The 57130-nt window shown below is 63.6% G+C and carries 52 protein-coding genes (1 of these 52 cut by a window edge); 29 read left to right on the top strand and 23 right to left on the bottom strand.

The window, feature by feature from the left end; translation table 11 throughout:
* Window positions 1–623, top strand: the end of a protein-coding gene (locus tag C8K44_RS23270) for an aspartate aminotransferase family protein (RefSeq protein WP_109578167.1). Its footprint begins 748 nt before the window's first position; the window shows 623 of its 1371 coding nt (coding positions 749–1371); its start codon lies off the left edge, out of view; its stop codon occupies window positions 621–623.
* Window positions 624–923: 300 nt separating this feature from the next.
* Here C8K44_RS23270 and C8K44_RS23265 read toward each other — a convergent pair whose 3' ends face one another.
* Complete coding sequence (locus tag C8K44_RS23265; RefSeq protein WP_109578154.1) at window positions 924–1676, bottom strand: SDR family oxidoreductase; 753 nt, start codon at window positions 1674–1676, stop codon at window positions 924–926.
* Between the two features lie 80 nt (window positions 1677–1756).
* The gene (gene pcaQ, locus C8K44_RS23260; protein ID WP_109578153.1) at window positions 1757–2674 is read right to left on the bottom strand and encodes a pca operon transcription factor PcaQ; all 918 of its coding nucleotides are present in this window, start codon (window positions 2672–2674) and stop codon (window positions 1757–1759) included.
* A gap of 93 nt (window positions 2675–2767) precedes the next feature.
* Between pcaQ and pcaD the strand changes: the two genes are divergently transcribed.
* The 11 genes from pcaD (at window position 2768) to C8K44_RS23205 (ending at window position 12395) form a co-directional block, all read left to right on the top strand.
* On the top strand, window positions 2768–3565 hold the full coding sequence (pcaD, locus tag C8K44_RS23255; protein ID WP_109578152.1) for a 3-oxoadipate enol-lactonase: 798 nt from the start codon (window positions 2768–2770) through the stop codon (window positions 3563–3565).
* A 7-nt stretch (window positions 3566–3572) separates the two neighbouring features.
* Window positions 3573–3983 carry a 4-carboxymuconolactone decarboxylase gene (pcaC, locus tag C8K44_RS23250; RefSeq protein ID WP_109578151.1) on the top strand — a complete coding sequence of 137 codons (411 nt, stop codon included), beginning with the start codon at window positions 3573–3575 and terminating at the stop codon, window positions 3981–3983.
* Window positions 3973–4728, top strand: a complete 756-nt coding sequence (pcaH, locus tag C8K44_RS23245; protein WP_109578150.1) for a protocatechuate 3,4-dioxygenase subunit beta — start codon at window positions 3973–3975, stop codon at window positions 4726–4728. Before pcaC ends, pcaH begins: the two co-directional genes overlap by 11 nt.
* Window positions 4728–5342 carry a protocatechuate 3,4-dioxygenase subunit alpha gene (pcaG, locus tag C8K44_RS23240; RefSeq protein WP_109578149.1) on the top strand — a complete coding sequence of 205 codons (615 nt, stop codon included), beginning with the start codon at window positions 4728–4730 and terminating at the stop codon, window positions 5340–5342. The genes pcaH and pcaG overlap by 1 nt, the downstream gene beginning before the upstream one ends.
* Window positions 5343–5345: 3 nt before the next feature.
* A complete protein-coding gene (locus C8K44_RS23235) occupies window positions 5346–6410 on the top strand; it encodes a 3-carboxy-cis,cis-muconate cycloisomerase (protein ID WP_109578148.1) in 1065 nt (354 codons plus the stop codon).
* Window positions 6411–6495: 85 nt separating this feature from the next.
* Window positions 6496–7668 (top strand): 4-hydroxybenzoate 3-monooxygenase, encoded by a 1173-nt coding sequence (gene pobA / locus C8K44_RS23230; RefSeq protein WP_109578147.1) that lies wholly within the window; start codon window positions 6496–6498, stop codon window positions 7666–7668.
* Between the two features lie 157 nt (window positions 7669–7825).
* Complete coding sequence (locus C8K44_RS23225) at window positions 7826–8998, top strand: ABC transporter substrate-binding protein (protein WP_109578146.1); 1173 nt, start codon at window positions 7826–7828, stop codon at window positions 8996–8998.
* A gap of 67 nt (window positions 8999–9065) precedes the next feature.
* Entirely contained in the window at window positions 9066–9929 is an 864-nt protein-coding gene (locus C8K44_RS23220; protein ID WP_109578145.1) for a branched-chain amino acid ABC transporter permease, read from the top strand.
* On the top strand, window positions 9930–10937 hold the full coding sequence (locus C8K44_RS23215) for a branched-chain amino acid ABC transporter permease (protein WP_109578144.1): 1008 nt from the start codon (window positions 9930–9932) through the stop codon (window positions 10935–10937).
* Window positions 10934–11698: an ABC transporter ATP-binding protein gene (locus C8K44_RS23210; protein WP_109578143.1), complete on the top strand. Its 765-nt coding sequence runs from the start codon at window positions 10934–10936 to the stop codon at window positions 11696–11698. The genes C8K44_RS23215 and C8K44_RS23210 overlap by 4 nt, the downstream gene beginning before the upstream one ends.
* Window positions 11679–12395 (top strand): ABC transporter ATP-binding protein, encoded by a 717-nt coding sequence (locus tag C8K44_RS23205; RefSeq protein ID WP_109578142.1) that lies wholly within the window; start codon window positions 11679–11681, stop codon window positions 12393–12395. Before C8K44_RS23210 ends, C8K44_RS23205 begins: the two co-directional genes overlap by 20 nt.
* 13 nt (window positions 12396–12408) lie before the next feature.
* On the opposite strand, the gene C8K44_RS23200 is transcribed toward C8K44_RS23205, so the two are convergent.
* Genes C8K44_RS23200 through C8K44_RS23190 form a run of 3 tightly spaced genes read right to left on the bottom strand, consistent with a single transcriptional unit; the run spans window position 12409 to window position 17673 of the window.
* On the bottom strand, window positions 12409–15492 hold the full coding sequence (locus tag C8K44_RS23200; protein WP_109578141.1) for an efflux RND transporter permease subunit: 3084 nt from the start codon (window positions 15490–15492) through the stop codon (window positions 12409–12411).
* 1 nt (window position 15493) lies between these two features.
* Window positions 15494–16558: an efflux RND transporter periplasmic adaptor subunit gene (locus C8K44_RS23195; RefSeq protein ID WP_109578140.1), complete on the bottom strand. Its 1065-nt coding sequence runs from the start codon at window positions 16556–16558 to the stop codon at window positions 15494–15496.
* Window positions 16555–17673: an efflux RND transporter periplasmic adaptor subunit gene (locus C8K44_RS23190; protein WP_109578139.1), complete on the bottom strand. Its 1119-nt coding sequence runs from the start codon at window positions 17671–17673 to the stop codon at window positions 16555–16557. Before C8K44_RS23190 ends, C8K44_RS23195 begins: the two co-directional genes overlap by 4 nt.
* Window positions 17674–17864: 191 nt before the next feature.
* Here C8K44_RS23190 and C8K44_RS23185 point away from each other — a divergent pair, with 191 nt between their 5' ends.
* The gene (locus tag C8K44_RS23185; RefSeq protein ID WP_158282781.1) at window positions 17865–18110 is read left to right on the top strand and encodes a DUF982 domain-containing protein; all 246 of its coding nucleotides are present in this window, start codon (window positions 17865–17867) and stop codon (window positions 18108–18110) included.
* 28 nt (window positions 18111–18138) lie between these two features.
* On the opposite strand, the gene C8K44_RS23180 is transcribed toward C8K44_RS23185, so the two are convergent.
* Window positions 18139–19017: an EamA family transporter gene (locus C8K44_RS23180; protein ID WP_109578137.1), complete on the bottom strand. Its 879-nt coding sequence runs from the start codon at window positions 19015–19017 to the stop codon at window positions 18139–18141.
* Between the two features lie 85 nt (window positions 19018–19102).
* On the opposite strand from C8K44_RS23180, the gene C8K44_RS23175 reads away from it, so the two are divergent.
* A complete protein-coding gene (locus tag C8K44_RS23175; protein ID WP_109578136.1) occupies window positions 19103–19591 on the top strand; it encodes a MarR family transcriptional regulator in 489 nt (162 codons plus the stop codon).
* 274 nt (window positions 19592–19865) lie between these two features.
* Here C8K44_RS23175 and C8K44_RS23170 read toward each other — a convergent pair whose 3' ends face one another.
* Both C8K44_RS23170 and C8K44_RS23165 read right to left on the bottom strand, forming a co-directional pair.
* On the bottom strand, window positions 19866–21032 hold the full coding sequence (locus C8K44_RS23170) for a PLP-dependent aspartate aminotransferase family protein (protein WP_109578135.1): 1167 nt from the start codon (window positions 21030–21032) through the stop codon (window positions 19866–19868).
* Window positions 21029–22417 (bottom strand): pyridoxal-phosphate dependent enzyme, encoded by a 1389-nt coding sequence (locus C8K44_RS23165; RefSeq protein WP_109578166.1) that lies wholly within the window; start codon window positions 22415–22417, stop codon window positions 21029–21031. Before C8K44_RS23165 ends, C8K44_RS23170 begins: the two co-directional genes overlap by 4 nt.
* A 270-nt stretch (window positions 22418–22687) precedes the next feature.
* Between C8K44_RS23165 and C8K44_RS23160 the strand changes: the two genes are divergently transcribed.
* Window positions 22688–23611 carry a MerR family transcriptional regulator gene (locus C8K44_RS23160; RefSeq protein ID WP_109578134.1) on the top strand — a complete coding sequence of 308 codons (924 nt, stop codon included), beginning with the start codon at window positions 22688–22690 and terminating at the stop codon, window positions 23609–23611.
* 78 nt (window positions 23612–23689) lie between these two features.
* On the opposite strand, the gene ilvD is transcribed toward C8K44_RS23160, so the two are convergent.
* Window positions 23690–25531, bottom strand: a complete 1842-nt coding sequence (ilvD, locus tag C8K44_RS23155; RefSeq protein WP_109578133.1) for a dihydroxy-acid dehydratase — start codon at window positions 25529–25531, stop codon at window positions 23690–23692.
* Window positions 25532–25672: 141 nt separating this feature from the next.
* On the bottom strand, window positions 25673–26530 hold the full coding sequence (locus C8K44_RS23150; protein WP_109578165.1) for a MurR/RpiR family transcriptional regulator: 858 nt from the start codon (window positions 26528–26530) through the stop codon (window positions 25673–25675).
* Between the two features lie 159 nt (window positions 26531–26689).
* Between C8K44_RS23150 and C8K44_RS23145 the strand changes: the two genes are divergently transcribed.
* Both C8K44_RS23145 and C8K44_RS23140 read left to right on the top strand, forming a co-directional pair.
* Window positions 26690–27799 carry a Gfo/Idh/MocA family oxidoreductase gene (locus C8K44_RS23145; protein WP_109578132.1) on the top strand — a complete coding sequence of 370 codons (1110 nt, stop codon included), beginning with the start codon at window positions 26690–26692 and terminating at the stop codon, window positions 27797–27799.
* A 93-nt stretch (window positions 27800–27892) separates the two neighbouring features.
* The gene (locus C8K44_RS23140; protein ID WP_109578131.1) at window positions 27893–28555 is read left to right on the top strand and encodes a hypothetical protein; all 663 of its coding nucleotides are present in this window, start codon (window positions 27893–27895) and stop codon (window positions 28553–28555) included.
* A 76-nt stretch (window positions 28556–28631) separates the two neighbouring features.
* Here C8K44_RS23140 and C8K44_RS23135 read toward each other — a convergent pair whose 3' ends face one another.
* Window positions 28632–29351 carry a hypothetical protein gene (locus tag C8K44_RS23135; protein ID WP_146203990.1) on the bottom strand — a complete coding sequence of 240 codons (720 nt, stop codon included), beginning with the start codon at window positions 29349–29351 and terminating at the stop codon, window positions 28632–28634.
* 208 nt (window positions 29352–29559) lie between these two features.
* On the opposite strand from C8K44_RS23135, the gene hrpB reads away from it, so the two are divergent.
* The 3 genes from hrpB (at window position 29560) to C8K44_RS23120 (ending at window position 34332) form a co-directional block, all read left to right on the top strand.
* Window positions 29560–32196 (top strand): ATP-dependent helicase HrpB, encoded by a 2637-nt coding sequence (gene hrpB, locus C8K44_RS23130; protein ID WP_109578129.1) that lies wholly within the window; start codon window positions 29560–29562, stop codon window positions 32194–32196.
* A gap of 30 nt (window positions 32197–32226) precedes the next feature.
* A complete protein-coding gene (locus C8K44_RS23125) occupies window positions 32227–33555 on the top strand; it encodes an ActS/PrrB/RegB family redox-sensitive histidine kinase (protein ID WP_109578164.1) in 1329 nt (442 codons plus the stop codon).
* Window positions 33556–33771: 216 nt separating this feature from the next.
* Window positions 33772–34332 carry an ActR/PrrA/RegA family redox response regulator transcription factor gene (locus C8K44_RS23120; RefSeq protein ID WP_109578163.1) on the top strand — a complete coding sequence of 187 codons (561 nt, stop codon included), beginning with the start codon at window positions 33772–33774 and terminating at the stop codon, window positions 34330–34332.
* Between the two features lie 82 nt (window positions 34333–34414).
* Here C8K44_RS23120 and C8K44_RS23115 read toward each other — a convergent pair whose 3' ends face one another.
* Window positions 34415–34915, bottom strand: a complete 501-nt coding sequence (locus C8K44_RS23115) for an MmcB family DNA repair protein (RefSeq protein WP_109578128.1) — start codon at window positions 34913–34915, stop codon at window positions 34415–34417.
* A 275-nt stretch (window positions 34916–35190) separates the two neighbouring features.
* On the opposite strand from C8K44_RS23115, the gene C8K44_RS23110 reads away from it, so the two are divergent.
* Window positions 35191–35811 carry a L,D-transpeptidase gene (locus tag C8K44_RS23110; RefSeq protein ID WP_109578127.1) on the top strand — a complete coding sequence of 207 codons (621 nt, stop codon included), beginning with the start codon at window positions 35191–35193 and terminating at the stop codon, window positions 35809–35811.
* 94 nt (window positions 35812–35905) lie between these two features.
* Here the strand turns inward: C8K44_RS23110 and C8K44_RS23105 are convergent, their stop codons facing one another.
* From C8K44_RS23105 to C8K44_RS23070, 8 genes are all read right to left on the bottom strand, one after another.
* On the bottom strand, window positions 35906–36478 hold the full coding sequence (locus C8K44_RS23105) for a NifU family protein (protein ID WP_109578126.1): 573 nt from the start codon (window positions 36476–36478) through the stop codon (window positions 35906–35908).
* Between the two features lie 119 nt (window positions 36479–36597).
* On the bottom strand, window positions 36598–37089 hold the full coding sequence (locus C8K44_RS23100; RefSeq protein WP_109578125.1) for a universal stress protein: 492 nt from the start codon (window positions 37087–37089) through the stop codon (window positions 36598–36600).
* An 84-nt stretch (window positions 37090–37173) separates the two neighbouring features.
* Entirely contained in the window at window positions 37174–38241 is a 1068-nt protein-coding gene (gene trpS, locus C8K44_RS23095) for a tryptophan--tRNA ligase (RefSeq protein WP_109578124.1), read from the bottom strand.
* Between the two features lie 81 nt (window positions 38242–38322).
* Complete coding sequence (locus C8K44_RS23090; protein WP_146203989.1) at window positions 38323–39153, bottom strand: glycosyltransferase family A protein; 831 nt, start codon at window positions 39151–39153, stop codon at window positions 38323–38325.
* A 26-nt stretch (window positions 39154–39179) separates the two neighbouring features.
* Window positions 39180–40103, bottom strand: a complete 924-nt coding sequence (locus C8K44_RS23085) for a Gfo/Idh/MocA family oxidoreductase (RefSeq protein WP_158282780.1) — start codon at window positions 40101–40103, stop codon at window positions 39180–39182.
* Window positions 40096–40638: a dTDP-4-dehydrorhamnose 3,5-epimerase family protein gene (locus C8K44_RS23080; protein WP_109578121.1), complete on the bottom strand. Its 543-nt coding sequence runs from the start codon at window positions 40636–40638 to the stop codon at window positions 40096–40098. Before C8K44_RS23080 ends, C8K44_RS23085 begins: the two co-directional genes overlap by 8 nt.
* A gap of 92 nt (window positions 40639–40730) precedes the next feature.
* Window positions 40731–42329 carry a murein biosynthesis integral membrane protein MurJ gene (gene murJ / locus C8K44_RS23075; RefSeq protein WP_109578120.1) on the bottom strand — a complete coding sequence of 533 codons (1599 nt, stop codon included), beginning with the start codon at window positions 42327–42329 and terminating at the stop codon, window positions 40731–40733.
* Between the two features lie 46 nt (window positions 42330–42375).
* On the bottom strand, window positions 42376–45177 hold the full coding sequence (locus C8K44_RS23070) for a [protein-PII] uridylyltransferase (protein WP_109578119.1): 2802 nt from the start codon (window positions 45175–45177) through the stop codon (window positions 42376–42378).
* Window positions 45178–45338: 161 nt separating this feature from the next.
* Between C8K44_RS23070 and C8K44_RS23065 the strand changes: the two genes are divergently transcribed.
* From C8K44_RS23065 to C8K44_RS23055, 3 genes are read left to right on the top strand one after another with little or no spacing between them, the layout of a single operon-like run.
* Window positions 45339–47819, top strand: coding sequence for a heavy metal translocating P-type ATPase (locus C8K44_RS23065; protein WP_109578118.1), 2481 nt, complete (start codon window positions 45339–45341; stop codon window positions 47817–47819).
* A 28-nt stretch (window positions 47820–47847) separates the two neighbouring features.
* Complete coding sequence (locus tag C8K44_RS23060) at window positions 47848–48234, top strand: DUF305 domain-containing protein (RefSeq protein ID WP_109578117.1); 387 nt, start codon at window positions 47848–47850, stop codon at window positions 48232–48234.
* 31 nt (window positions 48235–48265) lie between these two features.
* Window positions 48266–49123 (top strand): aldo/keto reductase, encoded by an 858-nt coding sequence (locus C8K44_RS23055; RefSeq protein WP_109578116.1) that lies wholly within the window; start codon window positions 48266–48268, stop codon window positions 49121–49123.
* 22 nt (window positions 49124–49145) lie between these two features.
* Here the strand turns inward: C8K44_RS23055 and C8K44_RS23050 are convergent, their stop codons facing one another.
* A complete protein-coding gene (locus tag C8K44_RS23050; protein ID WP_109578115.1) occupies window positions 49146–49451 on the bottom strand; it encodes a hypothetical protein in 306 nt (101 codons plus the stop codon).
* A 512-nt stretch (window positions 49452–49963) separates the two neighbouring features.
* Between C8K44_RS23050 and C8K44_RS23045 the strand changes: the two genes are divergently transcribed.
* Window positions 49964–50746 (top strand): hypothetical protein, encoded by a 783-nt coding sequence (locus C8K44_RS23045; protein ID WP_109578114.1) that lies wholly within the window; start codon window positions 49964–49966, stop codon window positions 50744–50746.
* A gap of 105 nt (window positions 50747–50851) precedes the next feature.
* Here the strand turns inward: C8K44_RS23045 and C8K44_RS23040 are convergent, their stop codons facing one another.
* Window positions 50852–51976, bottom strand: coding sequence for an epoxide hydrolase family protein (locus C8K44_RS23040; protein ID WP_109578113.1), 1125 nt, complete (start codon window positions 51974–51976; stop codon window positions 50852–50854).
* A 133-nt stretch (window positions 51977–52109) separates the two neighbouring features.
* Complete coding sequence (locus C8K44_RS23035) at window positions 52110–52775, bottom strand: helix-turn-helix transcriptional regulator (protein ID WP_109578112.1); 666 nt, start codon at window positions 52773–52775, stop codon at window positions 52110–52112.
* 373 nt (window positions 52776–53148) lie between these two features.
* Here C8K44_RS23035 and C8K44_RS23030 point away from each other — a divergent pair, with 373 nt between their 5' ends.
* From C8K44_RS23030 to C8K44_RS23015, 4 genes are read left to right on the top strand one after another with little or no spacing between them, the layout of a single operon-like run.
* Window positions 53149–54351 (top strand): MFS transporter, encoded by a 1203-nt coding sequence (locus tag C8K44_RS23030; protein WP_199227187.1) that lies wholly within the window; start codon window positions 53149–53151, stop codon window positions 54349–54351.
* 9 nt (window positions 54352–54360) lie between these two features.
* Window positions 54361–55785, top strand: a complete 1425-nt coding sequence (locus C8K44_RS23025; protein ID WP_146203988.1) for an ABC-three component system protein — start codon at window positions 54361–54363, stop codon at window positions 55783–55785.
* On the top strand, window positions 55773–56282 hold the full coding sequence (locus tag C8K44_RS23020) for an ABC-three component system middle component 2 (RefSeq protein WP_109578110.1): 510 nt from the start codon (window positions 55773–55775) through the stop codon (window positions 56280–56282). Before C8K44_RS23025 ends, C8K44_RS23020 begins: the two co-directional genes overlap by 13 nt.
* Window positions 56279–57073 carry an AAA family ATPase gene (locus C8K44_RS23015; RefSeq protein WP_109578109.1) on the top strand — a complete coding sequence of 265 codons (795 nt, stop codon included), beginning with the start codon at window positions 56279–56281 and terminating at the stop codon, window positions 57071–57073. Before C8K44_RS23020 ends, C8K44_RS23015 begins: the two co-directional genes overlap by 4 nt.
* The last annotated feature ends 57 nt before the right edge of the window (window positions 57074–57130 follow it).

Genomic DNA, 57130 nt, shown 5'->3' with positions numbered 1-57130 from the left:
AATACGACATCCTGCTCGTCGCCGACGAAGTCATCTGCGGCTTTGGCCGTACCGGCAACATGTTCGGCACCGAGACCTATGCCATGAAGCCCGATATCATGGTCATGTCGAAGCAGATCTCGTCGTCCTATCTGCCGATCTCGGCGATGCTGATCAACGACAAGGTGTTCGAGCCGATCGCCGACGAAAGCAACCGCATCGGCACTTTCGGCCATGGCTTCACCGCCGGCGGCCACCCCGTCGCCGCAGCCGTCGCGATCGAAAACATCAACATCATCGAAGAGCGCAACCTGGTCGACAATGCCCGCCACGTCGGCGCCCACATGCAGAAGCGCCTCGGTCAGCTGACCTCGCATGAACTGGTCGGCGAAGTCCGCGGCGTGGCCCTGATTGGCGCCATGGAGATGGTCACCGACAAGGCGACCAAGGCGCCATGGGGCAGCGTCGGCGCGCTCGGCGGTCTGGTCAATGGCATCCTGCAGCAGAACGGCGTCATCTCCCGCAACATGGGCGACGCTCTCGCCTTCTGCCCGCCGCTGATCATCAACGAAAAGCAGGTCGACGCCATCTTCGACGCGGTCGAGAAGTCGCTCGACGAAGCAGCCAGGCAGATCAAGGCCTGATTTCAGGCACCTCTGCCCAACAGCAAAAAGCCCGCCATCCGGCGGGCTTTTTCGTTGGGGGATGCCGTTCGCTGTCGCCGCGACATCCCAGTAGCCCTCATGGTGAGCCTGTCGAACCACGAGGGCGCTTGGGTGATATTCAAGCGGGATTGGCGCAAGAGCCAGCGTCTGCGTGTCTAGCGCCCTCGTGGTTCGACAGGCTCACCATTAGGGCTACGGAAATGCCCTCGCCGCGCAGCGTCGGAGATGGGCAAGTGCGCCATCAACTTCTCTCACGAGGGGGAGAAGGCAAAAAACACCTCAGACGTGCTGGCCGCCATTGATGTGGATTTCGGAGCCGGTGACGTAGGACGCCTGGCCCGAGCACAGGAAATAGATGATGTCGGCGACCTCGGAGGTCAGGCCGAGCCGGCGCATCGGGATGGTCTCGACGATCTTTTCGGTGCCGGGGGACAGGATCGCGGTGTCGATCTCGCCGGGCGCGATCGCATTGACGCGGATGCCGTGCGGGCCGAAGTCGGCGGCCATCTCGCGCGTCAGCGCGCCGAGCGCTGCCTTCGACGTCGCATAGGCCGTGCCGGCGAAGGGATGGACGCGGGTGCCGGCGATCGAGGTCACGTTGACCACCGAGCCCTTGGCCGCCGCCAGCTCCTTGAACAGGCCGCGCGCCAGCATGATCGGGGCCAGGAAATTGACCTGGAACACATCGCGCCAGACATGCATCGGCGTGTCGATCGAGTTCATGCGCCCGCCGCCCTGCATCTTCGGCGAGATGCCGGCATTGTTGACCAGCGCATGCAGCATGCCGCCTTCTTTTTCCAGCCGCTGGCGAATTTCCGAAACGGCACTGCCGACGTCACCCTGGTCGGCGAGGTCGACCTTGATGTGGTCTTCCGGCCCGGCGGGCCAGGGGCAGTCGTCGGAAAATGCCTGGCGCGAGCAGGTGATGACGCGCCAGCCTTCGCGCGAAAAGCGCTTCACCGTCGCATGGCCGATACCGCGGCTGGCTCCGGTCAATACGATCGTCTTTCGCCCTTCGGGTTTCTCGGCCATCTCATCCTCATTCCAAGCTTGAAGCGTATGTAGCGGATGCATCCGCCCATTGCGAGGGGGCGCGACGAATGGCGGCGTCTTCAGCCGCGTTCGGCGGCGGCTTCGCGGATCGTCTTGAGCAGGATCGAAAACGCAGCCGATGGCTGGGTATCGGTGCGCATGGTCAGCCCCACCGGCCCGCGCGTCTCCGAGGTGTCGACGGGCAGCATCTTCAGCACACCAGCCTTGATGTCATCGCTGACAACCCCGTGCGAGATGATCCACACCGCATCGCTCTGGCGCACGAAGGCGCGCCCGAAGGCGTCCGACACCGTCTCGATCTCGGTCGGGATCGAGGCGACGCCATTGGTGATGAAGAAACGTTCGACGAAGGGCCGGATGATCGAGCCGCGAGTCGGCATCAACAGCGGAAATTCGCCCAGCCGCTCGAACACGTCCTGGTCTTCTCGGAGCAGGGGATGGCCAGCGCGCACGACGAAGACCACCTGCTCGGAATAGAGGTGCTCGAAGAAGAAGCCGGTCATCTTCTCAGGTGCCGCAAGGCGGCCGACGACTAGGTCAAGCTCGCCAAGCCGAAGCTGTTCCAAAAGCACCGCGTTTTCGCCGGTGACGATCTTGATCGTGCCGCCGGTGTTTTCGCTGAGAAACAGGCTCATCGCGCGCGGCATGATATGTGCTGAAACCGTCGGCAGCGCGCCGATGCGGATCGGAGGTCCGCCTTCGGCGCGGGCATTGGCAACCGAATCGATGCCTTGGCGAAGTGCTGTGATCGCCATGCCGGCATGCTGCATGAACACTTCGCCCGAGCGCGTGATCTTGATCCCGCGGCCATCGCGCTCGAATACCGAAACGCCGAGCGCTTCCTCCAGCTCGCGGATGGTCTTGGTCACCGCAGGCTGGCTGACATTCAACAGCCCGGCCGCCTTGACCACGCTTTTCTGGCGCGCGACTTCTAGGAAGGTCTGGAGATGGCGGAACCGGACGCGACTTTCAATCATGACTTTTCATAACCCAGGAGTTAAGAGAAGGCCACAAAATATCATTTTACCAAACCAAACATCTAATCCACTGTCATCACGAGGAGAAATCGAGTGCAATTCACAGACATCGGCGGCATCACGCTGCACCACCAGCTCATCGGCGGGCCCGCGGACAAGCCGGTCATTGTCTTCGCCAATTCGCTGGGCACCGATTTCCGTATCTGGCGCGACGTCATCGTCCGCCTTGCCGGCGACTTTCCCATCGTCACCTATGACAAGCGCGGCCATGGTCTTTCCGACATGGGCACGCCTCCCTATTCGATGGACGATCATGTTTCCGATCTCGAAGGGCTGCTCGATCATCTGAAGGTCAAGAACGCCATCATCTGCGGACTGTCGGTCGGCGGGCTGATCGCGCAGGGGCTCTTTGCCAGGCGCCCCGACCTCGTGAGCGCGCTCATCCTCTGCGACACCGCCCACAAGATCGGCACGAACGAATCCTGGAACACCCGCATCGCCGCTGTCGAAAAGGACGGCATCGGCTCCATCGCCGACGGCGTTCTCAAGCTGTGGTTCACGCCGGAGTTCCATGAAAAGCGCCAGACCGACCTGATCGGCTACCGCAACATGTTGGCGCGCCAGCCGCTTGCCGGCTACACGGGCACCTGTGCCGCGCTGCGCGGCGCCGACTACACCGAAGCCGCCAAGGCGATATCTGTTCCGACGCTTTGCGTCGTCGGCGACCAGGATGGCTCGACGCCACCGGCATTGGTGCGCTCCATGGCCGACCTCATCCCCGGTTCGCGTTTCAAGATCATCGACGGCGCCGGCCATATTCCTTGCATCGAACAGCCGGAAACGCTGACGGCACTCATGCGGCGCTTCGTTGCCCGCCTTCCACTGGAGTGAACTGACAATGAACCCATCGGCGCCAGCCTCGACCAGGTATCGCGAAGGTCTCGCCGTCCGACGCTCCGTGCTCGGCGATGCCCATGTCGACCGCGCCGAAACGGCCTCGACCGATTTCGACCGGCCATTCCAGGAACTGATCACCGAGGCTGCCTGGGGCACGGTGTGGGCACGCCCGACCTGGAGCAAGCGCGAGCGTTCGATGGTGACGCTGGCACTGCTGGCGGCACTTGGCCATGACGAGGAGGTGGCGATGCATGTGCGCGCCACAGCCAACACCGGGGCTTCGCGCGAGGATATCTGCGAAGCCTTCCTGCATGTGGCGATCTATGCCGGTGTGCCGGCGGCCAACCGCGCCATCAAGATCGCCAAGCATGTCTTCGCCGAAATGGATGCGGGCAAGTCCGATGACCACTGATCCCAGCTCGAACCGCAAGCCCGAGACGGGCGCCTTCTTCCAGCGCGACCGCGACTGGCACCCGCCGGCATTCACGCCGACCTACAAGACCTCCGTGCTGCGCTCGCCGCAGAAGGCGCTCCTGTCGCTCGACAACACCATTTCCGAGATCACCGGCCCGGTCTTCGGCCACAACATGCTGGGCGAGCTCGACAACGACCTGATCCACAATTTCGCCAAGGCGGGCGAAAGCGCCATTGGCGAGCGCATCATCGTTTACGGCCGGGTGCTCGACGAACGCGGCAAGGGCGTGCCGGGCGCGCTGCTCGAGTTCTGGCAGGCCAATGCCGGCGGCCGCTACCGCCACAAGAAGGAAAGCTACCTCGCCGCACTCGACCCCAATTTTGGTGGCTGTGGCCGCACCATCACCGACGAGGACGGCTCCTACGCCTTCCGCACCATCAAGCCGGGACCCTATCCCTGGCCGAACGGCGTCAACGACTGGCGCCCGGCGCACATCCACTTCTCGGTCTTCGGCCACGGCTTTGCCCAGCGACTGATCACCCAGATGTATTTTGAGGGCGATCCGATGATCTGGCAGTGCCCGATCGTCAAGACGATCCCCGACCGCGCGGCGATCGAGACGCTGGTCGCTGCCCTCGATATGCAGGCGACAATCCCCATGGATGCGCGCGCCTACAAGTTCGACATCGTTTTGCGTGGACGCCGATCGTCGCTGTTTGAAAACCGCCTGGAGGGCAACTGATGGTTCAGGCTCTCAACCGGCTCAAGGAAAGCCCCTCGCAGACCGCCGGTCCTTACGTCCATATCGGCCTGACGCCTAACTTCTCGGGCATCACCGGGGTCTACGAGAAGGATCTCGGCGTCGAGATGGTCAACGACGAGACAAAGGGCGAGCGCATCACCATACGCGCCCGCGTGCTCGACGGCACCGGCACCCCACTCAAGGATGCGCTGATCGAGATCTGGCAGGCGGATAGTGCGGGCCTCTACAATTCGCCGTCCGAGATGCGTGGTGCAGCCGACCCCAACTTCACTGGCTGGGGCCGCAAGGCAACCGACATGGTTTCGGGCGAATGCGTCTTCGAAACGGTCAAGCCGGGCCGCGCGCCTTTCAAGGACGGTCGGCTGATGGCCCCGCACGTCACCTTTTGGGTGGTCGCGCGCGGTATCAACCTCGGGCTCCACACGCGTATGTATTTTGCCGACGAAGAACAGGCCAATTCCGAAGATCCGGTGCTCGCGCGCATCGAGCATCGCCATCGCGTTGAAACGCTCGTCGCCACGCGCGAGGGCGACGCGTACGTCTTCGATATTCACCTCCAGGGCGACAAGGAAACGGTGTTCTTCGACATCTGAGCCATGACAGTTTCGCCATTCGATCACCCCTATCTGTCAGGCCTGCTCGGCGACGAGCAGGTGGCGCGCCAGTTTTCCGTGGAAGCGGAAGTGGCCGCGATGCTGGCCTTCGAGCGTGCGCTCGCCGAAGCCGAGGCGGAGCGCGGGGTGATCGGCAGCGATGCCGCCGAGGCCATCGTTTCCGCGCTCGCGTCGTTTGCACCTGAGGTGCCGGCGCTCAAGGAAGCGGTCGCTCGTGACGGCGTCGTCGTGCCGGAACTTGTGCGCCAGTTGCGTGCGGCGGTCGGCGCGCCGCATGGCGACAAGCTCCATTTCGGTGCCACCAGCCAGGATGTCATCGACACGGCCCTGGTGCTTCGTCTCAAGGCCGTTGTCGAGCGCCTTGACGCCCAGCTCGCCGAAGTGCTCGCGAGACTTTCCGTCCTTGATGAAAGGTTCGGGGCCCGCCCGTTGCTGGGCCGCACGCGCATGCAGGCGGCAATTGAAATCACGGTCGCGGACCGCATCCGCGCATGGCGCGAACCGCTTGGGCGTCATCGTGCGCGCTTGGCCGTCATCAAGCCGGAGTTGCTCGTCGTCCAGTTCGGCGGTGCCGCCGGCACGCTGGAAAAGCTTGGCGACAAGGGTGCCGCCGTGCGCAAGTCGCTGGCCGAACGGCTCGGCCTCGGCGATGCACCGCAATGGCACAGTCAGCGCGATCGGCTCGCCGATTTCGCGAGCCTGCTGTCGCTGATCACGGGCAGCCTCGGCAAGTTCGGCCAGGATGCGGCACTGATGGCGCAGGACGGCTCGGAGATTTCGCTCAGCGGCGGCGGCGGCTCGTCGGCGATGCCGCACAAGCAAAATCCGGTTGCGGCCGAAGCGCTGGTCACGCTCGCGCGCTTCAATGCCACCCAGCTTTCTGGAATGCATCAGGCGCTGGTGCATGAACAGGAGCGTTCCGGCGCGGCCTGGACGCTGGAATGGCTTGTCCTGCCGCAGATGGCGGTGGCGACGGCGGCGTCTCTAAGGTTGGCCAATACGCTCGCCGGACAGATCGAAAGCATAGGCGCCAAAGCGGGCAACTAGCCCGAGGCGCAGGCAACCAAGCGCCCTTGTCGAGTTGGCCGAACGGCCACGCGAAGGATGGGCAGCGAGGCAAGAAGGATAACAAATGCGTACGCAAGTGGTCATCATCGGCTCCGGCCCCTCGGGCCTTCTGCTCGGACAGCTGCTCGCCAATAGCGGCGTCGACAACGTCATTCTCGAACGCGTCGACCGCGACTACGTGCTTGGCCGCGTCCGCGCCGGCGTTCTGGAGCAGGGCATGGTCGACCTGCTCGACGAGGCCGGCGCCGGCGCGCGCATGCATGCCGAGGGACTACCGCATGACGGCATATCGCTTGCCTTCGACGGCCGCCTTCACCGCATCGATCTGGCAGCGCTCACCGGCGGCAAGCACGTCATGGTCTACGGCCAGACCGAGGTGACGCATGACTTGATGGACAAGCGCGAGGCCGAAGGCCTGACCACCATCTACGATGCGAAAAACGTCACGCCGCAAGGCTTCGATACCGATACGCCATTCGTCACCTACGAAAAGGACGGCGCCACCCACCGCATCGATTGCGACTTCATCGCCGGCTGCGACGGCTTCCATGGTATCAGCCGCAAGTCGGTGCCTCAAGGCGCGATCAAGACCTATGAGCGCGCCTATCCGTTCGGCTGGCTCGGCATCCTGGCCGAAGTGCCGCCGGCCGATCACGAGCTGATCTACGCCAATCACGTCAGGGGCTTCGCGCTATGTTCGATGCGCTCGACCCACCGCAGCCGTTACTATGTCCAGTGCCCGCTCGACGACAAGGTCGAGGACTGGAGCGATGACCGTTTCTGGGACGAACTGCGCCGCCGCCTGCCGCCCGAGGTTGCAGCGCGCGTCGTTACCGGCCCATCCTTCGAAAAGTCGATCGCGCCGCTGCGCTCTTTTGTTGCCGAGCCGATGCGCTTTGGCCGCATGTTCCTGGTCGGCGACGCCGCCCACATCGTGCCGCCCACCGGCGCCAAGGGCCTCAATCTCGCCGCCAGCGACGTGCGCTACCTCTATTGGGGCCTGCGCGAATACTATCAGGACAAGTCGAACGCGGGCATCGATGTCTATTCGGCGCGGGCGTTGTCGCGCGTCTGGAAGGCGGTGCGGTTCTCCTGGTGGATGACCACCATGCTACACCGTTTTCCAGACACCGACGATTTCGGCCAGCGTATCCAGGAGGCCGAACTGGACTATCTCGTCCACTCGCAGGCGGCGTCTGCCTCGCTTGCTGAAAACTACGTCGGACTGCCCTACTGATCTACCGACGAGTCGAGCAGATCACATATCCGTCAGGTTATAGGATGCGCGATTCTTTTCATTTTACATTACCGTTTCGAGCATGACAGTTGGCACGATACGGTAATACCGAGACCGGCGCGCCCGACAGCGCCGGCTCGACCACAAGGAGGAAAAATTGAAGAAGTCTGTTTTGGCCGCGCTTGCGGTTCTGGCGCTTTCAAGCGCCGCCTTCGCCGACACGATCAAGGTTGGCGTCGTTGGTCCGTTCTCGGGCCCGTTCGCGATCCAGGGCAAGAATTTCAAGGCTGGCATCGACGCCTACATGGCGCTGAACGGCTCCAAGGTCGGCGACAACGACATCGAGATCGTCTACCGCGACCTTCCGGCCGCCGACCCGGCCCAGTCCAAGGCGCTGGCCCAGGAACTGGTCGTCAAGGAGGGTGTTCAGTACCTCGCAGGCTTCTACTTCACCCCTGACGCCATGGCGGTGACCCCGCTGCTCGAGCAGGCCAATGTGCCGCTGGTCGTCATGAACGCCGCCACTTCGGCGATCGTCACCAAGAGCCCGCTGGTCGTGCGCACCTCCTTCACCACCTGGCAGACCTCGGCGCCGATGGCCAAGGTCGCCAAGGAGCGCGGCGTCAAGAAGGTCATCACGGTTGTCTCCGACTACGGCCCGGGCATCGACTCCGAAAACGCCTTCAAGACCACCTTCACTGCCGAAGGCGGCGAGGTCGTCGATTCCGTGCGCATGCCGCTGTCGACCAACGACTTCAGCCCGATCATGCAGCGCGTCAAGGATTCCGGCGCCGATGCAGTGTTCGCCTTCCTGCCGTCGGGCCCGACCACGCTCGGCTTCGTCAAGGCTTATAACGAAAACGGCCTCGCCAAGGCTGGCGTCCAGTTCCTGGCACCGGGCGATTTGACCCAGGAATCCGACTTGCCGGCACTCGGCCAGGCAGCCGAAGGCCTGCTGACGACCTTCCACTACGCCGTCTCGCATGACTCGGCTGAAAACAAGAAGTTCGTCGAGGCAGCCCACAAGGCGATCGGCAACCCAGCCGAGCTGTCCTTCCCCTCGGTCGGTGCCTATGACGGCATGCACGTCATCTACAAGATGATCGAGGCGACCGGCGGCAAGCAGGACGCCCAGAAGGCCGTCGACGCCGTCAAGGGCCTTGCCTGGGAAAGCCCGCGCGGTCCGGTTTCGATCGATCCCGAGACCCGTCACATGACGCAGAACATCTATCTGCGCGAGGTCGCCAAGGCCGCCGACGGCACCTACTACAACAAGGAAATCGCGACCTTCGAAAAGCAGGGCGACCCCGGCCTTGCGGCTGCGAAGTAACAGCGCTACGCCAACGACAGGGCCCGGACGCCGCGAGGCGGTTTCCGGGCCGCTGCTGGATTGAACGATGCAAACCGTTTTCAGTGTTGGGATCGACGCGCTTGCCTATGGCATGGTGCTGTTCGTCATCTCGATTGGACTTTCGGTGACCATGGGCTTGATGCGCGTGGTCAACCTCGCCCATGGCGCTTTTGCCATGATCGGCGGCTATATCGCCTCCTACGCCACCCAGACGCTCGGCTTCGGCTATGGCGTGGCCATCCTTGTCGCGGTGGTGGGCACCATCATCATCGCCATCCCGGTCGAGCGGTTCCTCTATCGCCGCATCTATGGCGCGCCTGAACTTACCCAGGTGCTGATGACCATCGGCATCACCTTCTGTGTCATCGGCATTGCCAACTATGTCTTCGGCCCGACCCTGAAGACCATTCCATTGCCAGAGGCGCTGCGCGGTCCGGTCGATCTCGGTTTCCGCTCGATTGCCGCCCACAAGCTTTTTGCCATTGCCTGCGGCGTAGCCGTTGCCGGCGCGCTGTGGTTCCTGATCGAAAAGACCTCTTTCGGCGTCAAGCTGCGCGCTTCGGTCGACAATGCCGCCATGGCGGCCTCGCTCGGCGTTCGCACCAAGATCGTCTATGCGGTGAGCTTCGCGGTCGCCGTCGGCCTTGCCGCTTTCGGCGGCATCGTCGGTGCCGAGCTGTTGCCGATCGAGCCCTATTACGCGCTGCGCTACATGGTCACCTTCCTGGTCGTCGTCTCGGTTGGCGGTGCCGGCTCCATCCCCGGCGCTCTGCTCGCTTGCCTGCTGCTTGGTGCCATCGACACGTCAGGCCGCTACCTTCTGCCGGAATATGGCGAGTTCTTCTTCTACCTCGCCGTCATTGCAATCGTCTGCGTCTTCCCGCGCGGCCTGTTGGGCAGGAGCAAGTAGATGGCTGCCATCGAAAACACCTCCGCTGCCAAGCCGGCGGCAACGCGCCCGAACTGGTTGGTGCGCGACCTCGTCGGTCTCGCCGTGATCCTGGCCGTGGCCGCGATCGGCTACTTCCTGTTCCCCAACAATCTGGCGCTGCTGACCCGTATCCTCGGGGTGGCGCTGCTGGTCCTGTCCATCGATCTCGTCACCGGCTTCTGCGGCGTCGCCACGCTTGGCCATGCCGCGCTGTTCGGCGCAGGTGCCTATGCCTCGGGAATCGCCGCCGTACATTTCGGCATCACCGATCCGCTGCTGATGGTCGTCGTCGGTGCCATTGGCGGTGCGCTAGCCGGCATCGTTTCCGGTGCCGTCATCCTGCGCGGCCATGGGCTGGCGCAGCTGGTGCTGTCCATCGCCGTCGTCCACCTGTTCCACGAGGCCGCCAACAAGGCCTCCGCCTATACCGGCGGCAGCGACGGCCTGTCCGGCATCTCGCCCGATCCGATCTTCGGCATGTTCGCTTTCGATCTGTGGGGCCGCACGGCCTACGGTTTCGCCGTGGCGCTGGTAGCGATCGCGTTCGTTGTGCTGCGCCTGATCACCCGTTCGCCTTTCGGCATGCTGTGCCGCGGTATCAAGGAAGACCCGATCCGCATCCGCGCCATGGGCGCGTCGGTGCAGGGCACGCTGCTCAAGATGTATGTCATCTCGGGTGCGGTCGCTGGCGTCGGCGGCGCGCTCAACGCCATCTCGACCCAGGTCGTCGGCCTCGACTCGCTCAGCTTCACGCTTTCCGCCGAAGCGCTGGTCATGCTGGTTCTCGGCGGCACGGGGTCGCTTTACGGTGCGCTCATCGGCACAGTCAGCTTCATGTGGTTCGAGGACTTCGTTTCGGCCGCCAATCCGTTCCACTGGCTCACCATCGTCGGTGCCTTGCTGATCGCCGTCGTGCTGTTTGCGCCGCGCGGCCTCTACGGCTCCGCCCAGACGCTGCTCGATCGTTTTAGGGGTGACGGCAAATGAGCGCGGTATTCCAGGTCGAAAACCTGAAAAAATCCTTCGGTGGCCTTGCCGTCACGCAGGACGTTTCGATCACCATGAACCCCGGCGACCGGGTCGCCCTGATCGGTCCCAACGGTGCCGGCAAGACCACCTTCGTCAATCTGGTCACCGGCCATCTCGAGCCCGATTCCGGCAAGGTTATGCTGGGCGGCAACGACGTCACGTCCCTTGGGCCGACGCCGCGGGTCCGCCAGGGCCTCGTGCGTTCGTTCCAGGTGACGCGCCTGTTCCCCGACATGACGCCGGAGGAGCATCTCGCACTCGCCGTCATGCAGCGCACCGGTCGTACCGGCCGCATCTTCGGCCACTACCATTCGATGCCGGATGTCATGGCCGAGGTCGCCGAACTGCTGCGTACGCTCGGTCTCGATCACATCGCCACCCGCAAGGTCAGCGAGATCGCCTATGGCCAGCAGCGCCTGCTGGAGATCGCGCTGGCGCTCGCGCTCAAGCCAAAGGTGCTGTTGCTCGACGAGCCCGCGGCTGGCGTTCCGCAGAGCGACACGCCGCGCATCGAGGCGGCCCTTGCCGGCCTGCCGTCCGACCTGGCCGTGCTGATGATCGAGCACGACATGGACCTCGTTTTCCGCTTCGCCAAGCGTGTCATCGTTCTCGCCGCCGGCGCCATCATCTTCGACGGCTCGCCTGAAGACGTCACCAAGGATGCGCGCGTGCGCGAAGCCTATCTCGGAAGCTACGCCAATGACCGCAGCGCCGCTTGAAGTCAAAGACCTGAGCGCCGGCTACGGCCCGACGCGCGTGCTGGAGGGCATCAGCTTTTCGGTGCCCGCCGGTTCGCGGCTTGCCGTGCTCGGCCGCAACGGCATGGGCAAGACGACGCTGCTGGCCACCATCGCCGGCCAGACCAAACGCTACGGCGGTTCGATCCGCCTCGGCGGCACCGACATGAGCAGCCAGGAAAGCTCGGCACGGGCGCGCAGCGGCCTTGGCTACGTGCCGCAGGCGCGCTGCATCTTTCCCTCGCTCACCGTCGAGGAAAACCTGTTCGTCGGCCTCAAGGGCCGCGACCGCTCGGCGATCGAGGAAGCCTATGGCATGTTCCCGCGCCTCAAGGAGCGGCGGAAAAACCTCGGCTCCCAGCTTTCCGGCGGCGAGCAGCAAATGCTGTCGACAGCGCGCAGCATCCTTGGCAAGCCGACCGTACTGTTGCTCGACGAGCCGCTGGAAGGCCTGGCGCCGGTCATCTGCGAGGAGCTGATGGCGGCGTTCTCGAACCTCGCCTCGGGCGGTGAGATGACTGTCGTGCTGGTCGAGCAGCGCATCCAGAGCGCGCTCGATTTCGCCGACCACGCCATCATCCTCGAGCGTGGCCGTGTTGCCTGGTCGGGCACGCCCATCGAGCTCGCGGCGCAGCCGGACGTCGTCGAGCGCCTGCTCGGCGTCGGTGGTTTGCACTGACCCGAGGGCCGGCTTACGCGGCCGGGGCCTCTGCGGGTTCCCTGTGGGGTGCGTTTTCCGCCGGCTCCTCGAGCCTGAACCAGGCGACATAGAGCGCGGGCAGGAACAGCAGCGTGATCGCCGTTCCGGCTAGGATGCCGCCCATCATCGCATAGGCCATTGGTGCCCAGAATACCTCGCGCGCGATCGGGATAAGCGCCAGGCTGGCTGCTGCCGCGGTAAGCGCGATCGGCCGCATTCGGTGCTCCGATGCCTCGATCACCGCGTGCCAGCGATCGGTGCCGGTCGCGATCAGCTCCTCTATCTGCACGATCAGGATCACCGAATTGCGGATCAGGATGCCGACTAGCGCCAATACGCCAAGCACTGCAACGAAACCCAGGGGCTGCCCTGTCGGCAGCAGTGCCGCCACGACGCCGATCAGGCCCAGGGGTGCAACGGCAACAACCAGGAACAGCCGCTGGAAGCTTTGCAGCTGGATCATAAGCACGGTTGCCATGACAAACAGCATCAGCGGCACCACGGCGATGATGGGCCCTTGGCTCTTGGCGCTTTCTTCGACCGTGCCACCTGTCGCGACCGCATAGCCAGCCGGCAGCTTGGCGATGAATGCGTCGACCGTAGGCTTCAACTCGGCAACGACGGTGTCCGGAAGCGTGTTGCCGACAAGCCCTGCCTTGACGGTGATGGTCGGCATCCGGCTGCGCCGCCAGACGGTCGGCTGTTCGATCTCGTAGTGGACGTCGGCTACGGTGGCGAGCGGGATCGCCTCGCCGTTGCCGGTGGGGATCTGCAGGTTGCGCAGGGTCTCGATCGAGCCGCGCTCGGCTTCTTCGGCGCGCACCACCACATTGATTAGATAGGTTGCGTCGCGCACCTGGGTGATGGACACACCGCCAACCACGCTGTTCATCGCACTGGCGATGTCTTGCGACGTGATGCCGAGCTGACGCGCCTTGTCCTGCAATACGTCGACCTTGAGCACGCGCGAGGGCTCGTTCCAGTCGAAGCTCGGCGCCTGCAATTTCGGATTACCCGATATCTCAGTGGCGAATTGCTGCGACAGCGTGCGTACCATCTGGATGTCGGGGCCGCTGACGCGATACTGCACGGGGCGTCCGACGGGCGGGCCGAGTTCGAGCGTCTTGACGAAGGCATCGGTGCCGACGAACTGCTCGCGCAGGATCTTTTCGATCGCGGGTTGCACCCGGTGCCGCGCCTCGAGATCCTTGGTGACGATGACGGTCTGGCCGAAATAGGGATTGGACGGTTGCACGTCATAGGCCAGCACGAAACGTACCGCGCCCTGGCCGATGTAGGAACTCCAGTGGTCGACGTCGGCATTGCCCTTGAGCGCTATCTGTTCGAAGCGCTCCATCTGCGCGCGCGTCTCGGCGATCGAGCTGTTCTGCGGCAGGTTCCAATCGACGATCAGCTCGGGACGGTCCGACGGCGGAAAGAACTGCTGCTGCACGAAGGTCAGCCCGAACACCGACGCGGCAAACAGCGCGATGGTGGCAAAGATGGTGATCCAGTGGCGGCGCACCGCCAGATGCAGCAGGTGCGAGAAGCCGGCGGCGACACGCCCTGGCCGCTCGCTATGCTTCTTCATGGTCGCCGGCAGGAGCGTGACGCCGAGCAGCGGCGCAAACAGCACCGCAACGATCCACGACAGCAGCAGCGACACCGCGATCACCACAAACAATGTGTAGGTGTATTCGCCGGCCTGGCTGGTGTTGAGCCCGATGGGGATGAAGCCCGCCACCGTCACCAGCGTACCGGTCAGCATCGGGAAGGCGGTCGAGGTGTAGACGTAGGTGGCGGCTTTTCTCAGTGAATCGCCGACCTCCAGCCGCGCCACCATCATTTCGACGGCAATCATCGCGTCGTCGACCAAAAGCCCGAGCGCGATGATCAGCGCGCCGAGCGAAATGCGCTGCAGCGAAATGCCCAAATAGGCCATGACCAGGAAGGTGATCGCCAGCACCAGCGGGATCGACAGCGCGACGACGAAACCGGCGCGCATGCCGAGGCTGACGAAGGAGACGGCGAGCACGATCGCCACCGCCTCGAAGAGTGCGCGGGTGAAGCCCGAGACGGCTTCCTCGACGATCACCGGCTGATCGGCGACGAGGTGGACGCCGACCCCGATCGGCAGGTCGCCGGTCACCTCGTCCATCACCTTCGCCAGCTCCGCGCCGAAATCGAGAAGGTTGGCATTGGGCTTCATGCCGATGGCAAGGGCGATCGCCGGCTCGCCGTTGACGCGAAACAGCGACGTCGGCGGATCGACGTAGCCGCGGCTGATGGTGGCCACGTCACTCAGGCGGAAAAAGCGGTCGTTGACCCTCAGATTGATCGCCCGCAGGCTTTCCTCCGAGGTGAACTGGCCGCTGACACGAACCGCGATGCGTTCCGGCCCGGCCTGGATCACGCCGGACGGCGACACCGCGTTCTGCGCCTGCAGGCTTTCGATGACGGCCTGCTGGTCGAGGCCGAGGGCGGCAATCTGGCGGGTGGAGAACTCGAGATAGATCACCTCGTCCTGGGCACCCACGAGTTCGACCTTGCCGGCATTGGGAATGCTCAGGATGCGCGTGCGTACCGTCTCGACATAGTCGCGCAGTTGGCGCATCGACAGCCCGTCCGCGGTGAAGGCATAGATGTTGCCGAACACGTCACCGAAGCGGTCGTTGTAGAACGGCCCCTGCACCCCTTGCGGGAATTCGGGCCGGAGGTCGTTGATCATGTTGCGCACTTCCACCCAGGTGGGCGTCACGTCGCGCGCCTTGGTGGTCGGCTTGAGATTGACGAAGATGAGCGTCTGGCCCGCGGTCGTCACGCTGCGGGTGTAGTCGAGGCTTTCAAGCTCTTCGAGCTTCTTTTCGATGCGCTCGGTGACTTGCTTGGTGGTTTCTTCGACCGATGCGCCGGGCCAGTTGGCCTGGATCAGCATGGTCTTGATGGTGAAGCTGGGGTCTTCCTCGCGGCCCAGATGCAGATAGGAGAAAACGCCTGCGATCGTGAAGATCAGCATGAAATACCAGACCAGCGAACGGTGGTTCAGCGCCCAGTCGGAAAGATTGAAACTCTTCACGCTATGCCCCTTCCGGAATTCTGACCTTCTGGCCTTCTGAAAGGCTGTTCACGCCTGCCGTAACGACGCGAGTCCCTGGCTCGATGCCGTTCAGCGTGAAGCTGACCCCATCCTTTGCCCTCACGTCCACGCCGTGCAGACTGACGGTCGACGCACTGGGGTCGACCACCCAGACAAAGTGCTTGCCGTCTCTTTCATGCAGTGCCGACAGTGGCAGATCGATCGTCTCGTCGGCCCGAGATACCCTTGATGCCGTCACGGTCGATCCGAGCCGGAAGGCCGTCGGTGGTTCGTCAAGCGCCAGTCGCACCCGTCGTGTACGCGTGGCGGCATCGGCCTGAGGCGCGATCTCGCGGATGTGGGCTGTGGTGCGCAGCGAAGGAAGCGTTTGCAAGGAGACCTCGAACTCGTCGCCCTTGTTGAGCCTGCCGACCAACTGGTCGGGTATGTCGACGACTGCTTCGCGCGCGTCCGAGCGCGCCACTGTCACCACCATCTGGCCCGGCGACACCGTCTGGCCGACCTCGGCACCTGTCGCCGTCACGATGCCGTCGAAATCCGAAAACAGCCTGGCATATCCGAGCTGTTCGTCTGTCTTGGCAAGGGCGGCACGCGCGCGCTCGACATTCGCCGAAGCGGAATCAAGCGCCTGCTTGGCGGAATCGTAGACGGCTTGCGAAGTGTTGGCCTCGGCGAGCAGCGCGCGCTGGCGCTCTTCGCTGGCGGCAGCATTGGCAAACTGCGCCTCCGCTGTCGACAGGTCTGCGCGTGCGGCCTGCGATGCCAGCTCGAGCGAAAGCGGATCGATCGCGGCAAGCGTCGTTCCCTTGGTCACCTGGTCGCCAACGCTCACATCGCGTGCCACCAGCCGTCCGAGCAGGCGGAAGGCGAGGTCTGCCGAAAACTCGGGCTGGATCGTGCCGGCAAAACCCAGCGCGGTGTGTGCTTGCGGCTGGACCACCTGCGACAGCACTGGCCGGATGACCTCCTTGGGTGCCGGCTGCTCCTGGCTGCAGCTGGCCAGCGCCAGCGCCACCACCATGCCGAAAGGCGTGAAGGATTTCATGGCGCGATCTCCACGATCTGGCCGGGGCTCAGCATCTGGCCCCCTTGCGCGACCACTGTTTGTCCGATTTCCAGTCCCTTGGCGACCACGACGATGCCGGAAGCGAAAGACTTCACCTCGATGGGCACCATGGTCACGGCCTTGGTCGCGGGGTCGACTGTCCAGACCGCGGGCCTGCCGCTGTCGGACATCAGCGACTGCCACGGCAGCACGATTGACGGCTCGGGCTCGGACACGATGGTGCCTGTAATTGCTGCCCCCAACGGCATTTCGGCAGGGGTGTCGGGTACCGCTACCTTGACGCGGATGGAGCCGGAGGCGGGGTCGACTGCCGGCGAGACCTCGCGTACCTGGCCAGCCGCCTCGATCTTGGGGTCGGAAATGAGCGCGATCTTCACCGTTGGCGCCACCGGATTGCGAGCAACCAGCGCTTCGTCGACGTTGAACACAGCGTCGCGGTCGCCATCTTCGGCAACGGTGAAAACCGTTTGCGCTGCCTGCACCACCTGGCCGACTTCGACCGTTCGGGCCGTCACCACGCCGTTCGCACCGGCCTTCAGCTCGGTGTAGGTCAGTCGATCCTGGGCGTTCGCCAACTGGCTTTGTGCCGCCTGCACGCCGCTTTGGGCGACGCGCTGCGCCTGGTCGGCGAGGTCGTAGTCGCGCCGCGTCGTAAAACCTTGGGCGAGAAGTGTCTTTTGGCGGTCGAAGGCCGCTGACGCCTGCCTGAGCTGCGCCTCTGCCGCATAAAGGCTCGCTTGCGCTGCCCTCACGTCCGACTGCTGCTCCTGCGGGTCGAGCCGGGCCAGCACCTCGCCCTTTGTCACGCGCTGGCCGGTGTCCACGTTGCGTTCGGCGACCCGGCCGCCGACCTGAAACGACAGATTGTTGAGGGTGCGTGCGGCGATGACACCGGTCAGCGAGGTGGCTGGCGCGAAATCGGACAGCTTCACCTCGACCGAGCGCACCATGATCGGCTGGCGCTCCCCTGCTTCCTGCTTCTGGCAGGCGGCGAGGGGCAGTGTCAGGCAAAGCGCAAACACTGTGAGTGGCGAAAGGGCGTGTGACCGTCTTGTGCTGGGGACGCCAGACGTGATCGGGTTCGTGGATCGCATGGACACCCCCAAATCGCTTCGGCCCACGCTACGATGCCTAATGCGATCCGGCAACGCCTAGTCGATTTTCTTGACGGTGCTGCGACATTGGATTGCAGACAAGGTTTAGGCAAGGTTGCCCGGGCGCTGCAAGTCGGGGAACTTGAACAATGCCTGCGCGTTGTTTGTCGCAATCAATTTCGGAGGACGCCATGGATCGCCTGCTGTTCGACAGTCCCGTCACGATCCGCATCGGAGCGGAAAGCACGCAGCGCGAGGTGACCACCGTCAAGGGGGCCTACGAGGCGCTTGTCGACTGGCCCCATGCCAAGCGCAGCGGCCCGCTCTACCGGGAAGCAGTGGAAACCGTTTCCGCCGCGCTTGCTGGCACCCGCACGCGAGAGGCGGCGAAGCGGGCCTTTGTCGCCGCCGCCGACGAGATTGGCATACGCGTCTGAACGCTGCTCGCCGTGACGTGATTGCGGTTCAGGTGGTGGCGAGCCTTTCGGTCACCGGCTTGGCCTGCTGGGCACGCTGGCTGAGCCACACGCTGCCGAGAACAACGGCCATGCCGGCAATCTGTGCCGGACTGAGCGACTGGCCAAGCACCGACCAGCCAAGGATGACGGCGGTCATCGGGCTCAGGAAACCGAGCGGGGCAACCACAGAGGGTTCAAGCCGGGCAATGCCGCGGAACCACAAGATGTAGGTCAGTGCAGCGCCGATCAGGCCGAGATAGGCGAAGCCGAGTACATTGGCAGCGGTGAGTGCGGGCAGCGACGGTTCCAGCCACAGCACGGCGGGAAGCAGGAGCACCCCACCAGCGGTCAGCTGCCAGGCCGTGAAGGTCAGCGGCGTCACAGGCGGCTGCCAGCGGCGGCTGAGCACGGTTCCGGCGGCCATCGACACGGCGCCGGCCAGACCGGCGACGATGCCGATCGGGTCCAGTGCGGCGCTCGGCGTCAGAATCAGCAGTGCCACGCCGCCCATGCCGGCAATAGCCGCGACGATGGCCATCGGGCGAATGGGCGATGCGAGCAGGGCGCGGGCCAAAAGGATGACGATCAGCGGCTGGATCGCGCCGACGGTTGCGGCCACCCCGCCCGGCAGTCTGTAGGCGGCGACGAACAGCAACCACCAGAAAATCGAGAAGTTGAGTGCGCCGAGCACCAGCACTCGGGCCCACCAGATGCCTTGCGGCAATTGCCTGACCAAAAGCAGCAACAACAGGCCGGCGGGCAGGGCGCGCAGCATCGCCACCGTCAGCGGGTAGCCTGAAGGCAGGAACTGTGTCGTGACGATATAGGTGCTGCCCCAGATCGCCGGGGCGATCGCCGTCAGGAGAAGGTCGGTGTTGCGGGACACGAAATTATCTCCACGTCAATAATCTCGACCTCAAGATAATGCAGGATCTCTTGACGTCAAGAGAATATTTCGGGAAAGGTCGGCCATGGATCAGGTTGACGACATTCTCGCCCAGTGGAACCGCGAACGGCCCGACCTCGACGTCGCGCCGATGGGGCTGATCGGCCGGCTCAACCGCGTGTCGCAGCATCTTGGCCGTGAGATGGAAAAGACTTTCGCCGCGCACGGGCTGAACTTCGCCAGCTTCGACGTGCTGGCGACCCTGCGCCGCTCCGGCGCGCCCTACGCGTTGTCGCCGGGCGACCTGTCCGCCACGATGATGATCACCTCGGGCACGATGACCAACCGCGTCGACCAGTTGGAAAAGGCGGGCCTTGTCGCGCGCAAGCTCAACCCCGACGACCGCCGCAGCTTCATCGTCTCGCTCACCGACAAGGGTTTTGCCACCATCGATGCCGCCGTCACCGATCACGTGGCGACGCAAACGCGTATCGTCGAGATGCTGGCGCCCGACGAGAGGACCGTGCTGAACGCGCTGCTCAGCAAGTTTTTGGTGGGTTTCGAGAGCGCGTGACGCTGCCGGTTTCTTAGACGTCAGCGCTGCCCCTCATCCCCCTGCCGGTACCTTCTCCCCGTATAGTGACGGGGAGAAGGGGGCTGGCCGCGATGTCAGCACCGTTGCGGTGACCGAGGGACGGCTGACCGCGACGGTGCTCCGTTCTAAGAGGCGATGTCCTTCTTGAGGAACGTAGACGGACGCTCAACGCTGACGTCCCCCTCTCCCCGTTTACGGGGAGAGGGTAAGGGTGAGGGGCAGCTCCATCTCACAAGACCAGCTAGGTGAAAAATCACCCCGCCAGCGCCTGTTCCAGGTCGGCGATAAGATCGTCGCCATCCTCGATGCCGGCCGACAGTCGCACCAGCGAATCCGAGATGCCGATCTCGGCACGTTTGTCAGCGGGGATCGAGCCGTGCGTCATCAGCGCCGGATGCTCGATCAGGCTTTCGACCCCGCCCAGGCTTTCAGCCAACGTGAAGAGCTGCGTGCGCTCGAGGAAGCGTTTGGTGCCTGCGAGATCGCGGTCCAGCACCGCAGTGATCATGCCGCCGAAGGCAAACATCTGCGCCTTGGCGATGGCATGCTGCGGATGGCTCTCCAGGCCCGGATAGATCACCCGCACGACGTCTGTGCGTCCCTGCAGCCAGCGCGCGATCTTCAGCCCGTTGGCCGAGTGCCGCTCGACGCGCAGCGCCAGGGTCTTGACGCCGCGCAGCGCCAGAAAACTGTCGAACGGCCCGGAAATCGCACCAATCGCGTTCTGCAGGAATTTCAGCTGGGCCGCGAGGTCCTTGTTGTCGCCGACGACAACGCAGCCGCCCACCATGTCGGAATGGCCGTTGAGATATTTCGTCGTCGAATGCACCACGATGTCGATGCCAAGCTCCAGCGGCCGCTGCAGATAGGGGCTGCAAAAAGTGTTGTCGGCGACCGTCAGCACGCCCTTGCGCTTCGCCAGCGCCGCCACCTCTTCGAGATCGACGACGCGCAGCAGCGGATTGGTCGGTGTTTCGACCCACAGCATCTTCGTTTCCGGTCGGATCGCCGCCTCCACCGCCGCCAGGTCGGTGAAGTCGACGAAGCTGACCTGGAGGCCGGCCGAGCGCTTGCGCACGCGTTCGAGCAGCCGGAACGTGCCGCCATAGATGTCGTCGGTGGCAACGATGTGCGCGCCTGCGTCGAGCAGCTCGAAGACAGTGGCGATGGCCGCCAGCCCCGAAGCGAAGGCGAAGCCGGCAGAGCCGCTTTCGAGATCGGCGATAGCGCGCTCGAAGGCAAAGCGCGTCGGGTTCTGGCTGCGGGCGTATTCAAACCCCTTATGCACGCCGGGGCTCTGCTGGCCATAGGTCGAGGTTGCATAGATCGGCACCATCACGGCGCCCGTCGTCGGGTCATGGCTCTGGCCGCCATGGATCGTGCGCGTCGAAAAGGCCAGTCGGTTCTTCGCAGTGGTCATTTTGCCCGCCTGAGATGGTTGATGAGGTCGACGCGGGTGATCAGCCCGATGAATTCTTCGCCGTCGAAGATGATCGCCACTTCGTTGCGGTCGAAGATCGGCAGCAGCGCATCGAGCGTCTGGTTGGCCTGCAGCGTGTGCAGGTCCTTGCTCATCGCGGTTGCGACCGGTGCGTTGAAGCGGTTCCAGCGGCTGTCATAGGGTCCCTCGACGACGGCGAGGATATCGCTCTCGTCGACGATGCCGACCAGCTTGCCCTCTTCGAGCACCGGCAGCTGCGACACGTCTCCGCGCCGCATCCTGCCATAGGCGGTCAGCAGGCTGTCGCCGGGACCGACGAACACCGTGCCGCCCTCGCGATGCGAACGCGCCACGAGGTCGCTCAGGTCGCCGTGCTGCGCGCGCTCGGCCAGTCCCTGTTCGGCCAGCCAGAAATCGTCGAACACCTTGGAGAGATATTTGTTGCCGCTGTCGCAGACGAAGGTCACCACCCGCTTCGGCGTCTTCTGCTCGCGGCAATAACGCAGCGCCGCCGACAAAAGCGTGCCCGAGGACGATCCGGCGAGGATACCCTCCTTGGCAAGCAGGTCGCGCACCGCCAGCATGCTCGCCTTGTCGGTGACCGAATATGCCTTTTTGACCAGCGAAAGATCGCAGTTGGGCGGCACGAAATCCTCGCCGATGCCCTCCACCGTCCAGCTGCCGGCTTCTTCCATCTTGCCGGTCTTCACCAGGGGCGCCAGCACCGAGCCCAAAGGATCGGCCAGCATCATCTCGGTCTTCGGCGACACCTTGGCGAAGAACCGCCCGAGCCCGGTCAGAGTGCCGCCCGAGCCGACGCCGACCACCACGGCATCGACGTCGCCAGCGAGCTGCTGCCATATTTCCGGGCCGGTCGACGCCTCGTGTGCCTCGGGGTTGGCCGGATTGGCGAACTGGTTGACGTAGAACGATCCTGGGATCTCGGCGGCGATCTTCTCCGCCATGTCCTGGTAGTATTCGGGGTGGCCCTTGCCGACGTCGGAGCGCGTCAGCCGGACTACCGCGCCAAGCGCCCGCAGATGCTGGATTTTCTCGCGGGACATCTTGTCGGGCACGACGAGGATGATGCGATAGCCCTTGGGAATGCCGACCTGGGCGAGGCCGAGCCCGGTATTGCCGGCGGTCGCCTCGACGATCGTGCCGCCGCGCTTGAGCTTGCCCTCGCGCTCAGCCGCCGCGATCATCGACAGCGCGATGCGGTCCTTGATCGAGCCGCCGGGGTTCTGGCTTTCGAGCTTGATGAACAGCCGGCACGGCCCGGTGTCGAACTGCGTAAGCTCTACAACCGGCGTTTCGCCGATCAAATCGAGCACGGACCTGAAAGGCGGGTTCAAACGGCTCATGGCAGCGTCTCCCACGTCAAGCAAGCTCATCGAGCATATCCCATGTCAGGCGGGCGGGCACCCGCCGTCCGGTTGATCCTTGGCCGCATCAGCCGGTATCGACGCATTTACCGGAGGCGTATGCCATGAACAAAGGCAGCGAATTTCGTTTCGGATCGAACCTTGAGAAGGAAATTCCCAGACCGGTTCGATAGTTCCGTCCTGAGGCAATATCTTTCCTGCTTGGGCGTTGTTGACTCTCCACTTGGTGGAGCACCTAGAAGGGCTGCCATGGACGACAGGATCTACACCATCGGCGAACTCTCGAAGCTGAGCGGCATCACCGTTCGCAAGCTCCGCTTCTATTCCGACAGGGGGCTGCTGCCCCCGGCAATCAGGGCGGAGAGCGGCTACCGCATGTATTCGGGCGCCGACCTCGAACGGCTCGGGCTCATCCTTGCGTTGCGCGATGCCGGCGTGAGCCTCGCCGAAATCGCCAAGATCCTGTCGAACCGCCTCGCCATCTCGGCCGTGCTGGAGCTCAGGCTCAAGGCGCTCGAGGCGGAGATCAAGTCCAAGCGCCGTGTCGCCGCCGCCCTCAGGGCTGCCATCCGGGTCCCCGACCCGACAACAGACGACCTCAGGAGAATATGGACCGTGACGAAGCTTTCCCAGAACGAGTTCCGTGCCGCCATCGAACGCTTCTTCGACGATGCTGCCGCCGACGCCAACGTGTCGCCGGAATGGAAGAAACAGATGATCGACGCCTCGACACCCGAATTGCCCGACGACCCCAGCCCCGAACAGGTCGACGCCTGGACCGAGATCATGGCCATCATCTCGGACAAGGAATATGTCGCCGAGCTGCGCAAGAGCATGGCGGCGATGTGGGACGGCGAGTTCGATCCAACAGCCTACGCCGAAGCCTCGAGCGTTATCTTCGCCCGCGTTCGCGAGGCCATCGACGATGGCGAGAAGGCCGAGTCCGAGATAGGCAAGGCAATTGCCCGCGACTGGCTTGAAAGGTCGGCCAGGGCGATGAACAGGACACCCGACAAGGCGTTCGTGGAGTGGCACGACAACCAGTACCGCAAGTACCACTCTCGTTCGGCGCGCTATTACGAATTGCTCCGCATCCTCAGGGGCGACCGCCAGCCCGACAACATCTCCGAGGAATGGAGCTGGATCAACGCCGCCATGGCCGGGGCGCTCTGATCGCGCGCAGGCTCCGCACCCGGCCGCCAACGAAAAAGGGCCCGCGCTGCGGGCCCTTTGTATTCCTATCGACTGGACTTACTCGAAGTCGCCGAGGTCGCGCACAGCGCCTCGGTCGGCCGAGGTGGCAAACGCCGCATAGGCCTTCAGCGCCTTTGTTACCTTGCGCTTGCGAATTTCGACCGGCTTCCAGCCCTTGGCGTCCTGCTCGGCGCGGCGGCTGGCGAGCTCTGCCTCGTCGACGCGCAGGCTGATGGTGCGGTTGGGGATGTCGATGTCGATGATGTCGCCTTCGCGCACCAGCCCGATCGTGCCGCCATTCGCCGCTTCAGGCGAAACGTGGCCGATAGACAGGCCGGAGGTCCCGCCCGAGAAACGCCCGTCGGTCAAGAGAGCGCAGGCTTTGCCCAGGCCCTTCGACTTGAGATAGCTGGTCGGGTAGAGCATCTCCTGCATGCCGGGGCCGCCCTTCGGACCCTCGTAGCGGATCACCACCACGTCGCCGGCAACGATCTCGTTGCTGAGGATCGCCTTGACCGAGGCGTCCTGGCTCTCGAAAACGCGGGCCGGGCCGGAGAACTTCAGGATCGACTCGTCGACGCCGGCGGTCTTCACCACGCAGCCATTGAGTGCGATGTTGCCCTTGAGCACGGCAAGGCCGCCATCCGTGGAAAACGCATGTTCGGCCGAGCGGATGACGCCTTTTTCGCGGTCGAGGTCGAGCTCGTCCCAGCGCCGGTCCTGGCTGAAGGCCGTCTGCGTCGGCACGCCGCCTGGTGCGGCGAGGAAGAAGTCGCGCACCGCCTGGCTCTTGGTCCGCGAGATGTCCCAATGGTCGAGCGCTTCGCCGAACGTCGCCGTGTGCACGGTCGGCAGGTCGCGGTTGAGCAGGCCTGCCTTGTCGAGCTGGCCAAGGATCGAAAAGATGCCGCCGGCGCGGTGCACGTCTTCCATGTGCACGTCGGACTTGGCGGGCGCCACCTTGCACAGCACCGGTACCTTGCGCGACAGGACGTCGATGTCGTCCTGGTCGAAGTCGATCTCGCCTTCGTGGGCTGCCGCCAGGATGTGCAGCACGGTGTTGGTCGAGCCACCCATGGCGATGTCGAGCGCCATGGCGTTCTCGAACGCGCCCTTGGAGGCGATCGAACGCGGCAGCACGCTCTCGTCATTCTGCTCGTAGTAGCGCTGGGCGAGGTCGACGATCAGGTGACCAGCCTCGACGAACAGACGCTTGCGGTCGGCGTGCGTTGCCAGCGTCGAGCCGTTGCCGGGCAAGGACAGGCCGAGCGCCTCGGTCAGGCAGTTCATCGAATTGGCGGTGAACATGCCCGAGCACGAGCCGCAGGTCGGGCAGGCCGAGCGCTCGATGATCTTGACGTCCTCGTCCGAAACCTTGTCGTCGGCGGCCGCCACCATGGCGTCGACCAGGTCGAGCGCGACGTTCTTGCCGCCGAGCACCACCTTGCCGGCTTCCATCGGGCCGCCGGAGACGAACACGGCGGGGATGTTGAGGCGCATTGCTGCCATCAGCATGCCGGGCGTGATCTTGTCGCAATTGGAGATGCAGACCATGGCGTCGGCGCAATGGGCGTTGACCATGTATTCGACGCTGTCGGCGATGATCTCGCGGCTCGGCAGCGAATAAAGCATGCCGTCATGGCCCATGGCGATGCCGTCGTCGACCGCGATAGTATTGAACTCCTTGGCCACGCCGCCGGCCGCCTCGATCTCGCGGGCGACGAGCTGGCCGAGGTCCTTGAGGTGGACGTGTCCCGGCACGAACTGGGTGAAGGAGTTTACCACCGCAATGATCGGCTTGCCGAAATCGGTGTCTTTCATGCCGGTGGCGCGCCAAAGGCCACGGGCACCCGCCATGTTGCGGCCGTGGGTGGTGGTGCGCGAACGATAAGCAGGCATGGGGGCTCTCTCATACAATAGATGGCTAACAGTGGGATTGAGCCACTATCGCCCTTGCGTCAACACTTTTTCGCCCAAGGTGCCGTCTGGCATGACAAGAGCGGGCAGCTGCCATGCAGCGAACGCAGTTCAACTGCTGGCTCAGCCCTTGGAGTTGGCCGATTTCCGGCCCTTTCGGCCGCGCCTCAGTTCGGCGACGCCGACGGTCAGGCCCATCGCCAGCGCCATCGTCGCCGCAAGCGAGCGGAAGCCGCCGAAATCGGCCTCGGCCACCTCGAACCACACCTTGGCGAACTGCGCCAGCGGCGAAAACGCGCTGTCGGTGATGGCGATGACAGGCACGTTGTTGGCCGAAAGCACCCGCGCCTCCTCGACGGTCGCCGAGGCATAGGGCGAAAAGCTGATCGCGATCACCGCGTCCTTCGACGACGCAAACGAGATGATCTCGGGGCTCAGCCCGGAAGCGGATTCGATCAGCTGGCTGCGCACTCCGAGCTTGCCCAGCGCATAGGCGATGTAGCTGGCGACAGGATAGGAGCGGCGGCGCGCCAGGATGTAGATCGTCTCGGCGCCGTTGAGGATGTCGATGGCGCGGTCGAGGGTGTCGTCGTCCAGATTGCGCGACATCACGTCGAGCGACTTGCTGGCTGCGGCCAGGAATCCGTCGACGATGCGCCTGTTGGAAGTGCCTTCGTCGGCATCGCCGCGCACAACGGTCAGCCGTTCTTCGTAGGAGGTCGTGCGCTCCCTCAGGCGCTCGCGAAAAACCTGCTGCAGGGACGTGAAGCCGTCATAGCCGAGATGCTGGGCAAAGCGGATCAGCGTCGAGGGCTGCACCCCCGCCGACGTTGCGATGCTGGCGGCGGTGCCGAAGGCGATCTCGTCGGGATTGTCGAGCGCATAGGCCGCCACCTGCGCGATGCGCTTGGGCAGCGACAGGCGGCGATCGAGGATCAGTGCCCGCAAGGCCTCGAAATCGCGTGGCAGCGCTTCCGACATCATCTCGTTCATCTGGTCCATTCCGTCTCCGCCCATTGCAACATATCGCTGCTGCGACCGCCTGTCCAAATAAAATGAACTGTATGTTCCATTTTCGACAAAATTCGACTATTCAATCCGTCATCTCAGTATCGCTTCTATAAACCGGGAGAGCGTGAAGTGACAGGTGTAGGACTTATCGGAACCGGCTTCATGGGCAAGTGCCACGCGCTCGCCTGGAATTCCGTCGGCACCGTATTCGGCGACGTCGACAGGCCGAGACTCGTCCATCTCGCCGAGGCCAACGCGAACCTCGCCGCCCAGCGCGCTTCCGAACTCGGTTTCGAGAAGTCTTCGGGCGACTGGCGCGCCGTGCTCGCCGACCCCGAGGTCGACATCGTCTCGCTGACCACGCCCAACCAGTTCCACCCCGAGATGGCCATCGCCATCCTCGAAGCAGGCAAGCATCTGTGGTGCGAGAAGCCGATGGCGCCGACGCTCGCCGAGGCCGAGGCGATGGCGGCCGCCGCGCGCAAGTCGGGCAAGGTCGCCGTGCTCGGCTACAACTATATCCAGAGCCCGGCCATCCGCCACATCCGCAAGCTGCTCGACGAAAAGATCATCGGCGAGGTCAACCATCTGCGCGTCGAGATGGACGAGGACTTCATGGCCGACCCCGAGGCCCCCTTCTTCTGGAAGCACGAGGCGAAATCCGGCTACGGCGCGCTCGACGATTTCGCCGTCCATCCGTTGTCGCTGATCTCGGCGCTGTTCGGCCGCGTCGGCTCGGTCATGTGCGACATGGCAAAACCCTATCCGGACCGTCAGGTGACGGGCGGCGGCCGCCGTGCCGTCGAGACCTACGACATCGCCTCCAGCCTCATCCATCTCGAAAACGGCGTCTCAGGCACGCTTCTGGTCAACCGCTCGGCATGGGGCCGCAAGGGCCGCATCCAGGTCCAGATCTTCGGCTCCAAGGGCTCGATCGTCTTCGACCAGGAGCGTTTCAACGAGATCCAGCTTTACGTCACCTCGGACCGCGCCACCGAGCAAGGCTACCGCACCATCCTCGCCGCACCCCACCATGAGCCCTACGGCAAGTTCATCCCGGCCCCCGGCCACGGCCTTGGCTTCAACGATTTGAAGACCATCGAATGCCGCGAGCTGCTCGCCCGCATCGCAGGTGCGCCCGCCCGCATCATCGATTTCGATGATGGGCTCGAGATCGAGCGCACGGTCCACGCCATGGCGCAGTCGTTTGCCGAGCAGAAATGGGTGAAGGTGAGGTAGGGATGGCGGCGGATACTCCAAACGCATGACGCTCCGCATCCCTCGACAATTTACGCAGGCAATGATCTGTTGCGCTGTCGCTGGGGAAATTTCGTGCGCGCGATTTTGGTTGTTCTTGCTCTGCTCTGCGCTCAGTCTGTATCCGCAAAGGATGACGTTCCATTCCCGGAACTAAGTACCGAGGTTTACTGCCTAGACCTTGTGTCAAAGATGCTCGACAAGGGTGAGCAGCAGGTCGAGAAGGAAAAATGCCTTGGCGACGAGGCCGCGCTCAAGCGCAAGCTCAAGTCGTTATGGCATTTGGCTTTGCTAGAGTCGCAGCAATATCTCGTTGCCCAGTACTACAAAGAGGAACGCAATCAGACCTACATCACCGCCGCGCACTACACTGCGCAAGGAGTTGGTCTGGCTTGCATGGATGGCCGGCTAGACTGTCGCTTCCCACCCGCGTCTGCTGACGACTTGAAGACTTTCCCCTACCTGAACAGCCCGGCCTACTGTTCGGCAACCATCGTTGGCGGGATGGGCGAAAAGGCGCGTCAGGCGAAAACCAAGGAGTGCCTCGATAACGAAGAGATGCTGAAGCGCCAGCTCCAACCAATCTGGAGTGTTGTAGATAAGAAGTTGGTCGACTTCTGCATGCCGCTGCTCTTTCACATCAAGCAGCACAGCTACAAGATGCTACAGATGTGCGTCGCAAGCAGGCTGGGCAATGCCTGCATACTCGGAAGTGTTGACTGCAAATTTAAGAGCTAACGCACTTGTCCTCGGCGAGGGGCATAGCGCCTCTTCATCGTGAGCCTGTCGACCATGAGGGACAAGGCGCAGCGGCTCACCATGAGGGTTTCGCGCGAACACCACTCCACCCCATCTGCACCACATAAAACGCCAGCAGTATCGCCGCGTTCATTTCCAGCACTTCCTCGACAGCGGAGAGCGCCCGCGACGAGGTGGCGATGTCGATCACCTGTGCCAGACCGATGAAGCCGACATGCAGCAAGAGTAGCGCGTGCCCGGTGAGCCAGGTCGCCGCCCCGCCCATGTTCGTTGCGATCTGGCGCGCGGCAAACAGCACTAGCCCGACCGACACAACTAGCATCAGCCCCACCAGCAGCCAGGCCAGGTTCTGGCTGATCTCCTGCAACAGGCGGTAGGCGAGGATCAGCAGGTCGTGGAAGCCGTCCAGCTGCCCGCCGCCATAGAGCGCCGGCGGCTGGAAGCCGAACAGCCGCACGCCGAAGCTGGTCTCGTCCAGCAGCTCGGCAAGGCCGATAAGGCCAGCCAGCACGACCATCGCGCGGGGTCTCCGAAGCACAGTCGCAGCACCCGCCCCAATCACGGCTGCAGCTAGAAAGAGGACCGTTCCCATTTCGACGATGCCGTCCTCCCGAAGCAGCAAGGAGCGGAGGCCGGGTGCAAAAATTGCCGCCAGAGCGGCGGCCGCAGTGACTGCGCCGACAAGGCCCAGCGCGATCACGAGGAAGGGGGATTGGCCGCTCCGGCGCAGGCCCGGTGCTGCTCCTGCAAATGTCGTATGCGCAAATTCTGCCACGGACACCTCCTGTCGCAAGACCGTCACGTAAGCGTCACGGTAAGCTTCATTCCGGCGAAGCAAGGGCAGGGCCGATCACTCTTGGCGACCATCTGTGACGCGATGGGCGAACGCGCGGGCGCGTCCGCCGCGCCGATGTTGCCTCGCCCTGCTTGTGCCTGATATTGCCGGCTTACCGCCCATGCAGCGAAAAGCCGGAACGTAACCGATGACCAAGCTTCCCGACCTGCCGGTGACGGCGGTCCTGCCGCAACTTGCCGAGGCCCTGTCCTCGGGCAACAGCGCCGTGCTGGTCGCCCCGCCCGGTGCCGGCAAGACGACGCTCGTGCCGCTGGCGCTGCTCGACGCGCCGTGGCGCGGCGACGGAAAGATCATCCTGCTCGAGCCGCGCCGGCTCGCCGCCCGGGCCGCTGCACGGCGCATGGCTTCGCTGCTCGGCGAAGAGCCGGGCGGCATTGTCGGCTATGCCATGCGCATGGAAAACAAGGTCAGCGCGAAGACGCGCATTCTGGTCGTCACCGAAGGCGTGCTGGCCCGCATGATCCTCGACGATCCAGAATTGCCCGGCATCGCTGCGGTCCTGTTCGATGAGTTTCACGAACGCTCCCTCGATGGCGATTTCGGCCTCGCGTTGGCGCTTGATGTGCAAGGCGCGCTGCGACCCGACCTCAGGCTCATCGTCATGTCGGCGACGCTCGACGGCGCGCGCGTGTCCAGGCTGCTCGACGATGCCGAGGTCATCGAAAGCCAGGGCCGCAGCTTCCCCGTCGACATCCGCTACGACGAGCGTCCGGCCGGTGTTTCGATCGAGGACGCCATGGCCAAGGCGATCCGCGATGCACTTGCCGACGAGCCCGGCAGCGTGCTCGCCTTCCTGCCTGGCCAGCGCGAGATCGAGCGCACCACCGAGCGCCTCGCCGGCCGTGTCGGTGCCGACACCGACATCGTGCCGCTCTACGGCATGCTCGATGGTAAGGCGCAGGACGCCGCGATCAAGCCCGCGCCCGCCGGCCGCCGCAAGGTGGTGCTCGCCACGTCCATCGCCGAAACCTCGATCACCATCGACGGTGTCCGTGTCGTCATAGATTCCGGCCTGTCGCGTCAGCCGAAATACGAACCCGCCAGCGGCCTGACCCGGCTCGAAACCGTACGCGCCTCGCGTGCCGCCGCCGACCAGCGTGCCGGCCGCGCCGGCCGCACCAGCCCAGGTGTCGCCATCCGCCTTTGGCGTGCCGAGCAGACCGCAGCACTGCCTGCCTTCTCGCCGCCCGAGATTCTTGAGGCCGACCTCTCCGGCTTCCTGCTCGACTGTGCTGCCTTCGGCGTCGCCGACCCGACCACGCTTGCCTTCCTCGATCCGCCGCCTGCACCCGCATTGGCCGAGGCGAAAGCACTTCTTGTCGAACTCGACGCCATCGATGCCGACGGTCGTCTGACGGCCTCTGGCCAGGCGATGAGAAAACTCGCTTTGCCTGTTCGCCTTGCCCACATGGTCGCCGAAGCCGCTCGTCAGGGCGCGGCACGCGAAGCGGCACAGCTCTCCGTGCTGATGACAGAGCGCGGCCTTGGCGGCGACAGCGCCGATCTCGAACGACGCCTCCAGCGTTTCCGCAACGAGCGTTCGCCCCGCGCCAATGCGGCGCGCCAGCTCGCGGAGCGGCTGGCAAGGGCGGCAGCAAAAAATGCCCCTCACCCTTACCCTCTCCCCGTGAAGGACGGGGAGAGGGGGGCGTCAACGTCGCGGCCAGCCTCTTTCTCCCCGTCCTCACGGGGAGAAAGGCCGGCAGGGAATGAGGGGCAGCGCGAATCTCCGCGAGCGGCCTCGACTGGCAATGACGGGCCGCTCGAACCTGCGCGAGGATCCATAAGCGCCGACCCGCCCAGCGTAGGCACCCTTCTTCTCCTCGCCTGGCCCGACCGCGTCGCCAAGGCACGCGGTGAGCGTGGCCGCTTCGTCCTGGCCAATGGCAGTGGTGCGTCGGTCGACGCCGCCGACCCGCTCGCCGGTGAACAGTACCTCGTCGTCGCCGATCTCCAGGGCAAGGCCCAGCATGCTCGCATCACCTCGGCAGCGGCGGTCTCGGAAGTCGATATCCGCACCGTCCTGGTGTCACATTTGCAGCAAAAGACAGAGGCCAGTTTCGACAAGGAAAGGCGCTCCGTCCGTGTCCGCGAAACCGTCCGCATCGGCGCGGTCACCCTGTCGGAACGCATGCTGCCCGCACCCAAGGGCGAAGAAGCCGACCGCGCCATCCTGAGCGCCTTGCGCGCCCACGGTCTCGACCTTCTCGACTGGAGCAAGGAGGCGGAGACCTTGCGCCAGCGCCTCACCTGGCTGCATCGCGGCCTGGGCGATCCCTGGCCCGATATGTCCGACCAGGCCTTGCTCGACCGCCTTGAAGAGTGGCTGTTGCCATTCCTGCCGGGCGAGGCCTCGTTCGCTCGCATCGGTGCGGGCATACTCCACGACGCGCTATTGTCGCTGGTACCGCACGAGCTGCAGCGCAGGATCGCCTCGCTCGCCCCGACCCATTTCGACGCACCGTCGGGCAGTCACGTGCCGATCCGCTACGATGGCGAATGGCCGGTTCTGGCCGTGCGCGTCCAGGAGCTGTTTGGCATGGACAAGCATCCGTCCATCGCCGGTGGCGCGGTGCCGCTGACGCTCGAGCTCCTGTCGCCGGCCCACCGCCCGATCCAGACCACGCGCGACCTGCCCGGTTTCTGGCGCGGTTCATGGGCCGACGTGCGTTCCGACATGCGCGGCCGCTACCCCAGGCATGTCTGGCCCGACAACCCGCTGGAGGCGCAGGCAACCGCCCGCGCCAAACCGCGCGGCATGTAACCCCTTGGCGGCGTCCCGTTGCCGGCGCATATAGCGCTCATGAACAAGCGAACTCCCGATCTCCAGCAAAGCCACAGACTTCGCCTCAATACGCTGATCCGATTGCGCTGGCTGGCGATCGTCGGCCAGAGCATCGCGGTCATCTTCGTTGCCTACTGGCTCACGTTTCCGCTGCCGGTCAGCCTTTGCTTTGCGCTGATCGCAAGCTCGGCCTGGCTCAACCTGTTCCTCGCCTTCCGCTATCCGGCGACCCACCGGCTCAATCCGTTCGCCGCCTTCGGCATCCTTGCCTTTGACAGCTTCCAGCTCGCCGGCCTGCTCTACATGACCGGCGGCCTGACCAATCCGTTCTCGCTTTTGATGACGGTGCCGGTCGTCATCTCGGCGACATCATTGCCGCTGCGCCTCACCACCATCCTCGCCTGCCTCGTCATCGTCATTGTTTCCCTGCTGGCCTTCTTCCATCTGCCTTTGCCATGGTATGACGGGATCGAGCTTGCCATGCCGTTCATCTACACCGCGGGCATCTGGATCGCGGTGTGCTGCTCCATCGCTTTTACCGCCATGTATGCCTTTCGCGTCGCCGATGAGGCGCGCCTGCTTGCCAATGCGCTGGCCGCCACCGAACTGGTGCTGCAGCGCGAGCAGCATCTGTCGGCGCTCGACGGCCTCGCCGCCGCCGCCGCCCACGAACTCGGCACCCCCCTAGCCACCATCACGCTGGTCGCCAAGGAGATGGAACGCGCGCTCGGCAACGATCCGAAATATGGCGAGGACGTCACCTTGCTGCGCAGCCAGAGCGAGCGTTGCCGCGAGATACTGAAGCGTCTCACCTCCCTGTCGTCGGAGGGCGAACAGCATCTCGCCCGCCTGCCGCTGACCTCGCTGGTCGAGGAGGTCATCGCGCCGCACCGCGACTTCGGCATCACCATCAAGCTCGACCCCGGCGAGCGCATCGGCCCCGAGCCGGTCGGCCATCGCAACCCGGGCGTCATCTACGGGCTCGGCAATCTTGTCGAAAACGCCGTCGACTTCGCCCGCAGCCGCGTCACGATCCGCTGGACCTGGGACGAGGACGACGTCAGCTTTGCCATCATGGACGATGGCCCCGGCTTCCCGCCCGAGATCATCGACCGCATCGGCGAGCCCTATATGTCGACCCGCCAGGGTGCCGAACCCGGCGGTGGCCTGGGCCTGGGGCTGTTCATCGCCAAGACATTGCTCGAGCGTTCGGGTGCCGAGATCAGCTTCACCAACTCGAGCGGGCCGGGCGAGGGCGCGGTCGTTGAAATCTCCTGGCCGCGCGCCGCGTTCCTCAGTCCGTTGCCGGCCGGGTCGACGATGTTCGATACCGCCTGACGCCTTGCACGACCCGTTCGTCGCTACAGCGCCGCGCGTCCCCTAGGACGCGCAAAGGACGCTGTAGCACTTACAATCTGCGCATGATCCTGTCTGAAAATCGATTTCCGATTTTCAGGGTCATGCAGCTGGCATTGGACATCGTGGCTTTGCACCTATATCTGCTTGGAAAACCATAAGAACGACTGGGATCAACGACAAAAAGGATCGAAGGCGATGACCACCCAGGACATTGCGGCCGGGTTGCCGGGCGAAGACCATTCACTGTTGCTTGTCGATGACGACAAGCCATTCCTGACGCGCCTGGCGCGCGCGATGGAAAGTCGCGGCTTTGTCGTCGACACCGCCGAGAGCGTCGAGGAAGCCGTCACCAAGGTACGCGCAAATCCGCCCGCCTATGCCGTGGTCGACATGCGCCTGGGCGATGGCAACGGCCTCGATGTCGTGTTGGCCATCCGCGAGCGCCGCGAAGATACCCGCACCGTCATCCTCACCGGCTACGGCAACATCGCCACCGCCGTCACCGCTGTGAAGCTTGGTGCGATCGACTATTTGTCCAAGCCCGCCGATGCCGACGACGTCTATGCGGCGCTCACCAACTCTTCTGGCGAGCGTGCCGCCCCGCCGGAAAACCCGATGTCCGCCGATCGCGTCCGCTGGGAGCATATCCAGCGCGTCTACGAGATGTGCGAACGCAACGTGTCGGAAACCGCACGCCGGCTCAACATGCACCGCCGCACCTTGCAGCGCATTCTCGCCAAGCGGGCGCCGCGGTAGAGCGAATAGTGAATAGTGAGTAGCGAATAGAGCACGGCGCTTGATCTTCAGGCGCCGTTTCTCGTTCTGCTATTCCCTATTCCTACTCACTTTCTCCTTCCAGCGCCGGCACCGATACGCCGGCGAGCTCGGCTGCAAGCAGGCGCGCGGCTCCCGCGCGTGCGATGCGCAGCATCAGCGCCTTGCGCGTCGCCGCCACCATGCGGTGCTCGGGCGCGTCGCGCATGATCTCCGCGCCATAGCCGTCTGAAAGGATGAAGCCGCATTCTTCCGGAAAGATCTCGGCGGGCACGTCGGGATGGGTGGCGAAGAAGAAGCGGTCGGAGTGCAGCCGGTAATCGGGCCATTTGCGGTCGACGCGGAAGTCCTCGATCGACGACTTGATCTCGATGATCCAGATGTCGCCCTGGCGGGTAAGCGCCACGAGGTCCGCGCGCCGGCCTGTCGCCAGCGACAGTTCGGGCAGCACATGCGCCCCCATCTGCATGAGCAGGCGCTGCACGCCGCGCCGCACCAGCATGGCGCGTTCGGACTGGCGACCGTCGATAAGTGGATTTGAAGCAAGCGGTGAAATGATCGGCATGGACCAATCATTGCATCATTTGTTCACGTTTTGAACCCGCCCGCTGGATTATTCCAGACGCCTCGGTGCTCACGGATCCGTTACCGCTCCTCGTTGAAATTCCTGCGCTTTCCCGTCATGCGTGTTGCCGAAATGCCATATCGCGACATTAACGTTTGTGCACGAATGGCTTTGCAGCCGGCTTCCGCTTGGCAAGCAAATCGCAGTGGCCTTAAGGATGGTGGCAAAAATGAGGCCGAATCGGCCCAGACGCCGCTCTAGCTTGGGAACAGCATATGCGATTGAAGTCGTTTGCCATCGTCGCCGCCTTGGCGCTCACTACGGCGCTTGCGGGCTGTTCGACGGACGGCGTTTCGCGCATGTTCTCCAACGACTACGGTGGGCGCGTCGACGCCGGCTACCAGATTCCGACAGTCCCGATCAGCAAGGTTCCGCGCAAGTACCACCGCCAGCTGGTGACCTACGAGACTGCCGAGAAGCCGGGCACCATCATTGTCGATACCTCCGAGAAGTTCCTCTATCTCGTCGAGCCCAACGGCAAGGCGATGCGCTACGGCATTGGCGTCGGTCGCGAAGGTTTCGAGTGGCAGGGCACCGCCCGTATCGCGCTCAAGCGCGAATGGCCGACCTGGACGCCGCCGCGCGAGATGATCCAGCGCCAGCCTGAACTCACGAAATATGCGGGCGGCATGGAGCCCGGCATCAAGAACCCGCTCGGCGCGCGTGCGCTCTATCTGTTCAACAAGGGCGGCGATTCCGGCTACCGGCTGCACGGCACGCCCGAGTGGAACTCCATCGGCAAGGCCATGTCGTCGGGCTGCATCCGCCTGATGAACCAGGACATCATCGACCTCTACAACCGCGTCGAAGTGGGCGCCAAGGTCATTGTGAAATAAAGCGCGAACCGTCCAGGCAACACGGACGTCGCAAACGAAAAACCGGGCGCTTTGGCCCGGTTTTTTGTTTTTCTGGATGTGAAATGAAGGGGTCTTAGACCTGCTCGACCTGCTGAACTTCCGGTACGAAATGGCGCAGGAGGTTCTGGATGCCGTGCTTGAGCGTTGCCGTCGACGACGGGCAGCCGGCGCAAGCGCCCTTCATGTGCAGGAACACGGTGCCGTTCTCGTAGCCGCGGAAAGTGATGTCGCCGCCGTCCTGGGCAACCGCCGGGCGCACGCGCGTGTCGAGCAATTCCTTGATCGTCACGACGATCTCGGCGTCGGCCTGGTCGAAGAATTCGTTCTGGTCGTCATGATGGCCGCCGCCACCGGCGGCCTGGCCGGCCATGACAGGTGCGCCCGACATGAAATGTTCCATGATCGAGCCGAGGATCGCCGGCTTCAGGTGCTGCCAGTCCGGGCCGTCCTTGGACACGGTGATGAAGTCGTAGCCAAAGAACACGCCAGTCACGCCCGGGATGTCGAACAGCCTCCCGGCAAGCGGCGAGGCCGCACGCGCGCTGTCGGCATCGCGGAAATCAGCCGTGCCTTCGAGCAGGACTTCCTTGCCCGGCAGGAACTTCAGCGTCGCCGGATTGGGTGTCGCTTCGGTCTGGATGAACATGGCCGTGTCTCCGTGCCCGCGCGCGCGGGTTCTCAGTTTGGAATAGTTCTAATTAGGCTTTGCACGGCCGACATTCAAGCCGCTGGCGCGCCTCCGCGCCAATATGTTGCGCCTGCCTGTTAGGCCAGGCTGTCGATCTCTTCGTCCGAGAGGTTCTGCGGCACCACCGTCACCGGGATCGGGAAAGCCGCGCCCTTGCCTGCGATCGAGGCGACCAGCGGTCCTGGGCCTTCCTTGCCGGCACCGGCCGCCAGCACCAGGATAGCGATATCCTGGTCCTCTTCAATCAGCTTGTGGATCTCGTCGGCGGGGCGGCCTTCCCGCACCACCAGTTCCGGCTCGATCCCGAGCGACTCGCGTACTTTTGCCGCATGCGTGTCGAGTGCCGCGTTGGCGGCGGCGTTTGCCTCCTCGCGCATGATCTTTTCGACGCCGAGCCAGTGCTGGAAGTCGTCAGGCTCGATGACGTAGAGCAAAACCAGGACGCCGCTTGTGCTCTTGGCACGCTTGGAAGCGTAAGCGACGGCGCGCTCACATTCCGGCGTGTCGTCGATGATCGCCAGGAATTTGCGCCGGTGGCCGGCTTCCTTGCTGAGGCGTTTGGAGACCATTTCCCACCCTGCTGCGCGAAGTTCTGACCAGCAATCTGCCACCGGCGCCGGCTGCCCGCAAGCAGCCCGGAGCCGATGAATTTTTCAATCTCCGAGCAGACCGATGATGTTGCGCACGTCCTTCATGGTGCCTTCGGCAATGACGCGCGCACGCTCGCCACCGTCGCGGAGCACCGCGTCGATATGGCCGGGATCGGCCATCAGGCGGCGCATCTCCCCGGCGATCGGCGCGAGCTTGTCGACTGCGAGGTCGGCGAGCGCGGGCTTGAATACCGAAAACTGCTGGCCGGCAAACTGGCGCAGCACTTCTTCCTTGGAGATGTCGGCGAGGCCGGCATAGATGCCGACGAGGTTTTCCGCTTCAGGGCGTTCCTTGAGGCCTTCGAGTTCGCTCGGCAGCGGCGCCGGGTCGGTCTTGGCCTTGCGGATCTTCTTGGAAATCGTGTCGGCATCGTCGGTCAGGTTGATTCGCGACAGGTCGGAGGGATCCGATTTCGACATCTTCTTTGAGCCGTCGCGCAACGACATGATGCGCGCCGCCGGCCCGCCGATGATCGGCTCGGTGATCGGGAAGTAGCCGTTGACCGTCTCTTCGCCCACTTGCATCTCAACGCCGATGCCGAGATCGGCGATACGGCCGGAGAAGTCGTTGTTGAACTTCTGGGCGATGTCGCGGGTCAGTTCCAGGTGCTGCTTCTGGTCTTCGCCGACCGGCACGTGGGTGGCACGGTAAAGCAGGATGTCGGCGGCCATCAGGCTGGGATAGGCGAGCAGGCCCAGCGAAGCGTTTTCGCGGTCCTTGCCGGCCTTGTCCTTGAACTGCGTCATCCGATGCATCCAGCCGATGCGCGCCACGCAATTGAATATCCAGGCCAGCTCGGCATGCTGCAGCACGCGGGCCTGGTTGAAGACGATGTGTTTGGTGGGATCGATGCCGGCGGCCAGGAAGGCTGCGGTGATCGAGCGCGTCTGTCCCTGAAGATCGTCATGAACGAGCTGGGCGGTCAGCGAGTGCAGGTCGACGACGCAATAGATGCACTCGTTGGTTTCCTGCAGGGCGACGAACTTGCGGATGGCGCCGAGATAGTTGCCGAGGTGGAGATTTCCGGTCGGCTGGACGCCGGAGAAGATGAGCGGTTTGAAGGCGGTCATGATTGATCCCGTGGCTTGTGGAGGGCCGTTTCGCGCGCGGCGAAATGCGAGAGGCGCTTATGAACGATGGCGTTGGCCCGATCAAGAGGGCCGCCAGTACCGCACCCCTCCCGCGATCTTGAGACTCCGCTGTATCACCTTGCCGGCGAGGCGTCGCAGCGCAGGTTCGGCGGCGGGCGCCGTCCATCCTTCGTGTGCCTTGCCGATGGCTTCTTCGAGTTCTTTGCGCAACTCTGGGGTGTCGCGACGTTCGAACAGGTCGCGCAGTTCGGCGGTCCGCTGCTCGGCCGTCCAGCCCGGCCGCAACGGTGACGCAATGTGGATCGACGTTGCCTCCAGGCCCGTGCCGAAACGCAGACCGGGCTGGCGCAGGAACTTCCGCCACATGAACTGGTCGGTATAGATATCCGGCGGCGCCGGACTCCAGCCCACTGGCAAGGCTCGGTACGCGCTCATCCGGTGGCCACCGACCGTCAGTCCGAAAAAACCGGTCTCGCCGTCCCGCATTTTGCGCCAGCAATCAGGTTCCGCGAAGCTACCGCCGTAAACGACGAACTCGTTTCGGTCGTGAACGTTGATCTGCACCATGTGCCCGAAATCACATCCCTTGAGCAGCTTGGCCAGCCTCGCGAGGTGATTGCGCAACCACAGATCGTCGTCGCCACAATAAGCGACGATCTCGCCGCGCGCTTGCTGCAAGGCGATATGCCTGTGCGCCTCGCCGTGGCGTTGTCCCTTCGGGAAATCGAAGTAGCGGATGCGCCGATCCTTTCGCGCAACGGACTCGACGATCTCCCGCGTTTCCGCCGATGCACCGTCGCCGATCACGAACAGTTCGAAATTGGGGTATGTCTGTTCCTGGATACAGCGCAGCGAATAGCCGATCAGATGCGCATGGTCATGCGTCGGCATCAGGATCGTCGCGGAAGGCTTCCACCTCACGCCGGCAATCCTGCCTTGCGCCGGATGTCGCAGACGCGCTCAACGATCAAGGCTCCTTCGGCAACTGAACTCATCGGCGCTGGCCCGCCGTCGAGATGGCGCAGGAACACGGCAAGTTCGGCCTTCAGTGGCATGTCGTTTTTGAACGGCACGTTGACCTCGGGAGCGTCGAGATTGTCCGGACTGCCTTGCCTGAGGGTCAGGTACTCGTCGAGACTTGCGTTCAGCGTCACCGTGCCGCCGCTGCAAGCCAGGATCACCGACCGGCGATTGACGGGATGGTGGGCCGACGTTTCGATGACCACGCGGGGACCGCCGGTTCGGCCGAGCGAGGCCACAAGGCCGCTGGATGCCGGACCGAGCCCGTCGGCAAATGCCGCTTCGACCGGCGGCACGTCGCCCAGCACATGCAGGCAGATGGACAGGTCGTGGGGCAACAGGTTCCAGATCGGATCGATCTCATTATGTGTCATCGACCAGCCGAGCCGATAGAGCCTAAGCCCCAGCACGTCGCCGATTTCGCCGCTTCGTGCGTATTGGGCGATGCGCTCGATGCCCCTGTGATAGCGCCATTTGTCCATCACGAAGATACGGTTCGGGGCGTTGCTGGCGAGCAGTTGGGCCGATGCAAGATCGGAGGTCAGTGGCTTTTCGACGAACATCGGGATGTCGCGTGGCAGCAGGTCGAGCAGGACCTCGCCATGGCTGTCACTCGGAGTGGCAACGACGACGCCTTTAACCGCCGGAAGCTCGGCCAGCGTCGAGATAATCTCGTCGGCGCCGTTCGCCATGGCGTTGGCGCGCGATCCTTCGCTTGGCGCGACGCAAGTGACCCGAGCGCCCAGCGCTTTCAAGTCGCGCAGGATCAGCTTGCCCCAGCCGCCACAGCCTATCAGCCCGACATGCGGCGTATCAGTCACGGCCAGCCCTCAGTTGCTCGCGCACTGCAAGATATTGCCGCGTCATTTCGGCGGCGGTGCCCGCAGTCGTGTCGCGCGGCGAAAGCGCCGGTTCGCGGACCTGCCAGTCGAAGCCGAGCGCGGGGTCGTCCCAGCGGCAGCCGATCTCGTCCACCGTGTTCCAGTAATGCGATACGGAATAGCACAGGGTGGAAGGCTCCGGAAAATGGAAGCCATGCGCAACACCGGGCGGGATGAGCGCTGCCTGCATTTTCGATCCCTTGAGCGTCACCGTCGTCGACATGCCATGCGTCGGCGATTCCGGCCGGACATCCGCCAACCCAAGCACCAGCGTGCCGTCCAGGCAGACAAGGTAGTCGGAGTGGACGACATGGACGTGCACGCCACGCAGCACGTTAGGCTGGCTACGCACGAAGTTCCATTGCACGGGCTCGATCCCGCTTTCCCATTCATCGCGGAAGATTTCGGTCAGATCGCCCCGCGGATCTTTATGCGTCGTCAGTTCGCGAACGGCGCATCCAATCGGTAGTCTCATCGTGCAGTCCTTCTCCGATTGCGCTCAAGCGCAACCACGCCCTTATTCTGTATCTGTTTAGTCAATGCCCAAGGTCGCGGAACAAAGCCCACTCAGTCGGGTTCGACTGCCGGTGCCGCGGCGGCTGCGCGCCCGCGCTTGATGTTGCGGCGGATCATGCCGATATCGGCGCCGCCGATGCCGAAGGCGATGCCGAAATAGACGATCATCGCACCGGTCACCAGCACGGCGAGAGCCGCCGCCTGCGTGTAGAACGGCGCCGCCGGACCGAGCCACTGGTCGGCCTCGCCGGCGGCGAACCACAGGCTTGCCGCCATGATCGCGGAGGCGATGACAAGGCGCGGAATGCGCTTCAGCAGCGCGGCGTCGCGGTCCCACTGGCCACGCCAGATCAAGGTTGCCAGAAGCATCGCCGCATTGACCCAGCCGGCAATCGCCGACGCTGCGGCAATGCCGGGCGCGCCCCAGGAGGGAAACAGTGTCAGCGCCACCGCAATGTTGATCACCACGGAAATGGCGGCGAAATACATCGGCGTGCGGGTGTCCTCGCGGGCGAAGAACCCCGGTGTGAATGCCTTGATCAGCACGAAGGCCGGCAGGCCCAGGCCGAATATGGCAAGGATCGCCGACACCACGGGCGTGCTGTTGGAGGCGGCGAACGCGCCGCGCTCGTAGAGCACGCGCACGATCGGCTCGGAGATCACGAGCAGGGCAGCGGCGGCGGGCAGCGTCAGGAACAGCGTGAACTCGACCGAGCGGTTCTGCAGGTTCGCCGCTTCGATGAGATTGCCTGACTTCAGCGCCCGCGACAGCTCCGGCAACAACACGATGGCCACCGCGACGCCGACGACCCCCAGTGGCAGCTGGTAGACCCGGTCGGCGAGGTTGAGCGACGACACGGCACTTTCCTGTCCCGAGGCGATGGCCGTGCCGATCAGCGTGTTGATCTGGGTGATGCCGCCGGTGATCGCGGCCGGCAGCGCGAGCCACAGCAGGCGCTTGACGTTCGGCGTCAGCTTGGGCCTGCGGAAACCGATCGCAATGCCGGCATGGCGCACCGCGATCCATACGATGATGAGCTGCACGAGCCCCGCCGCCAGAACGCCCCAGGCCAGCGCGTAGCCGACCGTCAGCCCGTCATGGCCGCGATACCAGGCATTGGCCAGAACGCCGACAAGGATGATGTTGAGGAAAACCGGGGCGATCGCCGCCGCGAAATAGCGGCGCAGCGAATTCAGCATGCCGCTCATCATCGCAGCCAGAGACATGCAGATCAGGTAGGGGAACATGATGGTCGCCAGCGCCACCGTCAGGTCGTATTTCTCCGGATTGTCGGTGAAGCCAGGGGCAACGACAAAGCGCACGATCAGCGGCATCGCCAGTTCCATGGCGATTGTCAGCACCAGAAGCGCTGAAAACAGGACTCCGAACACTTCCTCCGAAAAACGCTTGGCACCCTCGACGCCGTTGGCCTCGATCTCCTTGGCGAACAAAGGCACGAAGGCCGCGTTGAACGCGCCTTCGGCAAACAGCCGGCGGAAGGTGTTGGGGAACTGGAACGCGGCGTAGAAGGCGTCGGCCACCGGCCCGGTGCCGAGCGCTGCCGCCATCAGCATCTCGCGCGCAAAGCCCAGAACGCGGCTCATCAGCGTGCCGGAGGCAACGGTCGCGAATTTCTTGATCAGTGACATGGGGTGCGACGATGCCTTGCGGATTTGGGCGGGACAATGACGTTCATCATTCCGCCGCTGCCGCCTTGGCCTTGGTGCGCTCGGCGGCGGGACCCTCGAGCGTGGCGATCAGGCGGGCACGGATGTTTTCGAGCCGGGTCGGGTTCTCGATCTTCTGGCCGGTCAGGTCGGTGACGTAGAATGTGTCGATCACCTTTTCGCCGAATGTGGTGATATGCGCCGAGGCGATGTCGAGCGAAAGGTCCGACAGTGCGCCCGTTATCTCCGACAGGAAGCCGGGGCGGTCCAGCCCCTCGACCTCGATGACCGAGAAGCGGTTGGAAAGCGCGTTGCGGATCTCGGCGCGCGGCTGGATGCGGAAGGTCTTTTGGCCGCGCTTGGGCTTGGCGCGCTTGGCGATCATCTCGGGCAGCCAGGCCCGGCCAGACAGCACGTCCTCGATCAGCTGGCCGACGCGCTCGGCGCGCCTGCGCTCGTCCTCGTCGCGGTCGAATTCGCGTGAAATCAGGATGATGTCGAGCGCGCGCCCATCGACGGTGGTGAAGATCTGCGCATCGACGATGTTGCCGCCGGCAGCCGCACAAGCACCGGCGATCACCGACAGCAGGCGGGGATGGTCCTGCGCCAGCACGGTGATCTCGGTCACCGCTTCGAATTCGCGTGTCCGCACCATGGTCGACAGCTGCTTGCCGGCCTCGTCGGCGGCGCGGATGAATTCGGCATGACGCTTCTGGTCTTCGAAGTCGACCGTCAGCAGATAGGCGTCGTAGTGCAGCTTGACGTATTTCTGGCGCAGCTCTTCCGGCCATTCGGCAAGTGCTGCCGCCAAGGTTTCACGCGCCGCGGCGGTGCGTTCGGCGCGCGACAGTTCCGAAAAGCCGCCGGTCAGCAGAAGCTCGGTTTCGTAGTAGAGCGTGCGCAGGAGCTGGCCCTTCCAGCCGTTCCACACGCCGGGACCGACGCCGCGAATGTCGCACACCGTCAGGATCAGCAAAAGCTTCAGCCGCTCGACCGATTGCACGACGGTCGCGAAATCGTCGATGGTCTTTCGGTCGTTGAGGTCGCGCGTCTGTGCCGTCATCGACATGACCAGATGGTTCTCGACAAGCCAGGCAACGGTCTCGGTGTCGGTGGGCGACAGGCCCATATGCGGGCAGACCCGCCGCGCGATCTTGGCGCCGGCTTCGGAATGGTCTTCCGGACGGCCTTTGGCGATGTCGTGCAGCAGCACCGCGACATAGAGCGCTTCGCGCTGCTTCTTGATGCCCGGAATCAGCGTGTGCGACAGCGGGTGGATCTTGGCGCCGTCGCCATGCTCGATCTCCGACAACACGCCGATGCAGCGCAGCAGATGCTCGTCCACCGTATAGTGGTGGTACATCGAAAACTGCATCATCGCGACGATCTTGCCGAAGTCCGGGATCAGCCGGCCGAGCAGCCCGGCCTCGTTCATGCGCCTGAGGTTGAGCTCGGGGTTGCGGTCCGAGGTCAAGACGTCGAGAAACAGCCTGTTGGCCTCGGCATTGCGCCTGAGGCTGCGGTCGACAAGCCCGAGCGAACGGGTCAGGAGCTTGAGCGCGTTGGGATGCAGCTCCAGCCCGTGCCGGTCGGCGAACCAGAAGAAACGCACCATGTTGACCGGGTCGCGCTCGAACACCTTGTCGTCGGCAACCGTGATGCGGTGGTTGTCGATGATGAAGTCGCTGGTGCCGGCAAGCTTGCGCCGGCGCCGTGAAAAGCCCTGCAGGAACCGGTTGAAGCCCGGCACGTCCTTGACCTGCTCTTCTTCGAGCGCGGCACAGAAGATGCGGGTCAGGTCGCCGACTTCCTTGGCGACGAGGAAGTAGTCCTTCATGAAGCGTTCGACTGCCGACAGCCCCGGCTGGGTGGTGTAGCCCAGCCGCTCGGCGATCTCGCGCTGGATGTCGAAATGCAGCCGCTCTTCCGGCTTGCCGGTCAGGAAATGCATGTGGCAGCGCACCGCCCACAGGAAGTCCTCGGCCTCGACGAACTGGCCATATTCGCCTTCGGTGAACACCCCCTTGTCGATCAGTTCGGCGCCGGTGCGCACGCGGTAGTAATATTTGCCGATCCAAAACAGCGTGTGCAGGTCGCGCAGCCCGCCCTTGCCGTCCTTGATGTTGGGCTCGACAAGATAGCGGCTCTCGCCGGCCTTGGCGTGGCGTGCGTCACGCTCTGCAAGCTTGGCCTGGACGAACTCGGCCCCGGTGTCCTTCACAAGTTCCTTGTCGAAGCGCTCGATCAGCTCGTCGCAAAGCGGCTCTTCGCCCCAGAGAAAACGCGCTTCCAGGATCGCGGTGCGGATGGTGATGTCGCCGCGCGCCAGCCTGAGGCACTCGTCGATGTTGCGGGTGGCGTGGCCGACCTTCAGCCCCATGTCCCACAACATGTAGAGCATGTATTCGACGATCTGCTCGCCCCACGGCGTCTGCTTGTAGGGAAGCAGGAACAAAAGGTCGATGTCGGATCCCGGCGCAAGCGTGCCCCGGCCATAGCCGCCCACGGCCACCACCGCCATGCGCTCGGCGGAAGACGGGTTCTTGGCCCGGTAAACATGGGTAACGGCGAAATCGTAGAGGACGCGGATGATCTCATCCATCAGGTGCGAGATGCGCGTCGCGCAGGCCGTGCCGCCGCTGTCGTCCATCAGCATGTTTTCGGCGATTTTCTTGCCGGCCGCGATCTGGTCCTTGAACAGCGCCAGCGCCTTGGCGCGAAGGGCGGGATCGGCGCCTTCGCCACCTGTGGCGCTGGTCAGCGCCGTCAGTTCGCGGCGCAGTTCGTCAGCGTCGATCAGATGTTCAAGCTTGAGCGGGATTTTCGTCATCTGCCTCGGCTGGCCTTGCCCTTGTGGCGGCGTCTATAGCGCGAATTTTTTGCCATGGGTATGGCGCTGAGAAGAGCCGTATCGATCAGGACAGTTCTCATTGACCTTCCACGTACTGGAACCTCTATTCTGATTCTTCCAAGAAGCGTGGATTTTTACCAATGAACGATGAGCACGCCCACCATCATCACCCGGCAAAGACGTCCACCCCGCCGGAAGCCGTGGTTCGCGACCCTGTCTGCGGCATGATCGTCGATCCGGCCGCCGGCAAGCCGACGCTCGATCACGAAGGCCATCTGTTTCATTTCTGCAGTGCTTCATGCCGCGACAAGTTTGCCAAGGAGCCGGAAAAATACGTCAGGGCCACCGATCCGGTCTGCGGCATGGAAGTCGCACGCGACAGCGCCCGGCACCTCAAGCACGAAGGCACGGGCTATTATTTCTGCTCCTCGACCTGCGAGGGAAAGTTCGCCGCCGAGCCGGCCAGGTACCTGGGTGCCAAACCGGCTGCCGCCGTAGCGCCAAAGGGCACCCAATACACCTGCCCGATGCATCCCGAGATCATCCGCGACAAGCCCGGTTCCTGCCCGATCTGCGGCATGGCGCTGGAGCCTGTCATGCCAACGGGCGAGGAGGGCCCAAGCCCCGAGCTCGTCGATTTCACCCATCGCCTATGGGTCAGCGCGGTCCTTTCGATCCCGCTCCTGATCATCGCCATGGGGCCGATGCTCGGCCTGCCGGTTCGCGACTGGATCGGTGAACGGACCGCCGCATGGCTCGAACTCGTGCTCGCGACGCCGGTGGTTCTGTGGGCGGCCCTGCCGTTCTTCCATCGCGGCTGGGACTCGGTCCTCAACCGCAGCCCTAACATGTGGACGCTGATCTCGCTCGGCGTCGGCGCTGCCTATGCCTACAGCGTCGTTGCCACGTTCTTTCCCGACCTGTTCCCGCATCAGTTCCGTGGCCATGGCGGCTCCGTACCGGTCTATTTCGAGGCGGCAGCGGTCATCGTCGCGCTGGTCTTCCTCGGGCAGGTTCTTGAGCTGCGCGCCCGCGAGCGCACCGGCTCGGCCATCCGTGCTCTGCTCGACCTCGCCCCCAAGACCGCGCGCCGTATCGCCGATGACGGTTCGGAAAGCGAAGTGCCGCTGGAAGAAGTCGTCAGCGGCGACCGCCTGCGTATCCGGCCCGGCGATGCGATCCCTGTCGACGGCATCGTGCTCGAAGGCCGCTCTTCGGTCAACGAGTCGATGATATCGGGCGAGCCGCTTCCGGTCGAAAAATCCGAAAGCGACAAGCTGACCGGCGGCACGCTCAACAAGAACGGTTCGCTGATCATGCGCGCCGACAAGGTCGGTGCCGACACGGTGCTGTCGCAGATCGTCGAGATGGTCGCCAAGGCCCAGCGCAGCCGCGCGCCGATCCAGGGCCTCGCCGACCGCGTCTCGTTCTATTTCGTGCCGACCGTGGTTGTGATCGCCATCGCGGCCTTCGCCGTCTGGGCGATGTTCGGCCCCGAGCCGAGCATGGTCTACGCCATCGTCTCGGCGGTGTCGGTGCTGATCATCGCCTGTCCTTGTGCGCTTGGCCTCGCCACGCCGATGTCGGTGATGACGGCAACCGGCCGCGGCGCTCAGGCCGGCGTGCTGATCAAGGATGCCGAGGCGCTCGAGCGCTTCTCCCGCGTCGGCATCCTCATCGTCGACAAGACCGGTACCCTCACCGAAGGCCGGCCGACCCTGACCGACGTGATCGCCCTGGACGGCATAGCGGAGGACGAATTGCTGGCGCTTGCCGCCGGGCTCGAAAAGGGCTCCGAGCATCCGCTCGCCGAGGCCATCGTCGAGGGCGCGGCCAAGCGCGGCATTGTGGTGCCCGGCGTCCAGCATTTCGAGTCGGTTACCGGCAAGGGCGTGTCAGGCACAGTCTCCGGCCGCAAGGTGGCGCTCGGCAACGCCGCGATGATGGCGGATCTTGGCCTTGGATCAGGAGACCTCGCGGCTCGTGCCGACACCTTGCGCGCCGACGGCAAGACCGCGATGTTCGTCGCAATCGACGACAAGGCGGCAGGTATCGTCGCCGTCGCCGACCCGATCAAGGCAACCGCTGCCGAGGCGATCCGCGCGCTGCACGGTCTCGGCCTCAAGATCATCATGGCGACCGGCGACAACGAGCGCACCGCCAAGGCCGTCGCGCAGAAGCTCGGCATCGACGAGGTCCGCGCCGACATGCTGCCCGAGAGCAAGAAGGCGCTGGTCGACGAACTCTGCGCCAAGGGGCAGGGCGTCGCCATGGCGGGCGACGGCGTCAACGACGCGCCGGCTCTGGCCGCCGCCGATGTCGGCATCGCCATGGGCACCGGCGCCGATGTCGCCATGGAAAGTGCCGGCATCACCTTGGTCAAGGGCGATCTCAACGGCATTGTCCGCGCCCGCAAGCTGGCCCAGGCGACCATAAGCAACATCAAGCAGAACCTGTTCTTCGCCTTCATCTACAACGTCCTGGGTGTTCCTGTGGCCGCCGGCGTCCTATATCCGGTCCTCGGCACGCTTCTGTCGCCGATGATTGCCGCCGCCGCGATGAGCCTGTCGTCGGTGTCGGTCATTGCCAATGCGCTGCGGCTCAGGGCTCTCAAGCTCTGAGCCACCTCACAAGAACAAGGATTTCTGGATGAACTGGATGAAGAAGATCGTGCTCGGCCTGATGGCGGCCGGCATGCTGGTCGCGGTGCTGCTCGAAACAGCGCCGGCACAGACCAACGACCATAGTGCCCACATGGCGGCACCTGTGACCAACAGTGCTGCCACCGAGGCCTACAAGGCGGCCATGGACAAGATGCATGCGGCAATGATGACCATCGAATACTCTGGCGATGCCGATGTCGATTTCGCCCGTGGCATGATCCCGCATCACCAGGCGGCCATCGACATGGCCAAGATTGTGCTCGAACACGGCAACAACCCCGAAATGCGCAAGCTCGCTGAAGAAGTTGTCTCCGCCCAGGAAGCCGAGATCAAGCAGATGGAAGCTTGGCTGGCCGCAAACCCCGCGAAATGAGATAACGGCGGAAACCGGATCGGAGCCCGCCATGTCTTCACCGTCTTCTTCCTCATCCAAAACAACGACACTTGCCTCGGGCGAGGTCGTTCCCGTGCTCGGCCAGGGCACCTGGATGATGGGCGAGGATGCCAGGCGGGCAGCCGACGAGGTCGCCGCGCTCCGGCTCGGGCTCGATCTGGGGGTTGGCCTGATCGACACCGCCGAGATGTATGGCAGCGGCGGTGCCGAGAAGGTGGTGGGTGGGGCCATCGCTGGACGCCGCGACGAGGTGTTTCTGGTCTCCAAGGTTCTGCCGTCCAACGCCTCGCGCAACGGCGTCATCAGGGCTTGCGAGGCGAGCCTCAAGCGCCTGCACACCGACCGTATCGACCTCTATCTGCTGCACTGGCGGGGCTCCGTGCCTCTGGCCGAAACAATCGCCGCTTTCGAGGAATTGCGCCAGTCAGGCAAGATTCGCCACTGGGGTGTGAGCAATTTCGACACCGACGACATGGAGGAGATGGCCCGCTTGCCCCAGGGCCAGAACGCCCAGGCCAATCAGGTGCTCTACAATCTGAAGCGCCGCGGCATAGAATTCGACCTCGTGCCGCTGTGTGGAGCGCGCGGCATGCCGATCATGGCCTATTCGCCGGTCGAGCAGGGCGCGCTCGCCAGCAACAAGGGACTTGCCGCCGTCGCTGCGCGCCACAACGCGACTGCCGCGCAGATCGCCCTTGCCTGGGTCATGACGCAGCCTGGCGTCATCGCCATCCCCAAGGCAACACGCCTTGAGCATGTCCGCCAGAACGCTGCCGCGCGCGACATCGCCCTTACCGCGCAGGACCTGGCCGAACTCGACCGTCTCTTCCCGCCGCCGGCCCGCAAGCGTCCTCTGGAAATGATCTGAGCTTCAGCCCGCGCTGGCCGTCTCAATGCTCCTGGATGGTGCAGACGCCGTTGGCGCCGTGCTTGCCGGTATAGGACACGTCAGGGGAACCATCCGCGTTGATGGTGAGCGAGATCGTCACCCCGCTGCCCTTGGCCTCGTAATAGTTGTTGTTGAATTTCTTCAGCTGGCCTTCCTTGCCATTGATGTAGATCGGACCGCCCTTGTCGGCGTGAACTTCGATGTTGCCTGGGCAGGTGGCATTCACCAGCGGAATCGACGCGCTGGCTTCCCAGGCAATTGAGGCAGTTGCCAACACAACAGCAGCACCAACGAAAAGCTTTCCCATATCGATCTCCAGATCAGTGTCGTTTAGCGCCTGCACTGTCGCGCAGCTGGCCCGTGCCAGCAAGATGCCAGCGTAAGTTCTCAAACACTGGGCGCGTGGCTACGGGCGACATCTGCAATTGTGCCGTGCCGCCTTCGGTGAGATGACTTGTACCGTCTCCGAAATGTCGACGCTATTTCAGTCATGTAACGGCATATATCTTTGACAGACTGCATAAAATGATTCTGTTCAGTGTGGTTTTTTTACATGACATTATCAGAAAATCATCTGTCGGAAGCAGTAGAGGGCTTCGAGCGAGGCAATTTGGCATCACATCATGCAATTCGTATGCGCCCTCTCGCGCCGTGCGATGGTTTATGTGTAATCTCGCGCACAGTGCTTCGTTCGGCGTTGCTTTGGCTGAACGGGCAACAGGGGACATCGCAGTAGTAGTCTAGGGTATCGCGTGCCGAGGACGGTTCTGCCCGACAGGACGGTCGACATCACATAAACGCTCGTTCCGGAGGATGGGAATGAAAGCTGGTTTTGTTTGGACCCTCGTCGTGGGCGGCCTACTAACCGCCCCGGCAGCAGCTGCCGACATTGTTTCCCCCGTCAGCCCCGTAGTGACGCCGATCGTCGAGCAGGGGTGGACGTTTTCGGTGACGCCATATTTCTGGGCGGCCGGGCTCTCCGGTGACACGGCGCAGTTTGGCTTGCCTGTGGTCCATATCGATTCGAGTTTCAGTGATATCCTGGATGAGCTTGATTTCGCGGCGATGGCGATCGCGGAGGCGCGCAATGGCCGCTTCAGCATCTTTGGCGACCTCATCTATTCGAAGATATCGTCCGGCCGCGGCACCCCGCGGGGCGTTCTTGCGAACAGCGTGGATCTGACGTCGACGACTTTTGCCGGCTTCCTTGGCGCGGGCTACTCCGTGCTTGAAAGCGATGCCGGGCGGTTCGACATCGTCGGCGGCATGCGGGTCTGGTCGGTCGACACCGAGATATCCATCAGCGGCGGCCAGTTCGGCGGCGCTTCGAGAAGCGACGGCGCCACTTGGGTGGACGGTCTTGTCGGTGTTCGCGGCAACTACTCGTTCACGCCCAAGGTCTTCTTCACCGGCTGGGGATTGGTCGGAGCCGGCGCGGCTGACGTCGACTGGGACGTTGCCGCGGCACTTGGCTATCGTTTCAACGATCGCTTCTCGGCGATCGCCGGGTATCGGGCCCTTGGCGTCAACTACGAAAACGATGGCTTTGTCTTCGACGTCGTACAGCAAGGCCCGATCCTCGGCCTGACGATGCAATTCTAAGGTAGAGGCGAACCCGGCCGCTCTCTCGCGACCGGGTTTCCAATCAGTATCCGCTGCAGTCCTCGCAGCCCTTCGCATCATCTCCTGGCGGGCAAACCTTGGTGGCTAGCGCCGCAGCCCGGCAAAGAATGCCGTGACCTCTTCCGCCCACAGCTCCGGCACCTCCATCGCCGCGAAGTGGCCGCCGCTCGAAAGCTCCGTCCAGCGCACGATGGTGTTGCCTTCTTCGCCGTAGCGGCGGATTGCGACCTCGTCGCGCGCGAAGACGGCGACCCCTGTCGGCACGCCCGAATTCGGCTTCGGCGACCATGCCTCGGGATCGTGCGCGTTCTCGTAATAGAGCCTGATCGACGAAGCCGCCGTGCCGGTGAACCAGTAGACCGCCACGTTGGTCAAAAACCTGTCCAGCTCGACCGCCTCGGGACTGTCGCCGAAGCCGGCAAACATGTCGCCCAGCCAGGCGATGAGGCCGGCAGGCGAGTCCGATATGCCATAGGCCAGCGTCTGCGGCCGGCTCGACTGCAGCGCGTTGAAGCCGAAGCGCTCGGCCATGAACTGCTGCAGCCTGTGCAAGCGGCTCTTCTCGGCATCGGAGAACGTCGCGATCTCGTCCGGCTCGATCGGGCCGAGCGGAATAAAGCCCATCGTCGCCGCATTCACATGCACGCCGATGACCCGCTCCGGCGCCGCCCGGCCGATGGCCGGTGCGATGATCGCACCCGCATCGCCGCCCTGCACGCCGAAACGGTGGTAGCCGAGCCGCGTCATCAGCTCCAGCATGGCGCTGGCGATGCGGCCGTCGTTCCAGCCAGCCTCGCGCGTCGGGCCGGAAAAGCCGAAGCCCGGCAGCGAGGGGATGACGAGGTCGTGGCCGGCCGCGGTCAGCGGCCCGATCGCATCGAGGAAGTCGACGAACGAGCTCGGCCAGCCATGCAGCAGAAGCAGCGGCACCGCGTCGGCGGCCTGCGACTTAACATGCAGGAAATGGATCTTCTGGCCGTCGATTTCGGTGACGAACTGCGGATGGCTGTTGATCCTTTTCTCCTGCGTCCGCCAGTCGAAGCCGTTTTGCAGCCGCTCGATAGCCCGGGTCACGAAACCGGAAGCCATGCCGTAGCTCCAGCCCGCGCCCATGACCTCGTTGGCAAGCCGCGTGCTGGCGAGCCGCGCCTGCAGGTCGGCCAGCTCGGTCTCAGGGATGGCGATCTTGAAAGGGGTGATGTCGGTCATACCGCGTCCGCCTTGTGTTGGTGCAAGACGCTTTTCGACGACCGGTCCCGGTCTTCGAGGTCGTGCACGGGGTTGAAAGTGCATGCTTTCTAGCCAGCGAAGGCGTGCGCGGGATTGAAGATTTCCGACAGTTTCAGCTGTGCGCGATCTGCCCGGGCGTCACACCCATGATCGCCTTCACAGAGCGGATCATGTGCGGCTGGTCGGCATAACCGAGCGAGAAGGCCACGTCGGCGGCTGGTCGGCCCTGCTCCAGCAGGCCGAGCGCCTTCTGGGCGCGCTCGATCTGCGTGAAGGTCTTGTAGGTTATGCCGGTCGTCTTCAGGAAATGCCGCTGCAGCGTCCGCTCCGACATCGCCATCGGATGCCCCGACACGATCGAGGCGACCACCCTGTTGTCCTCGACGTTTCCATTGCGCACCAGCTTGCGCACGAAGCCGTCGACGGTCTTGAGTGTCGGGATCTCCAGCACGTCGGACCCGAGCCGGAACCGGTCCTTGCCGATCGTGTCCAGCACCACGCCCCGGTCGCGCATCATCTCGCCCGGCATCAAAGGCATGAAGCTGCTCGCCTTGAAGGCGATCGCCAAAATCTCGTCGCCGGCGGCATAGTCGTGGGTGACGGTCGAGGTGGTCAGCCCGGTGCGCAGCACCGTTGTCGTGTCGCCGTTCCTGAAGATGACCACGTCCCAGCACCCGTCAGGCTGCATCTTCATTGAGCCGCAGGTGCCAAACCGCGTCCGCGTCACCGCCTCGACAAACGGCGACGACCACCCCTCCAGTGTCACGACCTCATGCATCTTAGCCGCCGCTCTTCTCGCGCAGGCAGTGTCGCCGGAGTTGGACGGGGAGGCAAGGGTGCGCAGCCAGCCGCCGCCGTTGGGGCTAAAGCCGCTACCTGTTGGCTCAAGCCCTTTCGGGCAGCCGCCCCGGCTTGACACTTCAGGGATGGCGGCTAGTTTCCTGCCCGCGAGGTAACGTCCTCTCCCAAAAGGGAAACAATGTCCGGGAACGGCCCGGCCCAATCAAGGGGCCGTTCATGCGCCGTCTCAATCTTGTGCTCGTGCGTTCTGCCCAAACCGGCTGGCTGATAGCTGAGAAGCTTCGGGAACTCTGCCTCGCATATCTCGCTGCCCGGAATGAACCGCGCCCGATGATGTCAGCAGCTTCAACATGACCGAACTTGGCGCGCAACCCTCCAGCGACATCGCTTCCCAGTCTCTCGACAGGCCAACGAGCCGCTGGCCGCTGCTGCGCTGGTTTGCCTCGTCGGCGACTTTGAACGTTCCCCAGGCGTCCGCGCCGGTGGCGTTCTCGCTCGTCGCTCTGGGGGTTGTGGGCGACGCACGCGGCGGCGCCGCCATGATCCTGGCCATGACCCTGGCACAGGTCGTCGGCGCCATCCCGATCACACGGCTCGGCAGGCACCGCTCCGCCGCGACCTTCCTCAGGCTTTTGGTGGCGTTCCGCACGCTCGCTCTGGCTGCTGTCGTTGTGTGCGCGCATTATCAGGCGCCCTTTGCCTTGCTTGTCGCCTTCGCCGCGATAGCCGGCCTGGTCAACGGCGCGGCGTCAGGCTATCTGCGCGGCTTGCTCAATCACTTCACGCCGCCGTCGCACCTGCCGCGAACGCTCGGCATCGCCGCTACCCTCAACGAGCTGACCTTCGTGCTCGGTCCCGTGCTGGCGTCCGCGCTAGGTGCTGTCTCGCCCGTCTTTGCCCTGCTCGCGCTGACGCTGCTCGGCGCCATCCCGGCCCTGCTGGTGCCGCAGGCGGGCACGAGCCATGTCGAGGACGCGCCTCATGCCGAGGGTTCGGTGCTCAGCCCCTCCATCCTGCTGTGGCTCGTCTGCGCCGCCGCGGGCTCGTCCACCGTCGCTGCCATCGAGATCGGCGCCGTCGCCCTCGCCCTGAAATTCGGCTACCCGCCGACACTCGCCATCCTGTTCACCGTGCCGCTGTGCCTGGCCTCGGTCGCCGGCGGCATCTGGGTCAGCGTGCGCAACCGCATGATAAGCAGCCGGGCCGTCGTCTTGCTGCTGTGCGTCGTGACGTTTGGCGCCGCGCTCGTCGCCCTCGGACCGTCGCTTGCCACAACCGTCGCCGGCGCCATCCTCATCGGACTGGTGCTCACGCCTCTCGGCACCTACTACTCGCTTATCCTCGACCGCCTGGCCCCGCCCCGCCGGCGCCCCGAAGTCTTCGCCCTGCTGCGCACGTCGAGCGCGATCGGTATTATCTTCGCCAGCGCCGTGCTGACCGCCGCATCCCTGTCGAGCGCGCTGATCGTGGTGACGGCGACGATGTGCGCGGTGACGTTGACGGTAGCCTTCGCAACCCTCCGGCGCCGAACCGGAGCAGTCAATCAAACCTGAGACCGGAAGATGCGCGCCTCGAAGGTGATCGCCAAAACCGCGTCGCCGGCGGCATGGTTATGGGTGACAGCTGAGGGTGCTCAGCCCGCTGCGCAGCACGGTGGTCGCATCGGAAAAATGACCACGCGGCCGCCGGCACAAACCAGAAAGCTCGGCAAGAGAGAGAGAGAGAGCCGGATTGGATCGGACCTGTTTTGTCGTCGACCGACCGTGAGAAGACATGTCGGGACATTTGACAGCGTCAACCTGGACTTCGCGGGTGCGACAACCTGCAGGAGCAATTCAGTTTGTCGCCGTCGCGGAGATGTGTATTCTATCTTGGGGGTATTCGTGACAGACCAATCTTACATAGCAAAAGTGTTGCCAACAAACGAGCTTTGTGCGCCAGCGCAGCCATCAGCCAATTCTGCGAAGATCCAATTCGGAAAAGTTATTCCGCCGCAGCAACAGATATTGATCTACTCTCCGGAAGAGTGGGAGTCCTTTGTTCAGGAGTGGGCAACCGGAAGGAAATCAAACTATGTAAAAGTTGTTCGGTTGGCCGGCGCCACAGACATGGGCATCGATGTTGCAGGCTTGACCGAGGCGACTGGGTTCTTCGGCATTTGGGACAACTTCCAGTGTAAGCATTATGATTCGTCGCTGACCCCAAGCGACGCCCTGCCTGAAATTGGGAAGATGCTTTGGCATTCATTCCAGAAGGAATTCTCACCGCCACGAACCTATCGTTTCATGGCGCCAAAAGGGTGCGGCATCAGCCTGCAGAAGCTCTTGCTCAAGCCAATTGCCCTTAGAGAAAAACTCTTCGAGAAATGGGATGACTGGTGTTCAAGCGCTATCACCTCCAAGCAGAAAATCAAGCTTGAAGGCGATTTTCGATCTTATTGTGAGGCTTATGATTATGGCTCCTTCACCTATGTGAACCCTCTTGAAGTGATCGATGAGCATCGCGTCACGCCCTACTTCGCGGCACGCTTCGGAGGAGGACTTGTGGGACGGCCGCCGGTCGACAATCCGCCCGAGGCTCCAACAGATGTTGAAAGCCGATACCTATGTCATCTCTTTGAGGCCTATGGTGACAACAAGAAGATAGTGCTTGTGAAGGCAGCAGATCTAGATACGTGGCCTGAATTGACGAGCCATTATCACCGGCAGCGCGAGAGTTTCTATCATGCCGAGTCGTTGCGCAATTTTGCCCGGGACACAGTACCGCCAGGGACCTTCGAAGCGTTGCAGGATGAGGTGTATGCCGGTGTGGTCGATATTGGCGATGGCGTACATGCGGATGGCCTCGCGCGACTGACAGCGGTTGCGCAAGCCGCGACCATGCTGCCATTGACAGAGAACGGCCTTATCAGCGTCGTAAAGGTTCAGGACAGGCGCGGCATCTGCCATCAACTCGCGAACGTGGATCGGCTAATATGGAGGCGCTGAGGGAGACAGGGCGCAAGGGATGCGCATTCAACAGTCCGCTGGAGACCGGGATTCGGTCGGTGGGGGTTCTTGCGGCGCTTTATCCGAAAGCCTTTGACCTCCAGCGAATGGTCGCATTCGACTATCTGGTGGTGCACACCGCCGACGTTGGAGGGCCGGCAAGCTTGCATCCGGATCTCCCTCTACGCAGCGCCGAACTTCTAGTGCGGCGAGAGTTGGTCGAGCGAGGTCTCCACCTGATGATGTCGCGGAAACTGGTGGACCGGGCCGCAGACACTACGGGAATAGTCTATCGAGCCGGAGAAATGGCTGATGTATTTTTCTCTACATTGACGAGCGAGTATATGAGTCTCTTGCAGCTTCGCGCGCAGTGGGTTGCGGAAGTGTTCGGAGATATGGGCGATGACCAGTTTCGCATGTTGATGCGCGAAAATTTCGATAAGTGGGTCGAACAATTCCACGTTATTCAGAAAAGCTCGGTAGGTGGCGCATCATGACTGCAGCTGCCCTTAATTTACGGCATCTGGCTTTTACCGGCCCAAACAGACCAGAAGCGAGTATCGAATTCGGCGATGGCCTTAACGTTATTTACGGTGCATCTGAGACTGGCAAGTCGTTCATCCTAGAGTCGATCGATTTCATGCTAGGCGGGGGCGAAAACCTTCGCGATATTCCCGAACGCGTTGGATATGACCGAGTCTGGCTTGGCTTGGAGTCTCCTGATGGTAAGCCGTATACGTTGGAACGTGCCGTCGTCGGCGGGAAGTATTCGCTCTTCGAGGGGCTACATAAGGCAGTTCCTGCTGGAGTGAGCCCCGTCGTTCTCAACGGCAAGCATAATCCGCAGCGTACCAACAACGTATCAATGTTCTTGCTTGGCCTTCTCGGCCTTTCGGACAAGCGGATACAAAAGAACGCGCGTGGCGAGACAAACTCGCTTAGCTTCCGCAACCTGGTGCACCTTTGCGTGGTGCCGGAGGGTGACATCCAGAAGAGAGGTTCCCCGATAGAGACGGGCGACTACCTCACCAAAACTCCAGAGATGGCGGTGTTCAAGCTGCTTGCTACCGGCGTAGATGACAGTGCAGTCCAGCCCGTCGACGAGGATCGAACCCGCGTTGCAAGTCGGGCCGCGAAGGCAGAGATCATCGACGAACTGATAGTGCGTTACAAGGATAAGCTCACCAGCATAGTCGGAGACGAAGACGATGTTGGCGAATTGGAGGATCAGCTCAGCAAACTGGAGGATATGAACCGCCCCGGGTTTGCCGGAGGCTCCAACTTTTGAGAGATTGGAGCTGATATGAGCAAGACAACGAACAAATTCTCGCCTGAGGTCCGTGAC

The sequence above is a fragment of the Aminobacter sp. AP02 genome (assembly GCF_003148805.1).
Lineage (GTDB): Bacteria > Pseudomonadota > Alphaproteobacteria > Rhizobiales > Rhizobiaceae > Aminobacter.
The sequence above is the reverse complement of the archived record's forward strand: the minus strand, read 5'-3'. Positions and strand labels throughout refer to the sequence as shown.

Coding starts and splice junctions, on each gene's coding strand:
- C8K44_RS23265 (WP_109578154.1), bottom strand. CDS start 1,676: ATGGCCGAGAAACCCGAAGGGCGAAAGACGATCGTATTGACCGGAGCC.
- pcaQ (WP_109578153.1), bottom strand. CDS start 2,674: ATGATTGAAAGTCGCGTCCGGTTCCGCCATCTCCAGACCTTCCTAGAA.
- pcaC (WP_109578151.1), top strand. CDS start 3,573: ATGAACCCATCGGCGCCAGCCTCGACCAGGTATCGCGAAGGTCTCGCC.
- pcaH (WP_109578150.1), top strand. CDS start 3,973: ATGACCACTGATCCCAGCTCGAACCGCAAGCCCGAGACGGGCGCCTTC.
- pcaG (WP_109578149.1), top strand. CDS start 4,728: ATGGTTCAGGCTCTCAACCGGCTCAAGGAAAGCCCCTCGCAGACCGCC.
- C8K44_RS23235 (WP_109578148.1), top strand. CDS start 5,346: ATGACAGTTTCGCCATTCGATCACCCCTATCTGTCAGGCCTGCTCGGC.
- pobA (WP_109578147.1), top strand. CDS start 6,496: ATGCGTACGCAAGTGGTCATCATCGGCTCCGGCCCCTCGGGCCTTCTG.
- C8K44_RS23220 (WP_109578145.1), top strand. CDS start 9,066: ATGCAAACCGTTTTCAGTGTTGGGATCGACGCGCTTGCCTATGGCATG.
- C8K44_RS23215 (WP_109578144.1), top strand. CDS start 9,930: ATGGCTGCCATCGAAAACACCTCCGCTGCCAAGCCGGCGGCAACGCGC.
- C8K44_RS23210 (WP_109578143.1), top strand. CDS start 10,934: ATGAGCGCGGTATTCCAGGTCGAAAACCTGAAAAAATCCTTCGGTGGC.
- C8K44_RS23205 (WP_109578142.1), top strand. CDS start 11,679: ATGACCGCAGCGCCGCTTGAAGTCAAAGACCTGAGCGCCGGCTACGGC.
- C8K44_RS23195 (WP_109578140.1), bottom strand. CDS start 16,558: ATGAAATCCTTCACGCCTTTCGGCATGGTGGTGGCGCTGGCGCTGGCC.
- C8K44_RS23190 (WP_109578139.1), bottom strand. CDS start 17,673: ATGCGATCCACGAACCCGATCACGTCTGGCGTCCCCAGCACAAGACGG.
- C8K44_RS23185 (WP_158282781.1), top strand. CDS start 17,865: ATGGATCGCCTGCTGTTCGACAGTCCCGTCACGATCCGCATCGGAGCG.
- C8K44_RS23175 (WP_109578136.1), top strand. CDS start 19,103: ATGGATCAGGTTGACGACATTCTCGCCCAGTGGAACCGCGAACGGCCC.
- C8K44_RS23170 (WP_109578135.1), bottom strand. CDS start 21,032: ATGACCACTGCGAAGAACCGACTGGCCTTTTCGACGCGCACGATCCAT.
- C8K44_RS23165 (WP_109578166.1), bottom strand. CDS start 22,417: ATGAGCCGTTTGAACCCGCCTTTCAGGTCCGTGCTCGATTTGATCGGC.
- C8K44_RS23160 (WP_109578134.1), top strand. CDS start 22,688: ATGGACGACAGGATCTACACCATCGGCGAACTCTCGAAGCTGAGCGGC.
- ilvD (WP_109578133.1), bottom strand. CDS start 25,531: ATGCCTGCTTATCGTTCGCGCACCACCACCCACGGCCGCAACATGGCG.
- C8K44_RS23150 (WP_109578165.1), bottom strand. CDS start 26,530: ATGTCGGAAGCGCTGCCACGCGATTTCGAGGCCTTGCGGGCACTGATC.
- hrpB (WP_109578129.1), top strand. CDS start 29,560: ATGACCAAGCTTCCCGACCTGCCGGTGACGGCGGTCCTGCCGCAACTT.
- C8K44_RS23120 (WP_109578163.1), top strand. CDS start 33,772: ATGACCACCCAGGACATTGCGGCCGGGTTGCCGGGCGAAGACCATTCA.
- C8K44_RS23115 (WP_109578128.1), bottom strand. CDS start 34,915: ATGCCGATCATTTCACCGCTTGCTTCAAATCCACTTATCGACGGTCGC.
- C8K44_RS23110 (WP_109578127.1), top strand. CDS start 35,191: ATGCGATTGAAGTCGTTTGCCATCGTCGCCGCCTTGGCGCTCACTACG.
- C8K44_RS23105 (WP_109578126.1), bottom strand. CDS start 36,478: ATGTTCATCCAGACCGAAGCGACACCCAATCCGGCGACGCTGAAGTTC.
- C8K44_RS23100 (WP_109578125.1), bottom strand. CDS start 37,089: ATGGTCTCCAAACGCCTCAGCAAGGAAGCCGGCCACCGGCGCAAATTC.
- trpS (WP_109578124.1), bottom strand. CDS start 38,241: ATGACCGCCTTCAAACCGCTCATCTTCTCCGGCGTCCAGCCGACCGGA.
- C8K44_RS23090 (WP_146203989.1), bottom strand. CDS start 39,153: ATGCCGACGCATGACCATGCGCATCTGATCGGCTATTCGCTGCGCTGT.
- C8K44_RS23080 (WP_109578121.1), bottom strand. CDS start 40,638: ATGAGACTACCGATTGGATGCGCCGTTCGCGAACTGACGACGCATAAA.
- murJ (WP_109578120.1), bottom strand. CDS start 42,329: ATGTCACTGATCAAGAAATTCGCGACCGTTGCCTCCGGCACGCTGATG.
- C8K44_RS23070 (WP_109578119.1), bottom strand. CDS start 45,177: ATGACGAAAATCCCGCTCAAGCTTGAACATCTGATCGACGCTGACGAA.
- C8K44_RS23065 (WP_109578118.1), top strand. CDS start 45,339: ATGAACGATGAGCACGCCCACCATCATCACCCGGCAAAGACGTCCACC.
- C8K44_RS23060 (WP_109578117.1), top strand. CDS start 47,848: ATGAACTGGATGAAGAAGATCGTGCTCGGCCTGATGGCGGCCGGCATG.
- C8K44_RS23055 (WP_109578116.1), top strand. CDS start 48,266: ATGTCTTCACCGTCTTCTTCCTCATCCAAAACAACGACACTTGCCTCG.
- C8K44_RS23050 (WP_109578115.1), bottom strand. CDS start 49,451: ATGGGAAAGCTTTTCGTTGGTGCTGCTGTTGTGTTGGCAACTGCCTCA.
- C8K44_RS23045 (WP_109578114.1), top strand. CDS start 49,964: ATGAAAGCTGGTTTTGTTTGGACCCTCGTCGTGGGCGGCCTACTAACC.
- C8K44_RS23040 (WP_109578113.1), bottom strand. CDS start 51,976: ATGACCGACATCACCCCTTTCAAGATCGCCATCCCTGAGACCGAGCTG.
- C8K44_RS23035 (WP_109578112.1), bottom strand. CDS start 52,775: ATGCATGAGGTCGTGACACTGGAGGGGTGGTCGTCGCCGTTTGTCGAG.
- C8K44_RS23030 (WP_199227187.1), top strand. CDS start 53,149: ATGACCGAACTTGGCGCGCAACCCTCCAGCGACATCGCTTCCCAGTCT.
- C8K44_RS23025 (WP_146203988.1), top strand. CDS start 54,361: ATGCGCGCCTCGAAGGTGATCGCCAAAACCGCGTCGCCGGCGGCATGG.
- C8K44_RS23020 (WP_109578110.1), top strand. CDS start 55,773: ATGGAGGCGCTGAGGGAGACAGGGCGCAAGGGATGCGCATTCAACAGT.
- C8K44_RS23015 (WP_109578109.1), top strand. CDS start 56,279: ATGACTGCAGCTGCCCTTAATTTACGGCATCTGGCTTTTACCGGCCCA.